55 protein-coding genes, 1 tRNA gene, 1 other RNA gene, 6 pseudogenes and 1 riboswitch (1 of these 64 only partly in view) are annotated in these 57671 nt (G+C 42.6%); of the genes and pseudogenes, 32 read left to right on the top strand and 31 right to left on the bottom strand.

Going from position 1 to position 57671, the window contains the following annotated elements:
• Together rsmI and rnpB are read left to right on the top strand one after the other, a co-directional pair.
• Positions 1 to 95, top strand: the final stretch of a protein-coding gene (gene rsmI / locus C5469_RS11510; RefSeq protein ID WP_166306368.1) for a 16S rRNA (cytidine(1402)-2'-O)-methyltransferase. Its footprint begins 784 nt before the window's first position; the window shows 95 of its 879 coding nt (coding positions 785-879); its start codon lies off the left edge, out of view; the stop codon is at positions 93 to 95.
• A gap of 64 nt (positions 96 to 159) precedes the next feature.
• Positions 160 to 534, top strand: an RNA gene (gene rnpB / locus C5469_RS11505) — RNase P RNA component class A.
• 43 nt (positions 535 to 577) lie between these two features.
• Here rnpB and C5469_RS11500 read toward each other — a convergent pair.
• Complete coding sequence (locus tag C5469_RS11500) at positions 578 to 1279, bottom strand: pirin family protein (protein WP_166306365.1); 702 nt, start codon at positions 1277 to 1279, stop codon at positions 578 to 580.
• Positions 1280 to 1387: 108 nt separating this feature from the next.
• On the opposite strand from C5469_RS11500, the gene C5469_RS11495 reads away from it, so the two are divergent.
• Positions 1388 to 2284: a LysR family transcriptional regulator gene (locus C5469_RS11495; RefSeq protein ID WP_166306362.1), complete on the top strand. Its 897-nt coding sequence runs from the start codon at positions 1388 to 1390 to the stop codon at positions 2282 to 2284.
• A gap of 848 nt (positions 2285 to 3132) precedes the next feature.
• Here C5469_RS11495 and C5469_RS11490 read toward each other — a convergent pair.
• The 5 genes from C5469_RS11490 to C5469_RS11470 all read right to left on the bottom strand — a co-directional run bounded on the left by C5469_RS11490 (position 3133) and on the right by C5469_RS11470 (position 5576).
• Positions 3133 to 3528, bottom strand: coding sequence for a DoxX family protein (locus tag C5469_RS11490; protein WP_166306359.1), 396 nt, complete (start codon positions 3526 to 3528; stop codon positions 3133 to 3135).
• A 220-nt stretch (positions 3529 to 3748) separates the two neighbouring features.
• Positions 3749 to 4009, bottom strand: coding sequence for a YqjK-like family protein (locus C5469_RS11485; protein WP_166306356.1), 261 nt, complete (start codon positions 4007 to 4009; stop codon positions 3749 to 3751).
• On the bottom strand, positions 4002 to 4403 hold the full coding sequence (locus tag C5469_RS11480; RefSeq protein ID WP_166306353.1) for a phage holin family protein: 402 nt from the start codon (positions 4401 to 4403) through the stop codon (positions 4002 to 4004). The genes C5469_RS11485 and C5469_RS11480 overlap by 8 nt, the downstream gene beginning before the upstream one ends.
• Position 4404: 1 nt before the next feature.
• Entirely contained in the window at positions 4405 to 4710 is a 306-nt protein-coding gene (locus C5469_RS11475; protein ID WP_166306350.1) for an ElaB/YgaM/YqjD family protein, read from the bottom strand.
• A gap of 194 nt (positions 4711 to 4904) precedes the next feature.
• A complete protein-coding gene (locus tag C5469_RS11470; RefSeq protein ID WP_166306347.1) occupies positions 4905 to 5576 on the bottom strand; it encodes a DedA family protein in 672 nt (223 codons plus the stop codon).
• Between the two features lie 703 nt (positions 5577 to 6279).
• Between C5469_RS11470 and C5469_RS11465 the strand changes: the two genes are divergently transcribed.
• Positions 6280 to 7239 carry a TerC family protein gene (locus tag C5469_RS11465; RefSeq protein ID WP_166306344.1) on the top strand — a complete coding sequence of 320 codons (960 nt, stop codon included), beginning with the start codon at positions 6280 to 6282 and terminating at the stop codon, positions 7237 to 7239.
• Between the two features lie 289 nt (positions 7240 to 7528).
• Positions 7529 to 8776, top strand: coding sequence for a serine/threonine transporter SstT (gene sstT, locus C5469_RS11460; protein ID WP_166306341.1), 1248 nt, complete (start codon positions 7529 to 7531; stop codon positions 8774 to 8776).
• Positions 8777 to 8896: 120 nt separating this feature from the next.
• Here sstT and C5469_RS11455 read toward each other — a convergent pair whose 3' ends face one another.
• Complete coding sequence (locus tag C5469_RS11455; RefSeq protein WP_166306338.1) at positions 8897 to 10918, bottom strand: NADPH-dependent 2,4-dienoyl-CoA reductase; 2022 nt, start codon at positions 10916 to 10918, stop codon at positions 8897 to 8899.
• A 385-nt stretch (positions 10919 to 11303) separates the two neighbouring features.
• Between C5469_RS11455 and C5469_RS11450 the strand changes: the two genes are divergently transcribed.
• Entirely contained in the window at positions 11304 to 11903 is a 600-nt protein-coding gene (locus C5469_RS11450) for a GNAT family N-acetyltransferase (RefSeq protein ID WP_166306335.1), read from the top strand.
• Positions 11904 to 11956: 53 nt separating this feature from the next.
• Here the strand turns inward: C5469_RS11450 and C5469_RS11445 are convergent.
• Positions 11957 to 12759 (bottom strand): annotated as a pseudogene (locus tag C5469_RS11445) (VirK/YbjX family protein).
• 671 nt (positions 12760 to 13430) lie between these two features.
• Here C5469_RS11445 and C5469_RS24465 point away from each other — a divergent pair.
• From C5469_RS24465 to C5469_RS23605, 3 genes and pseudogenes are all read left to right on the top strand, one after another.
• The gene (locus C5469_RS24465; protein ID WP_242689445.1) at positions 13431 to 13628 is read left to right on the top strand and encodes an NUDIX hydrolase; all 198 of its coding nucleotides are present in this window, start codon (positions 13431 to 13433) and stop codon (positions 13626 to 13628) included.
• Positions 13629 to 13883: 255 nt separating this feature from the next.
• Positions 13884 to 14271 (top strand): annotated as a pseudogene (locus C5469_RS11430) (transposase); the annotation flags it as partial.
• A 205-nt stretch (positions 14272 to 14476) separates the two neighbouring features.
• Positions 14477 to 14709: pseudogene (locus tag C5469_RS23605) on the top strand (hypothetical protein); the annotation flags it as partial.
• A gap of 222 nt (positions 14710 to 14931) precedes the next feature.
• Here C5469_RS23605 and C5469_RS11420 read toward each other — a convergent pair.
• Entirely contained in the window at positions 14932 to 15174 is a 243-nt protein-coding gene (locus tag C5469_RS11420) for a hypothetical protein (RefSeq protein ID WP_166306329.1), read from the bottom strand.
• On the opposite strand from C5469_RS11420, the gene dinQ reads away from it, so the two are divergent.
• On the top strand, positions 15167 to 15238 hold the full coding sequence (dinQ, locus tag C5469_RS24460; RefSeq protein WP_369293964.1) for a damage-inducible type I toxin DinQ: 72 nt from the start codon (positions 15167 to 15169) through the stop codon (positions 15236 to 15238). The genes C5469_RS11420 and dinQ overlap by 8 nt on opposite strands.
• Positions 15239 to 15779: 541 nt before the next feature.
• On the opposite strand, the pseudogene C5469_RS11415 reads toward dinQ, so the two are convergent.
• The 3 genes and pseudogenes from C5469_RS11415 to C5469_RS11405 form a co-directional block, all read right to left on the bottom strand.
• Positions 15780 to 15962, bottom strand: a pseudogene (locus tag C5469_RS11415) (helix-turn-helix domain-containing protein); the annotation flags it as partial.
• A 442-nt stretch (positions 15963 to 16404) separates the two neighbouring features.
• Positions 16405 to 16701 (bottom strand): NadS family protein, encoded by a 297-nt coding sequence (nadS, locus tag C5469_RS11410; protein ID WP_166306326.1) that lies wholly within the window; start codon positions 16699 to 16701, stop codon positions 16405 to 16407.
• Positions 16702 to 16748: 47 nt separating this feature from the next.
• The gene (locus C5469_RS11405; RefSeq protein WP_166306323.1) at positions 16749 to 17072 is read right to left on the bottom strand and encodes a type II toxin-antitoxin system RelE/ParE family toxin; all 324 of its coding nucleotides are present in this window, start codon (positions 17070 to 17072) and stop codon (positions 16749 to 16751) included.
• A gap of 383 nt (positions 17073 to 17455) precedes the next feature.
• Between C5469_RS11405 and C5469_RS11400 the strand changes: the two genes are divergently transcribed.
• The gene (locus C5469_RS11400; protein WP_166306320.1) at positions 17456 to 18028 is read left to right on the top strand and encodes a BRO-N domain-containing protein; all 573 of its coding nucleotides are present in this window, start codon (positions 17456 to 17458) and stop codon (positions 18026 to 18028) included.
• 167 nt (positions 18029 to 18195) lie between these two features.
• On the opposite strand, the gene C5469_RS11395 is transcribed toward C5469_RS11400, so the two are convergent.
• Positions 18196 to 18272, bottom strand: a tRNA-Ile gene (locus C5469_RS11395).
• Positions 18273 to 18514: 242 nt separating this feature from the next.
• Here C5469_RS11395 and C5469_RS11390 point away from each other — a divergent pair.
• A complete protein-coding gene (locus C5469_RS11390; protein ID WP_166306317.1) occupies positions 18515 to 19279 on the top strand; it encodes a GNAT family N-acetyltransferase in 765 nt (254 codons plus the stop codon).
• Between the two features lie 77 nt (positions 19280 to 19356).
• Here the strand turns inward: C5469_RS11390 and rpoD are convergent, their stop codons facing one another.
• The 3 genes from rpoD to rpsU all read right to left on the bottom strand — a co-directional run bounded on the left by rpoD (position 19357) and on the right by rpsU (position 23455).
• The gene (gene rpoD / locus C5469_RS11385) at positions 19357 to 21201 is read right to left on the bottom strand and encodes an RNA polymerase sigma factor RpoD (protein WP_166306544.1); all 1845 of its coding nucleotides are present in this window, start codon (positions 21199 to 21201) and stop codon (positions 19357 to 19359) included.
• Positions 21202 to 21372: 171 nt separating this feature from the next.
• A complete protein-coding gene (dnaG, locus tag C5469_RS11380) occupies positions 21373 to 23118 on the bottom strand; it encodes a DNA primase (protein ID WP_166306314.1) in 1746 nt (581 codons plus the stop codon).
• 121 nt (positions 23119 to 23239) lie between these two features.
• The gene (gene rpsU / locus C5469_RS11375) at positions 23240 to 23455 is read right to left on the bottom strand and encodes a 30S ribosomal protein S21 (protein WP_001144069.1); all 216 of its coding nucleotides are present in this window, start codon (positions 23453 to 23455) and stop codon (positions 23240 to 23242) included.
• 302 nt (positions 23456 to 23757) lie between these two features.
• Between rpsU and tsaD the strand changes: the two genes are divergently transcribed.
• Positions 23758 to 24771 (top strand): tRNA (adenosine(37)-N6)-threonylcarbamoyltransferase complex transferase subunit TsaD, encoded by a 1014-nt coding sequence (gene tsaD / locus C5469_RS11370; protein WP_166306311.1) that lies wholly within the window; start codon positions 23758 to 23760, stop codon positions 24769 to 24771.
• Between the two features lie 70 nt (positions 24772 to 24841).
• Here the strand turns inward: tsaD and plsY are convergent, their stop codons facing one another.
• Positions 24842 to 25498, bottom strand: a complete 657-nt coding sequence (plsY, locus tag C5469_RS11365; RefSeq protein WP_166306308.1) for a glycerol-3-phosphate 1-O-acyltransferase PlsY — start codon at positions 25496 to 25498, stop codon at positions 24842 to 24844.
• Between the two features lie 107 nt (positions 25499 to 25605).
• On the opposite strand from plsY, the gene folB reads away from it, so the two are divergent.
• Together folB and bacA are read left to right on the top strand one after the other, a co-directional pair.
• Complete coding sequence (folB, locus tag C5469_RS11360; RefSeq protein WP_207628955.1) at positions 25606 to 25956, top strand: bifunctional dihydroneopterin aldolase/7,8-dihydroneopterin epimerase; 351 nt, start codon at positions 25606 to 25608, stop codon at positions 25954 to 25956.
• A 177-nt stretch (positions 25957 to 26133) separates the two neighbouring features.
• A complete protein-coding gene (gene bacA / locus C5469_RS11355) occupies positions 26134 to 26952 on the top strand; it encodes an undecaprenyl-diphosphate phosphatase (protein WP_166306301.1) in 819 nt (272 codons plus the stop codon).
• Between the two features lie 95 nt (positions 26953 to 27047).
• Here the strand turns inward: bacA and C5469_RS11350 are convergent, their stop codons facing one another.
• Both C5469_RS11350 and C5469_RS11345 read right to left on the bottom strand, forming a co-directional pair.
• Positions 27048 to 28274: a multifunctional CCA addition/repair protein gene (locus C5469_RS11350; protein WP_166306298.1), complete on the bottom strand. Its 1227-nt coding sequence runs from the start codon at positions 28272 to 28274 to the stop codon at positions 27048 to 27050.
• Between the two features lie 14 nt (positions 28275 to 28288).
• Positions 28289 to 28909 (bottom strand): TIGR04211 family SH3 domain-containing protein, encoded by a 621-nt coding sequence (locus C5469_RS11345; RefSeq protein ID WP_166306295.1) that lies wholly within the window; start codon positions 28907 to 28909, stop codon positions 28289 to 28291.
• Positions 28910 to 29362: 453 nt separating this feature from the next.
• On the opposite strand from C5469_RS11345, the gene C5469_RS11340 reads away from it, so the two are divergent.
• From C5469_RS11340 to hldE, 4 genes are all read left to right on the top strand, one after another.
• Positions 29363 to 30103 carry an NADPH-dependent oxidoreductase gene (locus C5469_RS11340; RefSeq protein WP_166306292.1) on the top strand — a complete coding sequence of 247 codons (741 nt, stop codon included), beginning with the start codon at positions 29363 to 29365 and terminating at the stop codon, positions 30101 to 30103.
• Positions 30104 to 30372: 269 nt separating this feature from the next.
• Complete coding sequence (locus tag C5469_RS11335; protein WP_166306289.1) at positions 30373 to 31323, top strand: CYTH domain-containing protein; 951 nt, start codon at positions 30373 to 30375, stop codon at positions 31321 to 31323.
• A gap of 16 nt (positions 31324 to 31339) precedes the next feature.
• Complete coding sequence (gene glnE, locus C5469_RS11330; protein WP_166306286.1) at positions 31340 to 34183, top strand: bifunctional [glutamate--ammonia ligase]-adenylyl-L-tyrosine phosphorylase/[glutamate--ammonia-ligase] adenylyltransferase; 2844 nt, start codon at positions 31340 to 31342, stop codon at positions 34181 to 34183.
• A 95-nt stretch (positions 34184 to 34278) separates the two neighbouring features.
• The gene (gene hldE / locus C5469_RS11325) at positions 34279 to 35703 is read left to right on the top strand and encodes a bifunctional D-glycero-beta-D-manno-heptose-7-phosphate kinase/D-glycero-beta-D-manno-heptose 1-phosphate adenylyltransferase HldE (protein ID WP_166306283.1); all 1425 of its coding nucleotides are present in this window, start codon (positions 34279 to 34281) and stop codon (positions 35701 to 35703) included.
• A 127-nt stretch (positions 35704 to 35830) separates the two neighbouring features.
• Here the strand turns inward: hldE and C5469_RS11320 are convergent, their stop codons facing one another.
• The 7 genes and pseudogenes from C5469_RS11320 to ubiK all read right to left on the bottom strand — a co-directional run bounded on the left by C5469_RS11320 (position 35831) and on the right by ubiK (position 38575).
• Entirely contained in the window at positions 35831 to 36103 is a 273-nt protein-coding gene (locus C5469_RS11320) for a PAAR domain-containing protein (RefSeq protein ID WP_166306280.1), read from the bottom strand.
• A 3-nt stretch (positions 36104 to 36106) separates the two neighbouring features.
• A pseudogene (locus tag C5469_RS11315) lies at positions 36107 to 36718 on the bottom strand (type VI immunity family protein); the annotation flags it as partial.
• Entirely contained in the window at positions 36694 to 36816 is a 123-nt protein-coding gene (locus C5469_RS24050) for a hypothetical protein (RefSeq protein WP_278249758.1), read from the bottom strand. The pseudogene C5469_RS11315 and the gene C5469_RS24050, both read right to left, overlap by 25 nt.
• 81 nt (positions 36817 to 36897) lie before the next feature.
• Positions 36898 to 37035 carry a hypothetical protein gene (locus C5469_RS23600; protein ID WP_242689444.1) on the bottom strand — a complete coding sequence of 46 codons (138 nt, stop codon included), beginning with the start codon at positions 37033 to 37035 and terminating at the stop codon, positions 36898 to 36900.
• Positions 37019 to 37597, bottom strand: a complete 579-nt coding sequence (locus C5469_RS11310; protein WP_242689443.1) for a hypothetical protein — start codon at positions 37595 to 37597, stop codon at positions 37019 to 37021. Before C5469_RS11310 ends, C5469_RS23600 begins: the two co-directional genes overlap by 17 nt.
• Complete coding sequence (locus tag C5469_RS11305; protein WP_242689442.1) at positions 37578 to 37781, bottom strand: phage late control D family protein; 204 nt, start codon at positions 37779 to 37781, stop codon at positions 37578 to 37580. Before C5469_RS11305 ends, C5469_RS11310 begins: the two co-directional genes overlap by 20 nt.
• Positions 37782 to 38287: 506 nt before the next feature.
• On the bottom strand, positions 38288 to 38575 hold the full coding sequence (gene ubiK, locus C5469_RS11300) for a ubiquinone biosynthesis accessory factor UbiK (protein WP_166306541.1): 288 nt from the start codon (positions 38573 to 38575) through the stop codon (positions 38288 to 38290).
• 136 nt (positions 38576 to 38711) lie between these two features.
• A riboswitch (FMN riboswitch) is annotated at positions 38712 to 38890 on the top strand.
• A 134-nt stretch (positions 38891 to 39024) separates the two neighbouring features.
• On the opposite strand from ubiK, the gene ribB reads away from it, so the two are divergent.
• Together ribB and ygiD are read left to right on the top strand one after the other, a co-directional pair.
• Entirely contained in the window at positions 39025 to 39678 is a 654-nt protein-coding gene (ribB, locus tag C5469_RS11295; protein WP_166306277.1) for a 3,4-dihydroxy-2-butanone-4-phosphate synthase, read from the top strand.
• A 193-nt stretch (positions 39679 to 39871) separates the two neighbouring features.
• Positions 39872 to 40657: a 4,5-DOPA-extradiol-dioxygenase gene (gene ygiD / locus C5469_RS11290; protein WP_166306274.1), complete on the top strand. Its 786-nt coding sequence runs from the start codon at positions 39872 to 39874 to the stop codon at positions 40655 to 40657.
• 426 nt (positions 40658 to 41083) lie between these two features.
• On the opposite strand, the gene C5469_RS11285 is transcribed toward ygiD, so the two are convergent.
• Positions 41084 to 42244, bottom strand: coding sequence for a glutathionylspermidine synthase family protein (locus tag C5469_RS11285; RefSeq protein ID WP_166306271.1), 1161 nt, complete (start codon positions 42242 to 42244; stop codon positions 41084 to 41086).
• A 6-nt stretch (positions 42245 to 42250) separates the two neighbouring features.
• Positions 42251 to 42943, bottom strand: coding sequence for a DUF1190 family protein (locus C5469_RS11280; protein ID WP_166306268.1), 693 nt, complete (start codon positions 42941 to 42943; stop codon positions 42251 to 42253).
• 431 nt (positions 42944 to 43374) lie between these two features.
• On the opposite strand from C5469_RS11280, the gene C5469_RS11275 reads away from it, so the two are divergent.
• Both C5469_RS11275 and C5469_RS23595 read left to right on the top strand, forming a co-directional pair.
• Positions 43375 to 43641, top strand: a complete 267-nt coding sequence (locus tag C5469_RS11275; RefSeq protein ID WP_242689441.1) for a DUF2628 domain-containing protein — start codon at positions 43375 to 43377, stop codon at positions 43639 to 43641.
• Complete coding sequence (locus C5469_RS23595; protein ID WP_242689440.1) at positions 43628 to 43774, top strand: hypothetical protein; 147 nt, start codon at positions 43628 to 43630, stop codon at positions 43772 to 43774. Before C5469_RS11275 ends, C5469_RS23595 begins: the two co-directional genes overlap by 14 nt.
• Before the next feature lie 119 nt (positions 43775 to 43893).
• Here the strand turns inward: C5469_RS23595 and tolC are convergent, their stop codons facing one another.
• Complete coding sequence (tolC, locus tag C5469_RS11270) at positions 43894 to 45270, bottom strand: outer membrane channel protein TolC (protein ID WP_166306265.1); 1377 nt, start codon at positions 45268 to 45270, stop codon at positions 43894 to 43896.
• A gap of 217 nt (positions 45271 to 45487) precedes the next feature.
• Between tolC and nudF the strand changes: the two genes are divergently transcribed.
• The 6 genes from nudF to C5469_RS11240 all read left to right on the top strand — a co-directional run bounded on the left by nudF (position 45488) and on the right by C5469_RS11240 (position 52967).
• Positions 45488 to 46129: an ADP-ribose diphosphatase gene (gene nudF / locus C5469_RS11265; RefSeq protein ID WP_166306262.1), complete on the top strand. Its 642-nt coding sequence runs from the start codon at positions 45488 to 45490 to the stop codon at positions 46127 to 46129.
• A gap of 99 nt (positions 46130 to 46228) precedes the next feature.
• Positions 46229 to 47068, top strand: a complete 840-nt coding sequence (cpdA, locus tag C5469_RS11260) for a 3',5'-cyclic-AMP phosphodiesterase (RefSeq protein ID WP_166306259.1) — start codon at positions 46229 to 46231, stop codon at positions 47066 to 47068.
• A gap of 131 nt (positions 47069 to 47199) precedes the next feature.
• Positions 47200 to 47808: an esterase YqiA gene (gene yqiA, locus C5469_RS11255; protein WP_166306256.1), complete on the top strand. Its 609-nt coding sequence runs from the start codon at positions 47200 to 47202 to the stop codon at positions 47806 to 47808.
• A gap of 72 nt (positions 47809 to 47880) precedes the next feature.
• Complete coding sequence (parE, locus tag C5469_RS11250) at positions 47881 to 49776, top strand: DNA topoisomerase IV subunit B (RefSeq protein ID WP_166306253.1); 1896 nt, start codon at positions 47881 to 47883, stop codon at positions 49774 to 49776.
• Positions 49777 to 49818: 42 nt separating this feature from the next.
• Positions 49819 to 52065, top strand: coding sequence for a DNA topoisomerase IV subunit A (gene parC / locus C5469_RS11245; protein WP_166306250.1), 2247 nt, complete (start codon positions 49819 to 49821; stop codon positions 52063 to 52065).
• Between the two features lie 158 nt (positions 52066 to 52223).
• Entirely contained in the window at positions 52224 to 52967 is a 744-nt protein-coding gene (locus C5469_RS11240) for a 1-acylglycerol-3-phosphate O-acyltransferase (RefSeq protein WP_166306247.1), read from the top strand.
• A 36-nt stretch (positions 52968 to 53003) separates the two neighbouring features.
• On the opposite strand, the pseudogene C5469_RS11235 reads toward C5469_RS11240, so the two are convergent.
• A pseudogene (locus C5469_RS11235) lies at positions 53004 to 53110 on the bottom strand (IS200/IS605 family transposase); the annotation flags it as partial.
• A 370-nt stretch (positions 53111 to 53480) separates the two neighbouring features.
• Here C5469_RS11235 and C5469_RS11230 point away from each other — a divergent pair.
• From C5469_RS11230 to ftsP, 3 genes are all read left to right on the top strand, one after another.
• Entirely contained in the window at positions 53481 to 54104 is a 624-nt protein-coding gene (locus tag C5469_RS11230) for a radical SAM protein (RefSeq protein ID WP_166306538.1), read from the top strand.
• Positions 54105 to 54456: 352 nt separating this feature from the next.
• Positions 54457 to 54750 carry a hypothetical protein gene (locus C5469_RS11225; RefSeq protein WP_166306244.1) on the top strand — a complete coding sequence of 98 codons (294 nt, stop codon included), beginning with the start codon at positions 54457 to 54459 and terminating at the stop codon, positions 54748 to 54750.
• Positions 54751 to 54903: 153 nt separating this feature from the next.
• Entirely contained in the window at positions 54904 to 56319 is a 1416-nt protein-coding gene (gene ftsP, locus C5469_RS11220) for a cell division protein FtsP (protein WP_166306241.1), read from the top strand.
• Between the two features lie 254 nt (positions 56320 to 56573).
• Here the strand turns inward: ftsP and degS are convergent, their stop codons facing one another.
• Positions 56574 to 57632, bottom strand: coding sequence for an outer membrane-stress sensor serine endopeptidase DegS (gene degS / locus C5469_RS11215; protein ID WP_166306238.1), 1059 nt, complete (start codon positions 57630 to 57632; stop codon positions 56574 to 56576).
• Between the last annotated feature and the right edge of the window lie 39 nt (positions 57633 to 57671).

The following is a 57671-nucleotide window of genomic DNA, read 5'->3' as shown; positions in this document are numbered from 1 at the left end:
AAGCGGCTGCATTGGCAGCAGAGATTCATGGTGTGAAGAAAAATGCACTTTATCGTCATGCTCTGGGACAAAATGAAGATAATGACAGTTGCTGATAAACAAGACAGATAATCAGTAAACGCCTATACATCGTCAGGCAAACCCCTTATAATCTGCCGCGGAGTTGACTAGACAGTCGCTGCTTTATCATCATCCCTTGGATGATAGATAGAGGGGAGGAAAGTCCGGGCTCCATAGGGCAGGGTGCCAGATAACGTCTGGGAGGTGAAAGCCTACGACTAGTGCAACAGAGAGCAAACCGCCGATGGCCTACTTATGTAGGATCAGGTAAGGGTGAAAGGGTGCGGTAAGAGCGCACCGCGCGACTGGTAACAGTTCGTGGCACGGTAAACTCCACCCGGAGCAAGGCCAAATAGGGGTTCACCAGGTACGGCCCGTATCGAACCCGGGTAGGCTGCTTGAGCCAGTGCGCAAGTGCTGGCCTAGATGAATGATTGTCCACGACAGAACCCGGCTTATCGGTCAACTTCACAAATTTAGCCCCATTAGGTTGTTACCTGATGGGGCTTGCGTTTTTTTAGTCTGACAAATCAATTAATAAACCCTGAAATTCAGTATCTGCTTTTAAAGCCAGACGATTTTCTTCATGAATAAAAGCGCCGTCTCCACATTTAATCAAAGCGTTATCCTTCGAATCACCTTTTATTTTTATATTCCCGTTTAGGGATTGCAGATAGGCATTTTTTCCTTTTAATTGCAGATAATGAGATTGATTTTTATTAAGAGAAATATGATTAACCCACACTCGCTGACGTAATTGCATACTGCCATCTTCTGCGGTTGGAGAGGCTAGCATAGTTAATGGCTGCTCGGATAACTCCATCCGTTGCAACGGTAAACTTTCCTGTTGAGGGAAGGCATTCAGCCAAAGCTGTAAGCGGGTTAGTGGCTTATTGGCACTGATATTATGTTCACTGTAGCTGATACCCTGACGAGTAGAGAATAGTAAGCATTCTCCCTTGTAAGCTCGAACATGATTGCCTTCGCTGTCACGATATTCTGCTCCTCCTTGTAGAATAATATTCAGTATATCTACATGTGGATAAGATTTAGGCTGGAAAGCGGCTTTTGGTGCAATAGTTTCCTGATTAAGTACGCGCAGAGCGCCATACCCTAAAAATTTTGGATCAAAATAGTGGCCAAATGAAAATGTATAACGAGCTTGTAGCCAACCATAGTCAGCTTTTCCACATTGCTTTGCTTCTCTATTTACAATCATGATAGCGATTACCTTAAAAAACACACACTAAAATAGTAATTATCTGGACGGCGAAATGTTAGCCAGTTAATCTGGTCACCATATTCAAATTTCCTGATTGAGAAAAATATGAGCAAAGAACGAGCGCTTACACTGGAATCTCTACGGGTCATGGATGCGATTGACCGGCGGGGAAGTTTTGCTGCGGCAGCTGATGAACTTGGTCGTGTTCCTTCTGCACTTAGCTATACGATGCAAAAGCTGGAAGATGAGTTGGATGTGGTGCTATTTGACCGTTCGGGTCATAGAACTAAATTCACCAATGTTGGCCGTATGTTACTTGAGCGTGGGCGTCAATTACTTGAGGCTGCGGATAAATTAACCGCTGATGCAGAGGCATTAGCGCGGGGTTGGGAAACTCATCTGACAATCGTTTGTGAGGCATTGGTTCCTGCATCTTCATTGTTTCCACTCGTGGGCAAACTTGCTCAGAAATCGAACACCCAGCTCTCTTTGTTGACTGAGGTTTTGGCTGGCTCATGGGAGCGACTGGAAACTGGGCGGGCGGATATTGTTATTGCGCCAGATATGCATTTCCGCGCATCGGCAGAAATTAACTCGCGTCATCTTTACAGCATTACCAATGTATATGTAGCTAGCCCTGAGCATCCTATTCACCAAGAACCGGAGCCTTTGTCTGATGTAACACGAGTGAAATACCGTGGTATTGCTGTGGCAGATACAGCAAGGGAGCGTCCGGTATTGACGGTTCAGTTATTAGATAAGCAACAGCGTTTGACGGTCAGTTCTCTGGAAGATAAACGTCGTGCTCTCTTAGCTGGATTGGGGGTTGCGACCATGCCTTATCCTATGGTGGAACAAGATATTACTGCGGGTCGTTTGCGGGTGATTAGTTCTGAATACAGTCATGACGCAAATATTATTATGGCATGGCGACGAGACAGTATGGGGGAAGCGAAATCTTGGTGTTTGCGGGAAATCCCTAAGTTATTTGCTAGCCGGTAAAGATAGAAGCTGTGTAGAAAATTACGGCGTTATTTTTTGAGTAACTTGGGATGTTTGGGGTGAGTGATGAAAATTTTAGCAGCTATAAAAAGCGTATTCATCCTAACTCCCGAACAGGAGGTATTTCTTGAAACTGGAATATACAGTTAGAGAACGAGGTAGGCATGTCGTTAAGAGCAGCTCTTAAAAACCAGTAATTGGATGTGTCCCAAATATGGGGTACACCATGTTTGGGACATAAATGTAGTAATAAACCTAACATCATTCAATAGTGGTTAAATACACACTGGTAAAAAATAGTGAATTAGTGAATATATGCTTTTGTTTGAAAATAAAATAATTTTTTGATAAAGATGATTTTTATTGTAAGTGGATAAGTGTGCTAAGATATTTATTGCAAAATTAAGTTGATGAGAGTTATCAAATAAAAATATATGTAATTCAATATGTCGCTTATTTGATATGGGATATTTCTCGGTGTGTATTTTAATTTTGGTATTTGAATGGATTCGTTGGTACCAAATTTTAATATGGTGGGAATAAATCCAATATCAATATTTAATGGCAATGGATGTCTTGTTTTTCTGAATTTTAACTATATATCTTGCAACTGGGGATTTTATTTTTTAACCAATTTTTATTTTATTCTTAGCCCATTAGAAATGGGTGTGAAGTTCTATTATTGATCATCTTATAGAATTTTCTAAAATAATCATTATAGTTTATTCTCGTTGTTTGCAGGGCCCCTCAATATTGTGGGAACCCCATTTTCACGTTTCTTCCTAATACAGGTTTTGGTGAAGAATTATTGTTACCTGGAGGCAGTTTATGTTTGATGGCTTAAAACATCACCAGTTTTTGTTCATTAGACGGTCGAGGCTGAATTTACCTGGACCTGTGATAGCTAGTAACAGGTAGCCGCCACCAATAGTCATATTTTTCAGAAACATAGTCTGGTTCATACCTTCAGCAAAATTGCTGTGGAAAAGCAGGGAAGTCAGAACACAGAAACCAAAGGTAAATAATGCTGTTGTACGGGTTAAGAAGCCAAATAGTATTGCCAGGCCACCACCTAGTTCAAGCAAAATAGTCAGTGGTAATAAAAAACCAGGAATCCCCATTGCTTCCATATATTGTTGAGTGCCAGTGTAGGAGTCACCCAGCTTACCATAACCTGCAACTATAAATAGGATTGGCATTAAAATACGAGCTAATAGCAAGGCACTATCTTCAAATTTTTTCATTAACGACTCCAGGCGATAGATAAATAATAACAATGATTTGTTTGATGATTAGTCTATATCAGCTTGAAACAATACAATTTGCTAATCATTAACGGATGGAATGTATACTAAAGAGAGATGAGGTGAGTTGTAAGCAAGGATTATTAACAATTTTATACAAAGTTTTTGAATGTGAGCAACCAAAGTGATCATCAACAAGGTATATTATGAAAAATTATTGCTATTTCCGTTTCAGTGCGCGAATGATGTAGCGCGACCAACGATAAAATTTCACTGGATGGCGAAGCCCATATAAAGAAATAGCACTGACTCCAAGTTGCAGATAAGGTTTTAATGACAAAAGCTTTTGCCAGCTTTTGTCATAAGGTTCGGTGATACTTTTCCAGAGTTGTGTATTGTTGGAGAGTTCAAGCCGTTGCTGTTGGATATTGTTGAGTAGTTGCTGTTTTTTCAGCTTTCTTTTCTGACGCGGTTTACTCATTGTGGTTATCCTCCAGCATTTTTCTATCAATCTTTAATTGCTCTCGCGTTGCGCTAAGTAATGTTGAATTTCGCGCTTTTCTGATAGTCCATATGAGGCCAGTAAGAGCCAGAAGAAATAAAGTTCCAGTGGTACTAACCAACACAGTAAAGCGCCAGGTGGGATCGATGGCCCAAAAAATTATCACAAGCAGACACATCAGCCCGAAAGCGGTAAATAGCAGTGTCAGGCTGGCTATGACTATCAGTTGTATCAGAGTGGCTTTCTCTTTTTCCAACTCTACAACGATCAGTTGTAAGCGAGTTTCTACTATCTCGATAACGATAGTGGCAATGCGCTGAAGAATATCAAGGACCCCTTTACCGGGGCCTTGAGATTTGGATGAATTACTCATATTAGCGTTTAGCTAATAATACACCTAATATGGCACCGACGGCTGTACCAATACCGATGCTTGTCCATGGCTTATCGTGAACGTAGTCATCAGCACGGACTGCCATATCTTTTGTTTGCTTGACGATCATATCACTGGCATTACCGAGCTTAGAGCGAGTATCTTTGATTACTTCCTCTACTTTGCCGCGAAGTTCTTCCAGTTCGACTTTGGATTTATCACCGGAATTTTTGATCACTTCTTCCAGTGTATCCGCAAGTGATTTTAGTTCAACATGTAAATCTTCAGTAGTTTTGTTCTGCATCATATAGACTACTCCTCGTATAAGATATGGATATTTAACTTACGTTAGTTGCTTTTCCTGGTGGTGGAAAAGGCTATCATTAAATATAGCTTATATTTTAGAAGATGAATGAAAAACATTAGCGTTATTTCACTATTCTGCTGCAAACGATACAATCATCTGCAGCAGAGGGGAGTATTGTGTTTTCTAAGAATTAACTACTTTTTTTGTGGGGAATGGCAAACTTTTTTACGGCATACAACAAACAAACTACCGCTAAAACCAATAATTAGCAAAGCAAGTGGTAGTAATATCAAGAAATTCATTACCAGATCTTCATACTGACGGAAGATGGGGGTTTTGCCGAGTGCATAGCCCAGAGAGGTAAGGATAACGACCCACAGGAGGCCACTGAGCCAGTTAAAAAACTGGAAACGACTATTTTGCAAGCCCGTCAGACCAGCAAGTGTTGGTAATAAGGTTCTTACAAATGCGAGGAAACGGCCGATAAGCAAAGCAGACAGGCCGTGGCGGTGAAAAAGACTATAAGCTCTTTGGTGATAATGGGCTGGAAGGTGAGAGAGCCAGCCTTGTACTATCTTGGTATTTCCTAACCATTTTCCTTGAAGGTAACCTATCCAGCAGCCTAAGCTTGCTCCGGCAGTCAAGATTGCAATCGTTACAGGGAAACTCATTGTACCTTTAGCGATTAACACTCCAACCAGTATAAGCAGGCTGTCTCCAGGTAAAAATGCAGCGGGAAGCAGGCCACTTTCAAGGAATAGAATCAAGAATAACATGATATAAATGGCCCATAATAGGGATGGGTTGGCCAGAGTTTCATAATCTTGGTGCCAAAGTGCATATATAAGTTCTTTTACTATTTCCATCAGGTGTTCCTAAAATGCCTTTATTCGTTCATCCTGAAAGCATGAGGCTAAGCTGATTAAATTATATCCTGTTTTAGTTATTTGGCCGGTTGTGATACCTTTCCAATCCCTTGAAAGAGGAAAATGACGTGCCTGATACACTGTAACAAAATCAAGGATGACTAAACAGAAAATTTTGGTGATCAATTGAACATTCATTGTCATCGAATAATAAACGGGTCTATTGAGATTGGCTTGTTAGATTTCTTATTTAAACTAATTGCTATTTTTTCTACTGTTTTAACCTGTTTTCTTCGTAGTTTGTTGTCATTCTATTCATTTATATATATCTAATGATGGTTGATTTCTGCTTACAGATATGAGGTATGGAATTTTTTTATTTGTTTAATTTTTATAATGTTTCTGATTGTGCGTTAATATTTTTTTACGGCAGATTGATTCTTGTGTGAATTTGATTTATTTTTCATCATAGCAAAGGGGAGTAACTTCCTTAGCCGGTTTATCGTCATTACGATGCAATAGCATCCGGTAGCCGGGCAACCTTGAATTTATACCTGGTGGTACATTTTCTGTGTTGTAAGTGAGACCTTGCCAGAAGGCGAGGTTGCTTGCAATACATCCATATCCATAACGTGAGAAAGAAATATAGCAACGGCTGGCGTCTTCTGAGACTTCGGCCGTTTTTGTTTGTGAGAGGAAGAAAATGAACTCAGTGGGTAGCTCCATCTTATGGGGAAGTTTCGCTGTTTTAATTACAGTTATGTTGTTGTTGGATCTATTCTTACAGGGACGTAAGAAAGAGCAGGTAATGTCATTTCGTCAGGCTGCTGTCTGGAGTGTAATTTGGGTAAGTTTATCGCTCTTATTTGCATTAGGGTTGTGGTGGTATTTCAGAGAAACTTTGGGGGGAGCCGTCGCCAATAGCCAGGTAATGGCTTTTCTTACCGGTTATTTGCTGGAAAAGGCACTTGCTGTTGATAACGTATTCGTTTGGCTGATGTTGTTCAGTTATTTTGCCATTCCGGCAAATTTGCAACGTCGAGTCCTTATTTATGGTGTTTTAGGCGCAATTGTACTGCGTACTGTGATGATCTTTGCGGGGAGTTGGTTGGTTTCTCAATTCAGTTGGGTACTCTATCTGTTTGGCATCTTTCTGCTGGTGACAGGTGCTAAGATGGCGTTGGCAAAGGAGGGGGATTCTCCGGTAGGAGATAAACCTTTTGTCCGTTGGTTAAGATTGCATATTCGTATGACTGATAGTCTCCATGGTGAACGTTTTTTTGTTAAAGAAAACGGTTTGTTATATGCGACTCCATTGATCCTGGTCTTGATTCTGATTGAAATTAGTGACGTTATTTTTGCCGTAGACAGTATTCCTGCTATTTTTGCCGTCACCACAGATCCTTTTATTGTTTTAACTTCTAACCTTTTCGCTATCTTAGGATTACGTGCAATGTATTTCCTATTGGCAGGAGTGGCAGAGAAATTCACAATGTTGAAATATGGTTTGTCAGTTATTTTGGTATTTATTGGTATTAAGATGCTGATAATGGATGTTTATCATATTCCTATGGTGGTTTCTCTAGGAGCTATAGCGGGTATTTTGGTAGTAACAATGATTATTAATATTTGGGTAAATAAGCTCGAAGCTAAAAAGCTCTAGTAATCAAGCAACTATTTTTTAATAGGAAACCATATCTTTCTGAATAAGGAGATATGGTTTTTTGTCTTAACTTGTTGAAAAGTGGTTAAACATAGAAACAAATAATTGTGTTTTATAAATGTATAAATTGCCGTTTTGATCACACAAATATAAGTATATTGTTAATAAATGCCGGCTGGGTTGTATATTTTAACTGTTGCTGTTTTTCACCATTCTTGGCTTCCCTATACTGGGGAAGCAAATACAAAAAATATAGATTCAACAGAACTGTTAATAAAATGGGTTAACTATGGAAAAACAAAAAAGTGGCTTCGTGCATTACCTTACACAAGGGAGCTTGGTTAAACAAATTTTGGTAGGTTTAATAGCAGGGATACTGCTAGCGTGGCTGGCACCTTCGGTTGCCAAGTCAATCAGTTTGCTTGGGACGTTGTTCGTTGGTGCCCTGAAAGCAGTAGCACCGATATTGGTATGGGTTTTGGTGATGTCTTCAATTGCTAACCATAAAGAAGGTCAGGAAACCAATATTCGCCCAATTCTTATCCTCTATATCCTGGGTACTTTTTCCGCTGCATTGGTTGCTGTGGTCGGTAGCTTTATGTTTCCGTTACAACTGGTATTGGCTATCAATGATGCTCAGATGTCTCCTCCTGAAAACATTATGGAGGTGATTAAAGGGATGTTGGTGAATGTTGTTGCTAATCCGGTTAATGCATTACTGAATGGTAACTATATCGGTATTCTTGCTTGGGCTATTGGTCTTGGTATCGCACTGCGTCATGCAACGGATTCAACTAAGTCCCTGATTCATGATATGTCTGAAGCAGTTACTCAGGTTGTTCGGGTAGTCATTCGTTTGGCACCGATTGGTATTTTTGGTCTGGTGTCTTCAACAATTGCAGAGACTGGCTTTAAGACGTTGTTGGGGTACGTCTATCTGCTAGTTGTACTACTGGGTTGTATGTTGGTTATGGCACTTGTTGTAAACCCATTGATTGTTTACTGGAAAATTCGTCGTAATCCTTATCCTCTGGTATTTGCTTGCCTGCGCGAAAGTGGTGTAACTGCATTTTTCACTCGCAGTTCGGCTGCAAATATTCCGGTGAATATGGCTATGTGTCGCCGTATGAATTTGCATGAAGATACTTATTCTGTTTCCATCCCTTTGGGGGCAACGATCAACATGGAGGGGGCTGCGGTAACTATCACTGTATTAACTCTAGCGGCGGTAAATACGCTTGGGATGCCGGTTGATCTACTTACAGCATTGCTGCTAAGTGTGGTGGCAGCAATTTGTGCATGTGGTGCTTCTGGTGTGGCTGGTGGTTCCTTATTGTTGATCCCTCTGGCCTGTAGCATGTTCGGCATTTCCAATGAAATTGCTATGCAGGTTGTGGCAGTAGGTTTGATTATTGGCGTATTGCAGGATTCTGCAGAAACTGGCTTGAATTCTTCTACTGATGTATTGTTCACCGCTGCTGTGTGTCAGGCAGAGGATGACCGTCTGGCATCGGATCAGCTAACTCGTCGTAATTGATTGACAGAATTTTCTGGCGGGTAATAGGTACGATGCGTAAGAATAGTAAAGTGTCCGCGCCAGGAATGGCGCGGCTTGAGTGTCTATTGCATCTTTACGGTTTGTACATGACCATTTTTATCAAATCTTAAGACCTAATCGAGTTCCCTGATCGATAGCTCGTCGGGCATCCAGCTCAGCTGCCACATCTGCTCCACCAATAAGGTGCACTGTTTTTCCCGCTTGCTGTAACGGCTGATACAATTCTTTTAGTGGCTCTTGTCCGGCACAGATAACGATGTTGTCGACCGCGAGACAGCTCTGTTCTCCATTACAGCTAATATGTAATCCCTGATCATCTATTTTCAGATATTGCATGTTGTTGAGCATTTTTACACCACGCATATACAGACTGGTTCTATGTATCCAACCTGTTGTTTTACCTAATCCTTCTCCAACTTTTGTGGATTTACGTTGTAATAAATAAATTTTTCGGGGGGAGGGCTCTGGTTGAGGGCCTTTAGGAGATAATCCTCCACGATGTGTCAGATTTTTATCAATACCCCATTCTTCACTGAAAGCTGTACTATCAAGGCTGGTACTTTTTTCTGGCTGACTTAGATATTCTGCGGTATCAAAACCAATTCCTCCTGCGCCAATGATAGCTACACGTTGACCGACAGCTTTCTTGTCTCTTAATACATCCAGGTAGCTCAGCACTTTTTCGTGATGAATACCATCAATAGTGAGTTGACGAGGTACAATGCCACTAGCGATGATGATCTCATCGAAATCAGAGAGTGTTTCTATCGTTGCGGTCTGATTCAGTCGTACATCAACATGATGGATTCCTAGCTGGCGTTGGAAATAACGTAATGTTTCATGAAATTCTTCTTTTCCGGGGATCTGCTTGGCAATATTGAATTGCCCGCCAATCTGCCCGTCACGTTCAAACAAAGTAACGTGATGACCACGACTGGCAGCAGTCACTGCAAATGACAATCCAGCAGGTCCGGCACCGACAACCGCCAATTTTTTAGGCGCAGTAGTAGGTTTGGCGTCCATTTCTGTTTCATAACAAGCGCGGGGATTAACCAAGCAAGAGGCTATTTCACCGACAAAAATCTGATCCAGACACGCCTGATTACAGCCAATACACGCGTTAATCTCATCAGCTCGCCCTTGCTGAGCTTTTAGAACAAATTCAGCATCAGCCAGAAAAGGTCGTGCCATAGAAACCATATCCGCACAACCTTGTGCTAGTACTTGTTCTGCAATTTGTGGATCATTAATTCTGTTTGTTGTGATCAATGGAATAGAAATTTTCCCCATCAGTTTTTTGGTTACCCAACTAAACCCAGCACGAGGAACCATAGTGGCAATAGTTGGAATTCGTGCTTCATGCCAGCCAATACCCGTATTGATGATAGATGCCCCTGCTTGCTCAATGGCGACAGCTAATTGCTCGATTTCCTGCCAATTAGAACCATCTTCTACTAGATCTAACATTGAAAGTCGGTAAATCAGAATAAACTCTCGTCCGGTTGCCTGACGGACAGCTTTGACAATCTCCACAGCTAAGCGCATTCGATTCTCAAAACTTCCACCCCATTTGTCTTGACGATGATTGGTACGAGTAGTCAAAAACTGGTTAATCAGATACCCCTCAGAGCCCATGATTTCCACGCCATCATAGCCTGCTTGCTGTGCCAGGTGTGCACAGTGGGCGAAGTCTGCAATTGTTTGCAGAATATCTTCTTCTGTCATTTCACGAGGCATGAAGGGATTAATCGGTGCCTGAATTGCAGAGGGGGCGACAAGCTGTGGTTGATAGCTGTAACGGCCAGTATGTAGAATTTGTATTGCAATTTTTCCATCAGCTTGATGAACCGCTTCTGTAATAATTTTATGGTGAGTAAGGGCTTTTTCATTTGCCAGAAATGCAGCGTTTTTTCCTATAATACCTTGTTTATTTGGGGAAATTCCTCCTGTGACAATCAATGCTACGCCTCCAGCTGCCCGCTCAGCATAAAAACGAGCAAGTCTCTGAGCGCCGTCGGGATGCTCTTCCAGTCCGGTGTGCATTGATCCCATAAGAACACGGTTTTTTAGTGTGGTAAACCCTAGGTCTAAAGGGGTAAACAGGTGAGGATAGTGGCTCATTGCAATCTCCATCGGGTGTTTGTCAATCATAATCAGATTATTGTTATTGTGCTCGAAACCACCGGGTAAAACGGAAAGTGGTCGGATGAGATAATGATTCAAATTTAGACGGAATGAGGTTAATTGGGAAAAAAATGTTAAACGAATGTGATGGATATCATGAAATCTGGCTCCGTTATGGCTCTAATATTTTTTTCTGAACGATGCAACAGGAATATGACAGATTGAAATTGTTATTTTTTTCTAGGTTGTATTAGTTATCATGTTCCACGTCAGTGGTCGTTTGGCTTTAATGAAAGATGAATTCCTCATATATTAACCACATTCCGATTTTAATTACTGGATAGGATAATGTTTTCTATCTTATTGATAAGAAGCGATTATTATGAAAAGGCAAATGACTGAATGGATAACTTTGGTAGGAAAAGGTATTACTCTAGAACCTCTGACACACCAGAGGAATGATGAATTTATACAGGTAATTGAAGAGGGTGAACTGCATAAATTGTGGTACACCATCATTCCTGCACCGGCTGAGCTAAGTAAAGAGATTGATCGCTGTTTATTTCTACATGAAGAAGGCGCTATGTTGCCTTTTGCTATTGTTGACCACCGGACAGGTAAAGCAGTTGGAATGACGACGTATATGGGCATTGATCCTAATGCTCGCCGGGTGGAAATCGGTTCCACTTGGTATGCGAGCTCTGCCCAGCGGACACATATCAATACAGAAGCGAAATATCTGCTACTGAAATATGCTTTTGAAGAATTGGATTGTATTGCAGTAGAATTCCGCACCCATTTTTTTAATCATCAGAGCCGGAAAGCGATAGAACGGCTGGGGGCAAAACTCGATGGAATTCTGCGTAATCATATTTTATCTAAAGATGGCAGTATTAGGGACACTTGTGTTTACAGCATCATCAGTTGTGAGTGGCCTACAGTTAAAACTCATCTTGAATGGCAGATGGTTAAGCCTAGGTAAGATTAATTTTAAGATCAGGCCGTCCTAAGAAAGTTGACGGCCTGATTCTAATTTTAATTTGAAGATAGGGAATCCCGCATTTCATTGTCCAGTTCGTCCAGTAATTGATAACGGCGGCGATATTCAGCTCGTTTTTTACTGGCTATATCTTCAAGAGATTTTCTTTCAATGGATAATGGTAGGAGGAAATCTTTATTTTTTTCTTTTCTCCACCCAATGACTCCCAGAAAGCGTCGTAGTCAGCGACTAATTTGTCTTTCTTTTTATGCCAATAACGCAGGCTTTTGTAGATGTGAGTATCATTGCTGGCTGCCAGAATTTGCTGACATCCAAAGTAAGCGGCAAAGCGGCAGACGGATTCAAGCAGTAAACGTTTCGGAAATAATCCATAACAATCTTTTGTCGCATGGCGGATAATGTCAAGGGTTGTATCTTCTTTAGAACCTTGTAGTCCGCCAATAAACAGTGTCTTTTTACCGGCAATAGTCAATAGTGTAAAGGCACATTTTGCCAGAGTTTTATTATCTTCTGTTCTAATAAATAAAGCGAGTTCACCTTCCTTATTAAAACAGTCCATAGAATCTATAAAAATAGTGTAAGTTCCGTTTTTACCATTGATAACCGCTAATGGATATGCATTGGAACAAAATATTTTATTAATAATAGACTTATTTAACCCGGTAAATAAGAGTTGATAATGCTCATTTATTGCGCGTAATGTTTGCCCCCTGTTGAAGTTAATACTCAGATAAGGGCGCTGTAGTTTAGATGGCAAACATGGCTGTTTTTTCAAAATATCCAGATAAAACGGTGTATTAACTATCTGGTTTAATAGTTTTAGTGTTGAGATTGGCATCAGAGCGCTACGCAAAGCAAACTTGGTGCGATTTTGCGCAGAATACCAATGGGGGCTGGGACTGATTTTTTTTCCGATTAAATCTGTAAACAGTCGAATACCTGAGCTTGCAGGTTGATATATATATTCCATTTCTTTATCTTTCTAGCTAGACGGGAGGAAAACAAAAAACAAGTTAACTGATTCATTATACCATTTAAAAGTGTTAAACAAAACTTAAACAAATTTGTATTTGTGTTTTTGTGGGGCAAAAAACAATAGTTGTTTAATGAGTGTTTAAGAAATAATAGTGTTTTTGTTATTTGTTTATTATTGGTTTAGTTTTCTGAGATGTTTCTTCGTTGTAAAAGTATACAGGAAATGTGAAAAAAGTTGCTATAGCCTTGTGCGATACTTGATGCCATTGTAACAAATTGAGCAGGTTAGTATTGATTGTAAGTAAGCAATATTAGATATGTTCGCTTTTAATGCAGTTTAGTTAACTTATTAATATAGTTTCTGTTAATTTATTTGGCATTCTTTATTTATGTTATACTGAAATAGTAGGTTTTTATTTTATTTTTATACATATCATGGTGTTGAGTTTGATTTTATATATTTTAATTAAATTTATTTGCACTTATAGAATATGGATTATATTTTTATTGTTAATTTATTTTAATGTTTTTTTGGTGATGTACTTAACATCACTTTACAGCAAGACTATTCGCAAGGATGAAATACTTACTCTTGTTGATAAATATGACAATCCTATTGGTTTAGCAGGGAAAATTGATATTCACCAAAGAGGTATGTTGCACCGGGCTTTTTCTATATTTATTTTTGATTATATAAGGAAATTTACTCCTGAAAAAGCGGCCAGCAACTAAATATCATTCAGCTGGACTTTGGACTAACTGCTGTTGTAGCCATCTACGGATATAGGGGAGGCACTGGATGTCGCAGCACATCGGCGTCTTGGTGAGGAAATGGATTTTGATTGTGCATTGAAAAAGGTTTCGTCATTAATGTGGTTCTGAATAACTATCAATCGGATATCCCTGACATCATTGATCGTCTTGCTTGTGGTAATCGCAAAACGCCCGCCTAATTTCAGACAAGTGTTGGAAAAAAGTGGCTTCATCATCTACATCAGTGCGGAAGGCATTGCCGATACCCTGATCGCCGCTGATTGGCAAACAGGGTCAGCGGGAACAGGCGCGAAAGGTGAGCGTTGGTATGACTGGGCTTTGGTTCCGTTATGGCCATTACCTGCTGGTTCGGCGCAGCCGGGATAACAGACAAGAGCTGGCTTACTATGTGGTGTATGCGCGGAGAGAGCAGGCAAACCTCCATACCCTGATGCAAGTTGCGGGTTACCGCTGGGAAATCGAGTGTGGTTTTGAAGAAACGAAAGGGGAATGTGGTCTGGATCATTACGAAGTACGGCGGTGGTAGAGTTGGTATCAGCATATTACCTTGTCATTACTGGTCCATGCGGTCCTAGCGGCTCTATGGACACAGGAGAAAAAAACACCAACAGACCTGGTTCCCCTCAGTGTAGCGGAGCTACGTAAGCTGCTGTCAAGGTTGATGGAAAAAGCGGGAGAGACAATAGAACAGATCTTACATTGGTCATACTGGGGACGACTGCATCAATATTGTGCCCAGCAATGTCACTATCATCGCTGGGAAGAGAGCCTTCTTACAGAGCAATTACAGCTGTAATATTAAGTAGAGTATCGCTGGAGCCCGGCAAGAAATCGTCGCGCCCGTGGTTTGGGTGGGCAGCCAGCAAATCAACGTTATGCAATTGATGTTAGAGACGCTGGATGTGGTTAAGAATTGGCTGAACTGACAGCCGCGCATACGCACCACAATACAGGTACCTCGGAGAACGCCAGCGCCATCAGGAACACGGCCTATAAATCGGATGGATTGAAGCAGAAGTATTCGCCTGTGATTGGTTGATTTTTAGCCAGGTGATGTTGTTTGTTTTGTAATCATGTTATAGGTTGATATTTCCGGTTCTAAGCATTAAAATTCTTATGTTAGTTGAAGTGGATCGCGCTAAAGCCGAGGCTACCAACCCGGTTAAGAGCACAAAAACAGAGGTCCTGCTTAAAGATAAAAACAAAAAACCAACTTCACCAGTTGGTTTTTTTGTTTTTATCTATCTATTAATCCATTGAATCATATCCAAATAAACCTATAATCAACGGCTGTTAGTTGAGGAGCGTTTTGGCCTGTGTATCTCTTACGCAAATTTTCGTAAGTCTTGGCTGAATACAGGTGGTGCTGATTCAGAGCCTCGGCCGGAGCGCGATCCACTTCAACTAACATTGATGAGAACCAGCCGGACAGGCAATGTAAAGGCAATGGCTGGTTAAGTCGTGCTCCTAACTGGAGCAAACGGGTGAAAGCATTTATTGACACTGCTATCATCGTTCTCAAAGCGTTAATTGCGCTTTTAGAGCTGATCCGGGCATTTCTGAAATAGATAACGGAAACGTAGCTAAGGCCATCGGGGTAACCTCCCGGTGGCTTTTAACATTTACCGCCTTTGATCAGGTCACTGCGCCTTATAATTTCTATCCTTTCACAAAACGCAACCAGATGCACGCAGCGTTATTCACTCATCAACCTACTAAGCCACGCTTGTTTAAGTGGCCTAATATACTGATCTAACAGCTTAAATTTGGTAATTCTTACTGGACTTGAACTCGTGTTCAAGCGATTATTGAGCCAGTAGTATGGGGGAATAGCCAACAGATTAGTGTAGCTTACCGTGAGTCATACACATAATAACACTGGGACGCATTTTTTAAATGCGGTATCGATCAGTGCTACGGGTTCTGATGGCCTGAAACACAATTATCTCGCCCGCAATATGCGGGCTGTCTTACATTTTCATGGAGCTATGAATACAATCCTGATATTAAAGAATGAGCAGTGAGTGTAATAAAAAACTAATAACTCAGAGTGTTATATTAGTTTAGTGGTTTAAAAGTTGTCGTTACTTTTTCGGATATAGAAATAACTTATGTAATATCAGAATTGTTTGGTAAATCATTTCGGACGGTTCGTTTGATAGGCTGCTTATTTTCGTCAAAATACCGACTGGGCCATATCTCAGCAGGTGTGACACCAATTTCCTGAGCAATCAGTAATTCTCCTTTAGGCCAGGGGCGCGTTAAAGCATTTGCTAATGTTGAAGAACTTAATGAACCGCCATAGAAAGAGCGATAACAGGCACACTGGTAAGAAAACAACCTTACCAGTGGGATGTTCGTTCAAGGCTGCGACCCCCTGACCATCGGATTTTGCCGATGGCAGTGCTGCTTTAACTGATTGTATTATCTGACTCAAGAATCAAATAAATACCTTAGTGACGGTTTGCCTCGCTGCGCTTATGACGAAATAAATGAACTTATGGCGAAAACGGCACTACACCGCACCCGCCTGCACGCTTTGGATCAAAAGAGGATCACGGAAAAAATTCCAATGCATTGGTATTAAATAAAAAATTATATTTTACGTAAAATATAAAATCACAAAGGAAAGCCGTGCTTTATCATAGAAATCAGATAGAGCGCGGCTTTACAGGATATACAGAACTGAAATTATTTTCTCCTTTTGCATTACGACAAGGAGAAAGTGAAAGTATTAAAGTGTGCTTAATTCATTAATAAGCTCAGGATTACGTTCAAGCATCTTAAGTAGTTTCAGTGATGCACCAGAAGGAATACGGCGGTGCTGTTCCCAGCTTTGAATTAGAGATGCAGAAACGCCAACAGCTTCGGCAAATTCACTTTGTTTTAAGCCAAAGGTTTCACGTAAGTTTTTTACATCAGGCAGGCGATGGTAATGGATATTTTCATCAGAAACAGAAAGTTCGCCTTTTTCAATTGCTACCATCTGATTCATGCTTTCAACCAGATCGTTAAAAAGTTTTTTGTCCATAGTCTCTCCTGTTGTATGAACATTGCCGCGTATCTGCGCGGTGTCGATTACTGTAATTTGCTACTGATGGCTTTAAGTACCTCTTTTTCTTTTGGAGTTAAGTCATCTTTTTTATTTTTAGGGTAAATCAAAAGGAGATAGAGCCTTCCAGTTTTGGTTATGGCATAGTAGATAATTCTTACTCCGCCACGTTTTCCTACTCTTTCTCGCTGCCAACGAATCTTTTTACATCCTCCAGTAGCGCTGATGGTACTACCCTGTTCGTGATTCTTTAGTAAGTATTCCTGTAATAGCCTAAATTCATCATCGGTTAACAGTTCTGCTCGTTCCCTACTAAATACGGGAGTTTCGATAAAAACCAGATATTCCATAAAAAACATCCTTGCCTATATATGGAAATATAGTATTCGTACATGGTACGATAGTCAAGATCAAATCGAACTGGAGACTAGATCTTAATGCACCTGGAAAATTGTAGTTGACCTCCTGATAGCAATTCATTATCGTTTGTCGCATGAGGACTCAAAACCTCGAGTAAGCGGTCAAAACCAACCCCGTTAGTGTTGGGTTTTTTATGCCTAATTTTTAATGGTAGCTATTCGGCTATCATCTCTCTGATTCAATGTCGGGAGGGCGACTAATACAACACCCGCAAGGGGAATAAGTCCGCGGTTTCTTACTGCCGTTTTGAGCCTCCCGACACCATATTCTTAAATGGTAAACCCAATTCTCAAAGAAAAGTAAGGAGTCAGTAATGGCTAGTCTATCCGTAACTCCATTCATTTTTGAAAATCAGCAAGTACGTACATTGATTAAAAATGGCAATCTTTGGTTTATTGCACAAGATGTATGTGATGCCTTGAAAATCACAAACAGCCGCGAAGCTATCGCAAAATTTGATGATGATGAAAAGGATGTAGCTTTAAGTGACACCCTTGGTGGAAAGCAAAAAGTAAACATTATCAATGAATCAGGAATATATTTTCTGACAATCCGCTGTCGTGATGCCGTAAAGAAAGGAACTTTACCCCACCGTTTTCGTAAATGGGTTACTAGTGAAGTTTTACCTTCGATTAGAAAGACCGGTAGCTATATAGGCAGGAAGAAGAGTATTTCACTAAGTCAGTTCATTATTTGCCCTTGTTGTCAGAAACCCGCCAATGTTCTAAGTGCAGAAAAATTGCATAGACACAGAATTGAGGTCTCAGCAATTTGCAATTCTATTCGGTGTCCAGAACAAGCTTTTAAAATTGATCTATGTTTCTCACATTATCTTCAAGAGGAAGCAGGGATGAGTGTAGAAAGAGTTGTAATGTTAAAAGGTTAATAAATAGCCTAACTCCTGCCCAGAAATTGAAGCTGGCTAGTATGTTTTCATCCAGGCAATGGCTTTATGAAAAAATCTCTGTCGCCATTTTGTCGCCACTGACTACCAGAAACAAAAAAGCCACTCGTCATAGAGTGGCCTAATGTGCTGATTTCACAGCTAAAATCTGGTGGCCCCTACTGGACTTGAACCAGTGACCAAGCGATTATGAGTCGCCTGCTCTAACCAACTGAGCTAAGGGGCCGTTGGATGGGAGGGATTATACGTACAGTTTTGCTTGCGGTCTAGATCTATAAATTTATATGACCACTTTGTATACAAAATTAAGTTTTTATTAAGTAGTAAAAGAGGTTAACGATATATATTGGCTTTTTTTACGGCTAATTTAACGTTTTTATAAGTTATCGATTTAATTTTTAATAAGATATTTTGTGTTGTTGATTATATTATGATCACGATAATCAATGTATTTTTATGGGTGATTATATGAATAATAAACATCTTCCTTCTGTTTCTTCTTATCACCAGATAGAAAACTACTTTTTCTCGTCTATTAGTCAATTCTCTCAACATATAAACGAGTATGTGCAGGTATATGTGACGGGGATTGAAGTGGATATTTTTAATTTTTTGTTGGTGAAAAAAGGATGTGTTGACGTAAGTGATGCTCTACGTTCAGGTATTAAATTCTTAGAACATACCGGGTTACCTTTTGGTGTTGTTTTTGTTGAGGGTGAAGTTCAGCGTATTCAGCAAGATATCCAGCAAGCCAATCTTGTTATTGGTGGAGAGACCACCGCTATGCAATTAAATATGTCTGAGTGGCATAGTGAACCCGTCAATCACGATATTCGATGTGTTGATGCTGTTTTACAGGATTGGTCTATTCCGCTTGAGAGTGCTTTTGCATCTGAGGAATATAATGTCACTAGGCAATATCAGGAACGGCATCAGATGGCAATTGAAGCAGGAAAAGAATTAAAACATTACGCGCTGTACATAGACGGCAATCCTGTCTGTGCTTTAACTTTATCAATATTGGATAATATGGTGCGTCTGGATGATATTGGTACGGTTGTGGAAGTGCAGGAAAGAGGATATGCAACTGCATTGATAAAATATGCTCTAAATGAGGCGAAGATTAACGGTGCGGAAGTTTGTTACTTGGAAGCTTCATTTGATGGTGCTTCTTTGTATCGACGTCTCGGTTTTACTCCATTGTTTGATTATCAGAGTTTTTATCGCGATTGACATTGGTATTGTGTGTAAAAAAACAAAAGCGTCTGCCGAAACAGACGCTTTCCAATCAGCGTGACTAAAATTTCTGATTATTCATCAAGGAAACTACGCAGAACTTCAGAGCGGCTTGGATGACGCAGTTTACGTAGTGCTTTTGCTTCGATCTGACGAATACGTTCACGGGTGACGTCAAACTGTTTACCAACTTCTTCCAGAGTATGGTCAGTATTCATATCGATACCGAAACGCATCCGCAGTACTTTTGCCTCACGAGCCGTCAGGCCAGCCAGAACATCGTGGGTTGCTGAACGCAGGCTTTCTGAAGTCGCAGAATCTAGCGGTAATTCCAGCGTTGTATCTTCAATAAAGTCACCCAGATGTGAATCTTCATCATCACCAATCGGAGTTTCCATTGAGATAGGTTCTTTGGCAATTTTCAGTACCTTACGGATCTTGTCTTCCGGCATTAACATGCGTTCTGCCAGTTCTTCCGGTGTCGGTTCACGCCCCATTTCTTGCAACATCTGGCGAGAAATGCGATTGAGTTTGTTAATTGTCTCAATCATGTGAACGGGAATACGAATGGTACGAGCTTGGTCGGCAATAGAACGTGTAATTGCCTGACGTATCCACCATGTGGCGTAAGTTGAGAACTTGTAACCACGACGATATTCAAATTTATCAACCGCTTTCATCAGACCGATATTTCCTTCCTGGATTAAATCCAGGAATTGCAGACCACGGTTGGTATATTTTTTGGCGATAGAGATAACCAGACGTAAGTTAGCTTCAACCATCTCTTTTTTCGCACGGCGGGCTTTTGCTTCACCGATGGACATTCGCCGGTTGATATCTTTCACCTGTTCAATAGTTAAACCGGTTTCTTCTTCAATCTGGCGAAGTCTTTGCAGGCTACGTTGTACTTCTTCCTCAATCTCAAGTAACTTTTCAGACCATGGCTTGTTCATTGCTTTTGCAGCGGTGAACCAGATGTCACTGGTTTCATTACCGGAGAATAAAGTGATGAAGTTCTTCTTCGGCATTTTGCACTGCTCAACACACATTTTCATGATTTGGCGTTCTTGAAGACGAACGTGATCCATCATAGAACGCATGTTGTTAACCAAGTAGTCAAACTGTTTTGGTATCAGACGGAACTGTTTGAAAACTTCTGACAGTTTTAAGATTTCGGCAGCAGTATTTGGATGGTTGCGGCCATTTTTCTTAATTTCCTGGCGGGTGATTTCATACTGTTCGTTCAGTTCCTGGAATTTCTGACGAGCTAATTCCGGATCAATGCTGTTGTCATCATCACTATCGTCATCGCTGTCTTCATCGTCTTCATCATCATCGTCATCAAGCTCTTCTTGTGGGAGCTCAGAACCAACGTGAGTTGCGGTAGGTGCGAGGTCTTCTTCTGCGTTCGGGTCAACGAAACCAGTAATTAGATCTGACAGGCGAGCTTCGCCTGCTTCTACGCGGTCGTACTGTTCTAATAAATAGGTAATTGCTTCAGGATATTCAGCAACAGAGCATTGTACCTGATTGATGCCATCTTCAATGCGTTTAGCAATGTCAATTTCACCTTCCCGGGTCAATAATTCAACGGTACCCATTTCACGCATGTACATACGTACCGGGTCGGTGGTACGGCCGATTTCAGATTCAACACTAGACAGGACTTGTGCAGCAGCTTCCACAGCGTCTTCATCTGTGTCGTTAGTAGTTTCTGCTAACATCAGATCATCGGCATCAGGTGCTTCTTCCATTACCTGAATGCCCATGTCATTGATCATCTGGATGATATCTTCGATCTGATCGGAATCGACGATATCTTCCGGCAGATGGTCATTGACCTCAGCATAGGTCAGATAGCCTTGCTCCTTACCACGGGTGACAAGTAGCTTTAGCTGTGACTGCGGGTTTTGCTCCATAAGACGGTATCCACACTTCAGAGTATTTGGGTTGGTGTCGGTCGGCGAAACTAATCTGCCAACAATAACATTTAGGGGCATTTTCATTATATTGCCACTGCCCACTTATAGTGGCAAAATGTAGGGGTTTTTCCCTACCTAAATGCGGCATTTAAGCCGTGAATTCAGTGTCTACTTTCTGGCACGGGACTCATTAATCAAGCGGACTTCTTCACGCTCTTCCGGTGTCAGACCTTCAGTTCTTGCTCTAGCGATAAGAATGTCTAAGCGCTCTTCTAACGCAGAATCGACGAGGTGATCCAATGCGTCACGAAATGTATTTTCTGCTATCTCTTCTACTTGTATATCGTTCCATGCAGCTAATTTTTCAAGTTGTTTACTAAATTTAGTATCACGATATTGCTCTAGCAGTTGTCCTGTTGTCAGCCCTGGCTGAGTAAGGCAAACCTCCACAAGCTCCATAAATAATGGTAAGCCTGCAATCTTGGCCTGCATAATTCCCTGTAGAGGGGGAACTAAAGCGGCTAAGTGTGGGTTTTGTACCAACAGTCCTATAAGTATACGCATAGTTGTCGGTTTTAGCTGTGGCATCTGATAATTATTCCCGTTTTCCAGACGCTGTGGTAATAAACGTTCCAACTGTACTGCATCGGGAATGCCTATCATATTACCGAGTTCTTGCCTCATATAGAGGCGTAAAGTTTCTCCCGGAATCTGGTTGATCAATGGTACAGAAAGTGAGCTGAGCTTAGTTTTTCCTTCTGGACTACTTAAATCAACCTGTGGTAATAATGATTCGAATAAAAATTCGGACAGTGTATGAGACTGTTCCATTCTTTGTTCAAATGCTTTACGGCCTTCTTTACGGACCAGTGAATCAGGATCTTCACCATCAGGCAAAAACATAAAACGTAACTGCCTACCATCATTTAGATAAGGAAGTGCCGTTTCCAGCGCTCGCCATGCAGCATCACGCCCGGCTCTATCGCCATCGTAACAACAGATAATGTTATCGGTAGCGCGGAAAAGTAACTGAATATGTTCCGATGTTGTCGAAGTACCTAATGAGGCAACAGCATAATCAATACCAAACTGCGCCAACGCCACTACATCCATGTAGCCTTCAACAACTAATAACTGTGAAAGCTCATTGTGATTTTGTTGTGCTTCGTAAAGGCCGTATAGTTGGCGGCCTTTATGAAAAATTTCAGTTTCTGGAGAGTTGAGATATTTCGGGAGTGCATCTCCCAGAACTCGTCCACCAAATGCAATCACGCGCCCTCTGCGGTCACGGATTGGGAACATCACTCGTTCGCGGAAACGGTCATAAGTGCGGCCATTGTCATTTGCGACCAACATGCCGGCGTCATTCAATTGTTGACGTTCTTCCGCGCTATGGGCAAACCGTTTCAAGGTGTTATCCCAACCAGCGGGAGCGAAACCAATCGAGAAACGTTGGATAACTTCTTCACTAAGCCCGCGCTGAGCCAGATATTGCCGGGCTTGTTGTGCAGCGGAGGTATTTAATGAATGCTGATAGAAGCTGTTGAGCTTATCCATCAGTTGATAAAGATTTTGTCTTTGGTGGCGTTCTATCTGACTACTGCCAGAACCTGATTCATAAGGTACTTCCAGACCGTGCATGGCTGCCAATTCTTCGATGGATTCAACAAATTCAAGTCTGTCGTAATTCATCAGAAAGTCGATGGCGTTGCCATGAGCTCCACAACCAAAGCAATGATAAAACTGTTTATTGCCATTAACAGTAAACGAAGGAGTTTTTTCGTTATGAAACGGACAACACGCGTGGTAATTTTTACCCTGTTTTTTAAGTGGTACACGAACATCGATCAACTCGATGATATCGGTACGAGCTAATAAGTCATTGATAAATACGCGTGGAATTCGTCCAGCCATAAGCCCTTTTTACGCCTGTTGATGAACGACAATAAGCCGCGCTTCCTTTTGGAAAGCACGGCCTTTATCTGCAACTACTATTGTCTGCAAATTTAACCACTGTGCGGGTGAACCGCAAGGATTAGTACAGACGAGTGCGGCGTGCGTTTTCGCGAGCCAGCTTCTTAGCGTGACGTTTTACAGCAGAAGCTTTAGCGCGTTTACGTTCAGTCGTTGGTTTTTCATAGAATTCACGACGGCGAACTTCTGCTAACACACCTGCTTTTTCGCAGGAACGCTTGAAGCGACGCAGTGCTACGTCGAATGGCTCGTTTTCACGTACTTTAATTACCGGCATGTGCCTCTCACCTCAATAGAAATCGGTTTTGCTGGCGTGATATGCCAGCCATCTTAAAATGGTGCGGAATTTTACTTCAATGGATACGGCTTTGTAAAGCGCCGCAGCAAATTGAAACAACATTACATAGTGACCTGCAATGAGATTTGCAAATCAGTTCTGTAATATTGACGATAACCACACAGGAACTTCACGTAGGACGCTGATTATAGACTAAACAGTAAAAATAGTCAGCATGTAAACCGCGCAAATTATGTCATTAATGATAAACTGGCTCTCTTCCGTGGACTATAGGTAGTGTAATGCGAGTTTTAGGTATAGAAACGTCTTGCGATGAAACCGGAATCGCAATTTATGACGATAAAGCCGGTTTATTGGCAAATCAATTATACAGTCAAATTAAACTACACGCTGATTACGGCGGTGTCGTGCCTGAACTGGCTTCACGTGACCATATCCGCAAAACAGTTCCCCTAATTCAGGCTGCTTTGAAAGAAGCAAAATTAACAAGTAAAGATATTGATGCAGTTGCTTATACGGCAGGTCCTGGTCTGGTCGGTGCATTGTTGGTAGGGGCGACTATCGGCCGTTCTCTGGCGTTTGCCTGGGATGTTCCAGCTGTTCCAGTTCATCATATGGAAGGACATTTACTGGCTCCGATGCTGGAAGATAGTAGTCCTGAGTTTCCGTTTGTGGCTTTGTTAGTGTCTGGTGGCCATACTCAGCTTATTAGCGTAACGGGTATCGGTAAATATGAGTTGCTTGGCGAATCAATAGATGATGCGGCTGGTGAGGCATTTGATAAGACAGCTAAATTATTGGGATTGGATTATCCAGGTGGGCCGCTACTTTCCAATATGGCTCAGAAAGGGGAATTTGGGCGCTTTGTGTTTCCTCGTCCGATGACCGATCGTCCTGGGCTGGATTTCAGTTTTTCCGGGCTGAAGACTTTTGCGTCTAATACTATCTATAACAACAGCAATGATGAGCAGACCAGAGCGGATATTGCTCGTGCTTTTGAAGATGCGGTAGTTGATACATTAGCGATCAAATGCAAAAGGGCGCTTGAGCAGACCGGATTCAAACGGCTGGTAATGGCTGGTGGTGTCAGTGCTAATCGTACGTTGCGCACTAGAATGGAAGAGGTTATGACCAAGCTGGGGGGGGAAGTATTTTATGCACGTCCAGAATTCTGTACAGATAATGGGGCCATGATTGCGCTTGCCGGTATGATCCGTTTGAAAGGGGGGGTGAGTGACTCTCTTGGAGTGACGGTTAAAGCACGTTGGCCTTTGTCTGAATTACCTGCGTTGTAATCTTTCTTTTATAATGAAAATAAAAAACCAGTAATTCAGTCAGTTACTGGTTTTTTATTCAGATCTGTTGTTAATCTTCTTTTCCTTCTTCGTTCTTTGCCTGGATTTTTTCTTGTTCAGTCATCTCTTTTTTCTTTTTAAACTTGTTCCAGATACGGCTTTCCTGGCCGCGCCAAAGGCGTTGAATATTATCATGGTGACGCAGTAGCACTAGACAGCAGAGCATGGCAACTGGAAAAGTAAATTCAGGTTTAAACCACCAAACATAGAAAGGTGCTATCAGGGCGCTGACAATTGCACCTAAAGAGGAATAGCCACTCAGTAAGACTGTCAGCAGCCAGGTACCAGTCATCAAACCCGTCAGATCCCAGCCAATGGCCGCAATAGCACCAAAAGCAGTTGCGACACCCTTACCACCTTTAAAATGGAAAAAGATTGGGTAAATGTGGCCGAGACAAGCAGCTATTGCCGTAATCCCCAAATAGAAAGGGGATACATTAAGCTGATAAGCCAGCCAGACTGGGATCATTCCTTTCAGAACATCAAAAATCAGTACTATTGCCGCGGTACTGCGGCCACCAATCCGCAATACGTTTGTCGCTCCTGGGTTGCCTGAGCCATGCTGACGTGGATCAGGTAGCCCAGCCAGACGGCAGATCAGTATTGCGCTGGAGATCGAACCGCAAAGATACGCGAAGGTAATCATACCAAGCGCGATAGCACTCATAATGTCTCTCCAATAATAATGGTCGTTTTCTTAGCTTAACCATGGATAATACGCATATTTAGTCGGAAGTGGTATCCGGCAAGTTGAAAAAACAGGAAAGTGACGTGATGGATATCGTATTTATTGAGGAATTAGTTGTCATCACTACCATTGGCGTTTATGACTGGGAACAAACCATTAAGCAGAAGTTAGTGTTCGATATCGAAATGGGATGGAATAACAAACGCGCATCTTCCAGTGATAATGTCGAACATTGTCTGGATTATGCTAAAGTTAGTGAAGCAGTTATCAACTATGTAGAAAATCAGAATTTTGCTCTGGTTGAAAGAGTGGCTGAAGAGGTGGCTGAGCTACTGTTAAACCGCTTTAATTCACCATGGATACGGGTAAAAGTCAGTAAACCGGGGGCTGTGGCACAGGCTCGTCAAGTCGGTGTTATTATTGAAAGAAAAAAATAGTTTGAGCAACAGTGAATTCAGTTGTCATATTGTTGTCATTATTCTTACCATAGCTTGGCATGCAGCATTGCCAAGCTTAATAATATGTCAATTTGATTAATGACAATGGGAAAATGGCAACCGGGTTACTCCAGGTTGCCATTTCGGATATTTGTTAATGGAGTGCGACTTCTCTATATGACTGACCTTTCTACCTTGTTTCATGCATTTATTCTTGGTGTTGTTGAAGGGCTGACGGAATTTCTTCCTGTTTCCTCTACCGGCCATATGATTATTGTTGGCCACTTATTGGGGTTTACTGGTGATAAAGCTGAGACATTTGAGGTGATTATTCAGCTTGGATCTATTCTTGCCGTGGTGGTTGTATTTTGGCGTCGCCTGTTTGGGTTAATTGGTATTCACTTTGGTAAAGTTCCTCGTGAAGGTAAAACCAACGGCAAACTGAAATTGAGCCACATTATCCTGGCAATGTTGCCTGCGGTGACTCTTGGGTTGCTTTTCCACGATACTATCAAGTCACTGTTTAACCCGCAAAGCGTTATGTATGCCTTGGTTATTGGTGGTGTGTTGTTAATTACAGCAGAAATCCTGAAACCTAAGACACCGACGGCAGAAGGGCTGGATGATATTACTTATCGCCAGGCTTTTATGATTGGTTGCTTCCAGTGTCTGGCATTGTGGCCGGGGTTCTCCCGCTCAGGAGCGACAATTTCTGGTGGAATGCTGATGGGGGTTAACCGTTATACTGCATCAGAATTCTCCTTTATTCTGGCGGTGCCAATGATGATGGGGGCGAGTGGGCTGGATCTCTATAAGAGCCTGCATTTTTTGACTGTTTCTGATATCCCAATGTTTGCTGTCGGTTTTGTTACTGCATTTATTGTTGCGTTGATAGCAATTAAAACCTTTCTGACATTGATTAAACGTATTTCTTTTATCCCGTTTGCTATCTACCGTTTTATTGTAGCTGCCGCCGTTTACTGGGTATTTATGTAGTGAATGATATCCCCTGGTATCGATCTAATTCAGATATCATCCAAAGTTCGATATTAGGGGAAGTACAGAGTATCTCGATCCTCCAAACAACGGCGCTAACTTTGCTGTTGTTTCCATTCAGCCAGTGCTTGCTGACGTTGACGTCGTAACTCATTACCAATATCAGCACCACGCAATCCGCTGGCGACAATATTTTTCACCTGAACTTGGCTGGCAACCTTAAATGCTTGCCGCAGATAATTACCTTGAGGATAGGGGGTATTTTCAAAACCGGTACGGCCCCGTGCATCTGCTTTACTGGTAATAATTAACTGCTCTATGCGTTGAGGTTTACGCCATGCATCAACAGAATCAAATAACCTAAGTAATGTTTTTGGCCGTAATTGATCAACGGTATGTACCAAATCATGATACTGAGCGACCAGTTTTGCCAAATCACGGGCAGAATTAGGAACACGTAGACGTTGGCACAACTGATCCACTAACCTAACGCCTACTGGACCATGCCCGTAATGATGAGGCCACTGTTCTGGTGGTGTCAGTCCTTTACCGAGATCATGACATAGCGCAGCAAAACGGCTATCCACTTCATTTGTCAGCTCTGCCGCAACTTTTAGCACCATCAACGTATGAATACCGGTATCAATCTCAGGGTGCCATTTTTCTGGAGCCGGAACACCAAACAAATTATCAATTTCAGGAAACAGTACAGCCAGCACGCCGCAGTCACGTAAAATCTGAAAGAAAACTTGCGGTGAATGAGTAGAAAGGGCTTTTTCTGTCTCTTTCCAGACACGCTCCGGTGTGAGTATTGATAACTCTTCGTTGGTTGTCATATTTGACATTAAGGTTTGTGTTTCTGGTGCAATAGTAAACCCTAAATGTGCGAAACGTGCAGCAAAACGGGCTACTCGTAATACCCTTAGTGGATCTTCAGAAAAAGCGTCAGAAACATGGCGCAAGATACGATTATTTAAGTCATCAATGCCATGATAAGGATCGATAAATTCGCCATCGGGCGTTTGAGTAATCGCATTAATTGTTAGATCACGGCGCAGCAAATCGTCTTCTAGGGTGACATCTGGCGCGGCATAACAGGTAAAACCTGTATATCCCAAGCCAGATTTTCTCTCAGTACGCGCCAGTGCATATTCTTCATGAGTTTTGGGATGTAGGAATACGGGGAAATCTTTACCAACTTGCTGATATCCTTGAGATAACAGCTCTTCCGGTGTTCCGCCAACAACAACCCAATCCCGTTCTTTCACAGGAAGGTTTAGCAGGTGGTCACGTACTGCACCGCCAACCAGATAGATTCTCACCTAAATATTCCTTATTAATTCATCCAACGGTCATTGCGTTTACGACGCGGGAGCATATGTGGCAATAACAATCCTAAAATTAAGCCAGCACCTGCAACACCGCCGCCATACATAAACCATTGCAGAATGATATTACGTTGTTTGTCATCAAGTTGCAGATTTGCAACATCGAGTTTTTTTTCTGCCACAATCAGTTTATTTTTCAGCTGTTCATTTTCTTTTTTTAGCCCAGTAATAATGTCACTGCTGCTTGCAACTTTTTGCTGCATATCGGCAGTACGTTGATTCCAGCTATTGTCTATATTGGCTAACTTATCAGTGAGTAGCTTTATTTCCTGCTCCATTTCAGGAAGACGGACCCGTAAACTCGGTTTATTACTGAGCTGGTTAACTGGCAGCCAGACGGAACGGCCTTTATCATCCTTTACTTGAGCGTAATTGCTATCTCGGTCGATGCTCATTAATGTGACTTCATCACCAGCATTCAGTGTGCCGGCAATACGATACTTGTTACCCGGACCTGCGTGAGTGTAGGTAGATAACTCATCGGATACATAGCGTTTTTCTTCAGCGTGGGCAGTAAGTGAAAAACCCAGGCTCAATAACGTTGTAAAAAGTAAAGGTAGTTTTCGCATTGTAATTTCAACTGTCCTTTATCTATGGTGAGTTTAGGATTTGATAGTAAAGAGTTAAGTTTGCTGGAGCAAACAGTAAACCAAAAGAAAAGCTATCTAACTGGTCGAATACAGGGCTTACTGGTTGTTTGTTTAACAGAGCACATTCTGTCAATTACTATCATAACTTTCAGAAAAGAGAAAATTTTAATTTCCTCACTTAGCAAAGTCCGCCGTAAGCCCTTGGTAAGGAGAGAAATATTATGTTTACTTTACCTGGCAGTGTTGTTTGCCGCTAATGAATAATGACGGCAACTTATAGGATCATGTAATATTTTTGATTCTTTAAGATGGACAAGACATGTACATGAACGTGCATTGTGTTGCTGTGCTAATTTACTGGCAATATTCTTATAGCGCATAACGTCATTGTATATTTACGTAAGCCTTAGTTAACCTACTCACAGAACTATTATGAATCAGACAATTGAATTACTCACTTCGCACCGCAGTGAACGTAGTTATCTTGATAAACCGATTGCTGAAGACATTCTTACCAGCATCATTGAAGCTGCTCATCTCGCACCAACTTCGGTGAACTCGCAACAAGTGTCACTAATCGTTATCCGTGATGCCCATCACCGATCGAGAATCGCTGAGTTAGCTGGTGGCCAGACGTGGATTGCCCAAGCTCCGGTGTTTATTACCGTGGTACTGGATATGCATAAAACACGCCTCGGCATAGAGATGAGCGGTAAACAGCAGATCGCGCATCAAAGCATTGAAAGTCTAATTTCTGGCTCAACGGATGTTGGTATTGCACTAGGAACACTAATGACCGCAGCTCGTTCTCACGGTTTGGGGGTCGTGCCAATTGGGGGTATTCGCAATAATCCAAAAGCGATGATTGAACTTCTGCAATTGCCGGAACTCACTTTCCCAGTGGCTGGTCTAGTGATTGGCTATGTTGATGTTCCTGCACAGCAGAAACCGCGTTTGTCGCTCAATAGTTTCTGCCACGAAGAGCATTATCATTGTGAAGTATTACCGAAAGCGATTGAACAGTATAATAAAACGTTAATGGAGCACTGGCACCGTATCGATCGTAATGACGGTAGCAATTGGAGTGTGAATACTGCCAGTTATTACCAAAATATCTATTACCCGGAAGTACTTTCTGCTATTCAGCAACAAGGTTTTAAACTGGACAAATAGCATATATAAAATTGGTGTTTGAGAAACAACAGAACAAAAAATCAGCTGTCTCGAATGTATTTTTGTATTGGAAGCTGGTTGATGGAAAGTCACATCTAAAGACTTCCTTTAGTTTTAATCATCGTATTCGGAATAGTCACCAGTCTGTGCGTAATAAGTAACAAACGCAACTTTCTTGGATTAACATCTTGATGAAAATAGCGTGTGTCGCAAAGAAAAGTGAAATCGGGGTAAGATAATGATCAAAGATTGTCATCAATGGTGCAGATATGAGTGTAGAAATTGAATTAAAACTTACCGCTAAACCACTAGCTATTCCTGTTATCCGTCAGCAATTATCATTATTTCCTCATCACTATTTTGCACCTCAGAAACTGACCAATATCTATTTTGAAACATCAGATAACCAACTTCGTCGTCTTGATATGGGGCTGCGTATTCGTGGTTTTGATGACCAATATGAAATGACGATCAAAACAGCCGGTAAAGTCATTGGTGGATTGCATCAGAGGCCAGAATATGATGTGCCATTGGCAAAGCCGGAACTGGCGCTGACTCTGTTTCCTCCGCATATTTGGCCTGAAAACTGTGATGTGGAAGAATTACAATCCCGCTTGCATGCTTTATTCAGCACTGACTTTATGCGTGAAAAGTGGGTAATCACTTACGGGCAGAGTGAGATTGAAGTGGTGTTCGATCAGGGAGAAATCATCGCAGCAGGTGGCAAAGATCCAATCTGTGAGTTTGAACTGGAATTGAAACGAGGAACCATTGCTGATGTATTCGCGCTGGCATTTGAGCTGGCAAAATCAGACGGTTTGCGGCAGGGAAATAAAAGTAAAGCTGCCCGGGGTTATCAGTTAGCACAGGGAAAACTAAGGGCAATTTCACTGCCAGTGCCGACAGAAATTAACATGCAGCAGCCATTATCATCTGTGCTTTCATCAATATTAATCCATTGGCAAGATCAGGAAGAATGCTGGCTAGCAGGCTTATCAGAAAGTCGGGATGGTTTGAAGCAAGTACTTACATTGGTTCAGCAGACGATTAAATGTCTTAGCAAGCCAGCAGGTCGGTTGGAGCAGTTGGATGATCAATTAACTACTATTAAGCAAAAATTATCAGAAGTGGAAACAGGGGCCGAAACTCTGTGTTACAGCTCAGTTTATTTGCAATGTAAGTTGGCGCTGACTATGTGGTTGGTAAATCTCTCTGCTTGAATAACAGGAATTCTCTATGTTGCCACTTTCAACCCCGCTTCTGGCTCAATTACAGAGTGTGACTGAGCATTTCCAGGAATTGGCTTTATCTATTGAACCTTTTGCTCCGCATGAGCAGGTAGTGTTATCACTGAGTGATTTTGTTGCTGAAAACTTGCAGATTCACCCTGAATGGTTAGTTGAAATCCGCCAAAATCCGCCTGATGCTCAGGAGTGGCAGCAATATGCTGAATGGCTGCTACGGTTACTTTCATCAGCAGAAGATGAAAATACCTTGATGCGGGTTTTACGTCAGTTCCGTAACAAAATGTTGGTCAGAATTGCTTGGTTACAAGCGTTGCATGGCAGTACCACTCAGGGTACTTTGCAACAGCTTAGTGTATTGGCTGAAACGCTGATTGTTGCTGCCCGTGACTGGTTGTATCAGCGTTGTTGTCAGGATTGGGGAATGCCTTGTAATCAGCAAGGTGAACCACAACCACTGTTAATTCTCGGTATGGGAAAACTCGGAGGGGGTGAGCTGAATTTCTCTTCCGATATTGATCTGATTTTTGTCTATCCTGAAAACGGTATGACCCGAGGTGGCTGCCGTGAAATGGATAATTCTCAGTTTTTTACCCGCTTGGGACAGCGTCTTATCAAAGTACTCGATCAGCAAACCGTAGATGGTTTTGTATATCGGGTTGATATGCGTTTGCGTCCATTTGGTGACAGTGGTCCGCTGGTATTCAGTTTCGCTGCGCTGGAGGATTACTATCAAGAGCAGGGGCGTGACTGGGAACGTTATGCAATGGTTAAAGCGCGCATTATGAGGGCCGGCAGTGAATCATATTGTGAAGAACTACGCCGGATGCTGAGGCCATTTATTTTTCGCCGTTATATCGATTTCAGTGTGATTCAATCCCTGAGAAATATGAAAGGGATGATTGAACGAGAAGTTCGTCGCCGTGGTTTGAAAGAGAATATCAAACTGGGTGCGGGCGGCATTCGTGAAATTGAATTTATCGCTCAGGTATTTCAACTTATTCGTGGTGGTCGTGAATTGTGCCTGCAATCTCAGGCGCTGTTACCTACTCTGCAAGTAATCGAAAAGCTGGAGCTTTTACAGCCATTACAGATTAAACAACTCACTGGGAGTTACCTCTTTTTACGGCGGTTGGAAAATCTTTTACAGTCAATCAATGATCAGCAAACACAGACTCTGCCAGAAGATGAACTGAATCGTTCACGACTGGCATGGGGTATGAAATTTGAAAGCTGGGACGATTTGATTATTGAATTAAACAGCAAGATGGGAGCCGTTCGGGTTATTTTTACGCAATTAATTGGTGATGATAGTGATAATGGTGAAGAAGAACCCTGTCATGTGCCATTTAAGAGTCTGTGGCTGGAGCATCTTGAAAAAGAAGAATTAGTCGTTCTTGCTCCGCATTTGGATGAATTGGTTGCACAGCAGATATTACACATCATTTCTATATACCGTCATGATGTGGGTAAAAGAACCATTGGCCCTCGCGGGCGCGACGTACTTGATCATCTAATGCCGCGTTTGTTGGCAAAAATTTGTTTACGGCAAGATGCCAATACGGTACTGGATCGGATTATTCCTCTGTTACTCAGTATTGTCAGCCGTACAACTTATCTGGAATTAATGCTGCAATCGGAAGCCGTATTGACACATGTTATCCGGCTGTGTGCAGCTTCACCGATGATTGCTACTCAGCTTTCCTGCCATCCATTGTTACTGGATGAATTACTTGATCCACAATTTCTGTATAAACCGTTGCCACTGAATGCTTATAGAGATGAGCTGCGGCAATATTTGTTGCGAATACCCGAAGATGATGAAGAACAACAGTTAGAGGCTCTCCGTCAGTTTAAACAGGCGCAATTGCTGAGGATTGCTGCGGAAGATATCACTGATGTGCTGCCAGTGATGAAAGTGAGTGATCATTTGACTTATTTGGCAGAGGCGATTATTGAAGCCGTGGTTCAACAGGCATGGAGCCAAATGGTAAAGCGCTATGGTGTTCCATCACATCTGAGCCAGCGTAAAGGGTTAGGGTTTGCTGTGATTGGTTATGGCAAACTCGGTGGTTGGGAACTGGGTTACAGTTCTGATCTTGATTTAGTTTTCCTACTTGATTGCCCGATGGATGTGATGACCGATGGCGATCGGTCAATTGATGCCCGGCAATTTTATTTGCGTTTTGCTCAACGAATCATGCACCTGTTTAGTGCTCGAACTTCTTCCGGTGTTTTGTATGATGTGGATGTCCGTTTGCGGCCTTCTGGAGAGTCAGGAATGTTGGTCAGTACCATCGAAGCGTTTGCTGATTATCAACAAAATGAAGCATGGACTTGGGAACATCAGGCATTAGTACGCGCTCGTATGGTATTTGGTGATGAAAGATTGCATCAGGATTTTGAACGAATACGTCACCAGACGTTATGTACGCGACGAGAACCGGCTTTGTTACGTCAGCAGGTCAGGGAAATGCGAGAGAAGATGCATAAGCATTTAGGCAGTGGCCATTCAGATCGATTTGATATTAAAGCTGATCCGGGCGGGATCACGGATATTGAATTTATTGCTCAGTATCTGGTACTACGCTACGCATCTGAGAATGAACGATTGACGTGTTGGTCAGATAATGTTCGAATTTTCGAATTGATGGCAGCTGATGGAATTATGGATGAGGATGAAGCAGCCTTATTGACTCAGGCTTATGTTTCCATGCGTGATGAATTGCATCATCTGGCGTTGCAGGAGCTTTCCAGCCAGATATCAGTTGATTGTTTCAACCGGCAACAGGAACAAGTACGTTATAGCTGGCAACAGTGGTTGGGTGAGCAATAACGGGTGATACCGGTTTTGTGTGCGGATTTTACTGGCATTTTCTGGGCTTATGGTAATATTTGGCACCAGTTAATATCTGATATTTGGAGCAAGAGATGAAAGTAACACTCCCGGATTTTCATCGTGCCGGCGTTTTGGTTGTCGGTGATGTAATGTTAGACCGCTATTGGTATGGGCCAACCAGCCGGATTTCACCGGAAGCGCCAGTGCCTGTAGTAAAAGTAAATACCATTGAGGAACGTCCGGGAGGGGCGGCCAACGTTGCTATGAATATTGCTGCTCTTGGGGCGAATTCACATCTGGTAGGGTTGACTGGGATTGACGACGCAGCGCGTGCACTGAATGAAAAATTGAGCAGTGTTAAGGTGTGCTGTGATTTTGTTGCTGTGCCAACACATCCGACAATTACTAAGCTGAGGGTACTTTCCCGTAATCAGCAATTAATCCGTCTGGATTTCGAAGAAAGTTTCGGTAACGTCGATGCGCAGCCGATGCTTGAACGTATTGAACAGGCGTTACCCCATATTGGAGCGGTGGTTCTGTCTGACTATGCTAAAGGTGCGTTGAGTCAAGTTCAGAGCATGATCAAACTGGCAAACGCTGCCAAAGTTCCGGTGTTAATTGATCCAAAGGGTAATGATTTTGAACGCTATCGTGGAGCAACGTTGCTAACGCCAAATTTGTCCGAATTTGAAGCCGTAGTGGGTTACTGCAAAGATGACGATGAACTGGTTGAGAAGGGCACTAAACTGGTTAAGGATCTGGATCTTCAGGCATTACTGATCACACGTTCTGAGCAAGGAATGAGTTTGCTGAGCGTTGATCAACCACCGTTGCATTTGCCGACTCAGGCGCAAGAAGTGTTTGATGTTACTGGTGCTGGCGATACGGTTATTGGTGTGCTGGCAACTGCGATTGCAGCGGGAAGACCACTGAATGAGGCTTGTTTCCTGGCGAATGCGGCTGCGGGCGTTGTGGTTGGCAAACTGGGAACTTCAACGGTTTCGCCAATTGAATTGGAGAATGCTGTCCGTGGCCGTGCTGAAACCGGTTTCGGTGTTATGACTGAATTTCAGCTTAAACAGGCGGTTGCTGATGCTCGTCAGCGCGGAGAAAGAATCGTGATGACCAATGGTTGTTTTGACATTTTGCACGCAGGTCATGTCTCTTATCTGGAAAATGCCCGTAAGTTGGGTGATCGGCTAATTGTTGCCGTTAACAGTGATGCATCAACTAAACGCTTGAAAGGGGAAAGTCGTCCTGTCAATCCACTGGAACAACGTATGATAGTGTTATCTGCGTTGGGAGCCGTGGATTGGGTCGTTCCGTTTGAAGAAGATACGCCGCGCCGTTTGATTGTTGGTGTTTTGCCAGATGTATTGGTTAAAGGCGGTGATTATAAACCTGAAGAGATTGCTGGTAGTGAAGAGGTTTGGGCGGCTGGTGGTGAAGTCAAAGTGTTGAACTTTGAGGACGGTATTTCAACGACCAATATCATTAAAGCGATTAAAAAGCAGTGAATGATTCTTTAATAGAATTTGCTGAGAAATAAGGTACTGGTAAGAGTATGCCGATTGGAGTGAAAAATAGAATACTCCAGCGGCATAGTTTTGTGAGTATTCAATTAAGGGCTTTGGCATTTAATATTTATGCTCGCGCCTTTAATCGGCAGGCTCCGGTTGGGTAACCACAATTAACAAGGTGCCCTTCCAGTGCAACAGGTATTCCTTGTATATTGAATAAATTGGAGCCTTCTGCAATAGCGCCTGTTTGTTGGCAAGCAGGGCAAAACATCGGGTCGCCTTTACAGGCAACTGATTGTTGTTGGTTTACCAAACCGGAGCCATTTAAAACTTTTCCTCCGGTTGTGGTGATATCACCTTTAAGTATAATTTTCTTTCCTTCTACTACACTTCTCATCGTTTACTCCATTATATTTTCCGCTTCCCGTATCAGATTCCACATCGTTGTCCCTGACTTTGCGCCTTCAATATCAAAAGCAATGGCTCCCTGAGCAAAGAAATATTGCTTCCCTGTCGTGCCGTCTGCCTGCCAGAATCCGCTGACCAGTGCTGGATTACCAGCCCGGAGTGGGGTGACATGCAGAGGTTCACGGTCATAACGGGCATACCAGGCCAGAGTGGAAATATCATCAAAATGGTCGGCACCGTAAAAATGGAGAGAATGACCTTCACGAGGGATCACTCGTATCGGGCGTATCAGTTGATTAATGGCAAAATAACTCTCCGGGACGCTGCCCGGTAGCGGTGTCAGATCTGGGTATTGACCCGCCCGTATCATCAGGCCATTGGAGTAAGAACTAATCACCACATCTGTGTAGCGAGCCAGCGTTTTACGTATCCAGGATTCTCCACCTAGTCGTCCTACAAAGCGTTTGGACAGCAGGGTGATCCAGTTCATCCCCCGGATGGAATGACCATACTGTAATTTAGCTGTGTGCACTGCTGAGTTTACTTGCAGAGCAGGATAACGCAGGGCTAGCTGGTACTCTAAGGGAAAATAGTCGTGGTAATCGAGAGACCCAGACGGGAAATAGTCAACCCATCGCCATTGAGGAAGGTAAATGCGGTCAGTTGCGATTTCAACCGAGAAAAGTAATCAAAAGTCTCCATATTCTCTCCTTAAATCATTATGAAGCGGTAGTGAATGTCACACTCGCCAATATTGTTAGAATGGCAGCTAACGCCGCGGTGCTAACTGCCGCCGCAGCGGTCAAAATTTCCACCAAGTGCAATCAGCGCGGCAGCGACGGCAACGGTGACGAGGATAACAACGGCAACGTCGGCAATAATCAAAACCACTTCCAGCATTTCTTCACCGACTTTTTTCAATATTTGCATCCAGCTGATATTTTTTTAGTTCTTCCAGAGTGATATCCATGCCCTGTTGCACGGTCTGCCACTGGGCTTTTATCTCATTCTCAGTCCAGGTCACGATTTTCCCTGTTTGTTCACTGACCCAGGAAAAAACGTAGCTGGCTTGATGGGTTATCGGGTCAATAATCTCGTTACATGCCCACTTACTAGCTTCACTGAACCATGCTCCAAACTGAGCAAGGAGTTCACGGGTACTGTTGCGGATATAATCCAGACCTTGTTCTGTCAGGCTAGCTACTTCCTGCCCGAGGACAACCCAGTCTTCATAGCTGGGTAAGAAAGACCAGGGAGAGGTACTGACAAGCGGGAGATTTTTAGTCAGAGGTTGTGGGATTGTCCCTGGTATACCCTCTTTGGGAGGGACGGGTAAAACTTCATCATCGGGAGAAGAACCGGGTGGCAAAGGGGCCAGTGGTATCGGATTCTTATAGTGTTGTGAACCGGGTTGATAGTTTTTTCGCCACGCTTCATCGTACTGTTTCTGCTCTTCAGTACGGTTATCGGTGATACGCATCACGGGTAATGGTCAACGATGCGGCAGTCCCCAATTGTTCATTCAATGGGATATCATTATGCGAACTCACTACAGTTAACGTCAGGCAATAAAGCTGTGACAGCTCTTCGTGTAATTCAAACTTCGATACCTGAAAAGTGGTTTGGGATAATTCGCCAATCTGGCAGGTGAAGACTAATCCATCCATATTGTTAAACTCTTTTTCGTGTTATTAAACTGGTGTTTTATCTTATTGGCTCTGAATATAAAGATATTTCCAGCTTGTTCTTACGGTGAAAAATGAAAATGGGAAATAATTCCTGGCATTTAAGGGAATATAAACAACCTCTATTCGGTAAAATCGAGATTAATAGTGAAGATTTTTCCCTTCTTATTTTTAGGACAACAAAATTATGATATTGATAATATGAATGCGATAAAAGTGTGAAGTTAATCACATAAAATTTCTAATTGATAGCTATCAATGGGCAGAAATAGAGATAATTATTTTATTGCCGTAAACCTTCTCAGGGATATTAAGACCTTAAAATATTAATCAGGAGTATTTGAACTGGCGATATACTTGGTGAGCATTTCTATTTAAATTCGGTGACCGCTTTAACAGTCACCTTTTAATGGAATGGTAATTACACAAGAGGCGAGTCTAATATAAGTGGTGAGTTTACCTTAAATTATAAATATTTATTATGTACGCTACTCTTTTTTTTCCGCGTTATCAGCGGATAGTGCATTTTTATCTTCCAGTTTCGCTTCAAGTTCACTTAAACGTTGTTCCATTGCAGTTAATTTTTCACGAGTACGCAATAGAACCTGAGTTTGAATATCAAATTCTTCACGGCTAACTAAATCAAGTTTGCCAAGCTGAGATTGCAAAATCATCCGCAATTTTTTCTCTATATCGCCCCCAAACTCTTTTACTCCTTTTGGTAGGGAATCTTGGATCTGGCGGGCAATTTGTTCAATTTTTTTGGGATCAAGCATGATACGTCCTTTTGATGACATAGATAATTTCTGAATAGTGTAATACCAGATGGCAAAACCACAAGCCATTGTGAGTGAGGTTTCACATCTGATTTTGTTGATTGCTCCCGGTAAATATTAGCGTTATAGTTCGTTGGCTTATCTCAGGGCGGGGTGAAAGTCCCCACCGGCGGTAACACTAGGCTATCTTTTGGGGGCCATGGTGAAGCCCGCGAGCGCTCCGTTTGTAGTTATCTTTTTATGATAAGGCGGAGGTCAGCAGATCCAGTGCAATTCTGGAGCCGACGGTTATAGTCCGGATGGGAGAGAATAACGGCATCTGTCGGGCTTTGTGCTCGTCTGTTGTTTCGGCTATGGCATTTCATCATGTTATGGTGTGTCCATGGCGAGAACTCCTCAAGACTGCCCTGATTCTGGTAATCCATAAAATATTAATGAGGTTTTTTACCATGAATCAGACGCTACTTTCTGAATACGGCACATCATTAGAACGTATTGAATGCGCTATTGACGCTTTACGTGATGGCCGGGGTGTGATGGTGCTGGATAATGAAGATCGTGAAAATGAAGGTGACATTATTTTTGCGGCCGAGACCATGACGATAGAGCAAATGGCACTCACTATTCGTCATGGTAGTGGGATTGTTTGTTTGTGCCTGACAGAAGAACGCCGTCAGCAATTGCAATTGCCAATGATGGTGGAAAATAACTCCAGCCCGTTCCAGACTGCTTTCACTGTAACCATTGAGGCGGCCCAAGGGGTGACAACGGGGGTGTCTGCGGCTGACCGTATCACGACTGTTCGTGCAGCGATTGCAGATAATGCGAAACCCAGTGATTTGAATCGTCCAGGGCATGTTTTCCCGCTGTGCGCTCAGCCGGGCGGTGTTTTAGCTCGTCAGGGGCATACTGAAGCGACAGTTGATTTAGTCAGCTTAGCCGGTTTCAAACCAGTAGGTGTGTTGTGTGAATTGACTAATGATGATGGTTCAATGGCTCGTACCCCTGAAGTGGTGCAATTTGCGAAACTGCATAATATGCCAGTGGTAACTATTGAAGATTTGGTCGCTTATCGTCAATCAATGGATCAGAAAGCTTGCTGAAGTATGATTGTTCGATAACCAGATGAAATATCAGTTATAACCGCGTATATTTTTCAGAACCACAGTTTATCTAAGCTGTGGTTTTCAGTTTTTTTGAATAACTTCATCACTTTTGGCACGCTGTTTTACCCATCTTAAAAGCGTAACCTGTCTGCAAGTATTAAAATTACCTATATTTGTTTGAGAGGTCGTTATGAATATTTCCAGAATGCCGGCACTGTTTGTTGGTCATGGCAGTCCAATGAATGTACTGGAAGAAAATCGCTATACCAATGTGTGGCGTGAACTTGGCGAAAGACTGCCAGTACCTAGAGCTATTTTGGCGATTTCTGCGCATTGGTATACCAATGGCACAGCTGTAACTGCCATGACTCAGCCGAAGACTATCCATGATTTTCGTGGTTTTCCACAAGAACTGCATGAAACTCAGTACCCGGCTAAGGGATCACCAGAATTGGCCGCTTTAGTACAGGAAATGCTGGAACCTGTGGAAGTTTATGCAGATCGTCATCAATGGGGATTGGATCACGGGACTTGGGGCATTCTGATTAAGATGTATCCTCAGGCAAATATTCCTGTAGTTCAACTCAGTATAGATGATGCTAAACCTGCGACATATCACTATGAATTAGGAAAAAAGTTGGCTGCTTTGCGAGATGAAGGAGTTTTGATTCTGGGTAGTGGTAATGTTGTGCACAATCTTCATGCTATGAAGCGGCAAGAGCATAATGCGGAACCGTATCCTTGGGCAGAAGCATTTAACCACTATGTGTGTGATAACCTTACCAGCTATGAACAGCCTTATCCTTTGATTCATGCATTGGACAGAGAAGACGGCCTGTTATCCAATCCATCTCCTGAACATTTTTTACCATTGCTGTATGTTATGGGAGCATGGGATAGAAAAGAGGCGGTTTCCATTCCCATCGATGGCATCGAATCCGGTTCGCTGAGTATGTTGTCTGTGCAGGTTGGTTGAATAATCACTTTTTTGGTTACTGTATTCGGTGAAGGCTTTTTGCCCTTTAGTTCGGATTTTCTGTGGCGAGGTTATCGCCATGTTGTCTGCGGAAAGGGCTACAACCATGACTGAATCCAGAATTTCATTATTAATAATTTATGCTTTGTACCAGAACCCGTAATATATTTTTGATTTTGAGTCAGTTCTTAGCATGGGGATGAGAGTTGACGTAAGTTGGCAGATGTGCGTATTACGGGAGAAATAGAGAGCTAAGACCTTGGGTTTTCCCTAAATCGGATAAATATCCTAATAATGCTTTCCCATATAAGAAAAATCTCCCTTATTATCTGAATATAATTAAACCTTTTTCTTCTTATGAATTGGATGTTTAAGGGAGGAATTTTCGGTGTTTTACTATCTTCCTTAATTCCTCCCGGCTGGGTATTAATCCAGAATAATATGCGGGTAGAAGCGGGATAAATCTTGCGTTATCAATTCACGGTCTTCACGCAAACCAATACCACAAGGCTGATCGTTTATCAGCCAGCTACCAATTAGCGTATAACTGTCACCGAATTTTGGTAGTGTATGGAATTGCTGTACGATCATCCCTTCTTTACCGTAAGGGCCATCAACACTGGCAATTTCTTTACCATTTTCAATGATACGGATATTAGCTCCTTCCCGTGAAAACAGCGGTTTAATAACATAGCTGTCCATTGCAGGATAGTTATCATCAGCAAAATAAGCGGGCAGTAGGTTTGGATGATTAGGGAACATCTTCCACAACATTGGCAATAATGCTTTGTTGGAGATAATGCTCTTCCAGGCCGGTTCCAGCCAGCGGACGCCAGCATCTTCCAGTTTGGTGGCGAAAATCTCACGGAACATCAATTCCCAAGGATAGAGTTTGAATAGATTGCTGATCACTTGGTCTTTCAGATCAGTAAACTGGCCTTTCTCGCCCAGACCGATATCTTCAATAAACAGGAATTCAGTCGGTACACCCGCTTCCAGTGCACAATCCTGTAGATACTGAATGGTACCGCGATCTTCTTCCGTATCTTGACAACAGGTCATATGCAGTAAGCCAAAACCATGTTCATCACGTAATTGAGCAAAGCGCTCAATTAATTGTTCTTGCATACTGTTGAATTGATCGGCGTTCGCTGGTAGCAGCTCGGCATTCATCTGATCTTCCAACCAGATCCATTGGAAAAAGGCGGACTCATACAACGAAGTGGGTGTATCCGCATTATTTTCCAGCAGCTTTGCTGGGCTTTTGCCGTCGTAAGCTAAATCTAATCGGGAATAGAGTGACGGTTGGCTGGTAATCCAGGAGCTGCGGACAAAATCCCAGCAATGTTTTGGGATCTGAAACTTAGCCAGTAATTCTTCACTATCGACGACTTTTTCTACCACCTGCAAACACATCTGATGCAGTTCGGCAGTGGCATTCTCGATTTCTTCAATTTGGGAGAGAGAAAATTGGTAATAAGCATCTTCACACCAATATGGTTCGTCATACATGGTGTGAAAATTAAAGCCATATTCTGCCGCCTTTTCGCGCCAATCCGGGCGCTCGGTAATAGCAATGCGTTTCATCCGTGATTAGCCTCCCATTGAACGGGAAGTAGAACTAGAAGAGGAACTACGTTGCATTGTTGACTGTTTGGCAACAGAATCACCGAAGCCGCCACGAGTGATGGTTGTCGTTGTGGCTGGTTTTGGTGCCATCGCGGTTTTAGGAACTGTCATGGTGCGACCTCCTGCGGTTGCAGGGCCATAGCTTTTTCCTGTCGCATCAACAAATTTACCGTTTGCCGGGCTGGCTGCGGATTTGGAGCTAAACAGTGGTTGTGATGGTGCTGCTGCACCGCCGCCCATCAGACGTCCCATCATGTAACCTGCCATCAAAGGCATCCAGAAGCTGCCACTCTGTTGCGGCTGAGCCTGTGCTTCACCATTGGTGGTTGTGCCGGGACCCGCTTGTGCTGGAGCTTGAGTACATTGTGCTTCACCAAATTCAGCAATACAGTCTTCTTTGGTCGCATATTTAGGTGCTGTTTTTTCTGCCTCCTTCAAAGCATTATTGTAAGTCAGGGTACATTGCTCACTTTGTGATGGGTTTGCTTGGGAACAATCATCTGCATTCATGTAAAGAGAGACGGTTTCATCACTCTGTTCACAGGCAGATAACATGAAAACTGCACTGACAGCTATTGCCACAGGAGCCAGGCGATAACTGCGCCAGGCTTTACGGAATGCGCCGTGGTTAATGTTTTTGGTTCGCTTTATTGTCATAGTCGTATATCCAGATTTTAGGTGTCTGTGATTCTTTAATGAAATAGTCTTAAGGATAGGGGAAAGATGAACAAAATTAAAGCATAAACCTTCGATTGATAGCCTTATTTTTTGCCTGATAAAGGGGGGGCCTGGATATTGATTATTGGGTATTTCGTTTAATTTGGCTATTAATATAGTGAAATAGATAGGCTAATTTTGAAATTCAGTGCTGTCATTGATATTTTGTGGTATTAATCTTATCGGTATAATTTCTGGTAAATTAAGGGTAATTGGACGAGTAAGATTATTATGTAAATGAATCTACTAATTGTAGTATCCTCTGTGATAACTCCAGCAGGTAATTACTAGAATATAATTTTAAATTAATAATAAAATATTATTGTAATGTTTGTGTTGTATTTTCTATTTTAATTAAGGAATGAAGTAGTATGGATAAAAATCAATATTCAGAAAAATGGCAGACGCGTTTTGCATTCTTTGAACAGCATGGTGCTCCTAAGTCTCCTGAGCATAAAGCTGCCATGAAAGCAGAATCACCTATGCGTCGTATTCTGTTAAATATGAATTTTATCGCCTTCTTTTTTGGTTTCATTTACTTTTTTGTTTTAGGTTTATGGCGGAAAAATCTGGCTTTACTTGGAATTGCTGTTGTCGTGATGATGATATTGGGGAGCATTGAAAGTGTTATGTATTGAACTCTCTTTTGCTGTTAGCACAGGGGTTAATTGTGCTTTCGCGGCAATATGGAGCATGACTGCTAACTATGCCTATTATCTGAAAGAAATAGTGAATAGCCAGAGCTGGAATCCATTCGAAGGTTTTTTCTGATTTATATAGGATTTGTATTGAGATAAATATCGGATTTTCTTTCAGAGAAAATTGTCGTTGTTGAGAAAAAACAGCCCGCTTGATGGCGGGCCGTTTATTATTAAAGATGAATGACTGAATCAGTTACGGCCAGATGTTACTGGTGCTACCGTTTCTTGAACAATATTGTTGGCTGAGGTTGAGATCTGTTTACCCAACGTATTATTCAGGGCTGCTAAGTCATTCTCATTTAGCGTACCAAGGGCATGCTGAATATTCAGTTGATTAATCAGATAATCATAGCGAGCATTGGATAGCTTTTGCTTGGCATCATATAATTTTGTCGTTGCATCCAACACATCAACAATAGTACGAGTACCGACCTGATAACCTGCTTCCATTGCATCCAGTGAGCTTTGTGCAGAAACAACGACTTGCTTGAAGGCGTTGATACTACTGATAGAGGCAGATATGTTGTTAAAAGAGGAACGGACAACCTGTACAACATTACGATAGATGTTTTCTAGTTGTTCGCTGGCGCTGACAAAACCGTATTGTGCCTGCTCAACGCGGGAACTGGTTGCTCCACCGCTGTAAATTGGTAGGCTGAGTGTCAGACCAACGCTGTTTTCGCCGCTATAGTCATTTTTTGCTCTGTTTGCGCCATGAAATTGGCTGTTTGAAACGCCGGTAGAGGCGCCTAGCTCAATGGTTGGCATATGACCGGATTGCTCCACTTTGATTTTCTCACGAGCCAGATCTTGGCCTAAACGAGCTGATAGCAGGCTGAGGTTACGTTTTTCTGCCTCCTTTAGCAGAATATCCACCGCTTCTGGTTTTTGTGTTTTGAAACGATCAATATTCAGCGAGGCTAACTGAGGGTAATAAGTACCAGTTACTTGACGCAGTGCCTCCAATGCATTGTCCAACTCATTACGACCGACAACTTCATCAGCCAATACTCTATCGTAGTTAGCACGGGCGTTTTGGACATCAGTAATGGCGACCAGACCGACATTAAAACGTTGAGTGGTTTGATCCAACTGACGGTAAATTGCCGCTTTCTGAGCTTCAATATAAGAGAGGGAATCAATAGTACGTAGTACCTTGAAGTAAGCTGTTGCACTATCCAGAATCAGTTTTTGTTCACTGCTTTGGTAGGTAACATCAGCAATACCCGCCGTTTTTTCTTGTAAGTTCAACTGGCGCCATTTAGACATATCAAAAATGGTTTGAGTCAACTTAAGTGTCGCACTCAATGTATTGCTTTCTGTGTCACGTTTATCGCGGTAACCGCTGTTATAGGTATATCCCGTATTTAATCCCAGTTGAGGTAATAATGGACTACGGGATTCATTAATTTTTTCAAAAGCTGCATTACGTTCAGCCATTGATTTACGTAGCTCAGGGTTACTTTCTTTTGCTTGCTTATAAACCTGCAAAAGATCTTCAGCCTGACTGACTGAGCTAAATCCCGCTAGGCTCATAGCGATTAAAAGGGAGAGCAGTTTCTTCATTTGCATTCCTTGTTGTGCAGCTATTTTGCTTGTTGCCTTGATGAAAAACGAAATATCACTGATTCTAGCAGAGTATGCTATCAGTCGAAGGTAGCCATTTGTGCCATATTGCCTTAATTTAGCTTAACTTTACACCACCAAAAGGTGAATTTTTTAACTCTGCTTGATTAATATCATTTAGTGGCTAGCAAATAAGGAAGTATATCAGGAGAATTTCATGAATAAAAAACCATCTATGCCAGTTATGCTGAATAAACAGGATGTGGAAATTATAGCGAAAAAAAGCTTGTACAAAGGGTTCTTTAAATTAACCAATTACCGCTTCCGTCATCGTCTGTTTGCTGGCGGCTGGAGTGAAGAGGTCAGCCGCGAAGTTTTTGAACGTGGGCATGCTGGTGCTCTGTTACCTTATGATCCACTCCGTGATGAGGTTGTACTGATAGAACAGATACGAATTCCGGCAATAGAGACTAAAGCAACACCATGGCTGTTGGAAATTGTTGCCGGTATGATTGAAAACGGTGAAGATGTCGAGCATGTGGTGCGTCGTGAAGCGATAGAAGAGGCAGGAATTGAAGTCAAACGCTGTAAACCTGTATTGAGTTATCTCTCCAGCCCAGGTGGAACAACTGAACGTATTTCTGTGATGGTCGGTGAAGTGGATGCGACGACGGCTACCGGTATTCATGGATTATCGGGGGAACATGAAGATATCCGGGTGCATGTGGTCAGCCGTGAACAGGCTTATCAGTGGATGGAAGCGGGAATTATTGATAATGCCGCTTCAGTTATTGCAATACAATGGCTGGCATTGCACCATGAAAAGTTAAAAAGAGAGTGGAATTCAGATAATTCCTAATTTTTAACCTAAAAAAGGGAAGTGTGTTCCAGTCAGCAGATCTCTTGTGTTAAAACGAGTTATGATGTTCGCCAATGACTTATAGGACAAGGAAACCATTTGGAAAGCCTGTTTGAATTGCCTGTGGTAGAGGGAACCACAGCCAAAATATTGCAAATAACAGATACGCATCTTTTTGCTGGCAAAGAAGATACTTTGTTGGGTATTAATACTTATCGTAGCTATCACTCGGTACTGGATGCCATTCTCGCACAAGATACTGATATTGATTTGATCGTTGCTACGGGTGATTTGGCTCAGGATCAGACGCTGAAAGCCTATCAGCATTTTGCTGATGGTATTGCCCGTTTGCCGGCACCTTGTGTCTGGTTACCAGGTAATCATGATTATCAACCCGCTATGGTGGATGCATTGGCGGCTGCGGGCATCTCTCCATCAAAACAGATTTTGGCCGGTAAATACTGGCAGCTTCTCATGCTTGACAGTCAAGTGCAGGGAGTTCCTCACGGAGAGTTGTCGGAATATCAGCTTGAGTGGATGAAAAAGTGTCTGGATGAGTATCCTGAACGTTATACTGTGATCCTGCTTCATCATCATCCATTGCCATCAGGTTGTACTTGGTTGGATCAGCATAGTTTGCGTAACTCACATATTCTGGCGCAATATTTGCGAGGGTATTCGCGGGTTAAGGCAATGCTGTGTGGGCATATACATCAGGAGCTTGATATTGATTGGAATAGTATTCGCATGATGGCAACACCATCAACATGCGTGCAGTTCAAGCCACACTGTACTAATTTTATGCTTGATACTGTTGCTCCGGGATGGCGTTATCTTGAGCTATCTGTTAACGATAAAGGCGAATTTGGTTTGACAACTCAGGTCTACAGACTGGAGAGCAATGAATTTTGTCCTGATTTAGAGTCGGACGGGTATTAGGTTGTGTTTGTCTCCTCATGCTGCTGTGTTACTCTCTGCTTATTTGGTCTGCCAAGCTTCACGGTTTGCGTCTTGTTGCACAGGAGCATAGTGACCTGCGGCGTTCACGCACAATCGAGGGGCACTGCCTGATGTCAATATTACTTTATCTGCATGGTTTTAATAGTTCTCCACAATCGGTAAAAGCAAACGCCTTGAAAGAGTGGCTGCATCGTCATCATCCCGAAATCGAAATGCTGGTGCCTCAGTTGCCTCCTTATCCTGAAGACGCGGCTGAATTGCTGGAAAATCTGGTGATGGAACATGCCGGGGATGATTTGGGTATTGTGGGTTCTTCCCTCGGTGGTTACCTGGCAATATGGCTTTCACAATGTTTCAGCTTACCAGCTGTTGTTGTCAATCCAGCCGTTCGCCCGTTTGAGCTATTGTGGAATTATCTTGGGGAAAATATTAACCCCTATACTAAACAACGGTATACTTTGGAACCGTGCCATATACATGACCTCAAAGTTATGCATATTGAACCGCTGGAATCACCGGATCTTATCTGGTTATTGCAGCAAACTGGGGATGAGGTGTTGGATTACCGTCAGGCCGTTGCCTATCTCGTATTATGCAAGCAAACTATTGAATCTGGTGGTAATCACGCCTTTATCGGGTTTGAACACTATTTCCCGCAAATTATCAATTTTCTTGGGTTTTCCAGTGATGGCGAGAAAAAACTTGCCAAAAATGTTTAAACGACTGGTATTATCAACAGTATACAAAACTGATTAGCCCTTTAATCACGAAGCAACCAACAGAATTACAACATGACTCAATCTAGTTACAACGCAGATGCCATTGAAGTCCTCAGTGGCCTGGAGCCGGTTCGCCGTCGTCCGGGAATGTACACTGATACAACCCGTCCGAACCATTTGGCTCAGGAAGTGATCGATAACAGCGTGGATGAAGCTTTGGCTGGGCACGCTAAACATATTGAGGTGATCCTTCACAGCGATCAGTCACTGGAGGTCATTGATGATGGCCGTGGTATGCCGGTTGATATTCATCCGGAAGAAGGGGTTTCAGCAGTTGAACTGATCCTGAGCCGCTTACATGCCGGTGGTAAATTTTCCAATAAAAACTATCAGTTTTCCGGTGGTCTTCACGGTGTGGGGATCTCTGTTGTTAACGCTTTGTCCAAACGGATTGAAGTCAACGTCCGCCGTAGTAGTCAGGTTTATCAGATAGCGTTTGAGAATGGCGATAAAGTGCAGGAATTGGCGGTGATCGGCAGTTGTGGTAAACGTAACACGGGTACCAGTGTTCACTTTTGGCCTGATGAAAGTTTCTTTGACAGCCCACGTTTCTCTGCTTCCCGTCTGACCCATTTGTTGAAAGCAAAAGCGGTTTTGTGTCCGGGAGTAGAAATTGTTTTTAAGGACAAAATCAACGATACCGAACAAAAATGGTGTTATGCCGATGGTCTGACTGACTACCTGATGGCTGCTGTTAATGGCCTGATAACATTACCGGTAGCCCCTTTTGTCGGTACTTTCAGTGGTGAAACTGAAGCGGTTGACTGGGCGCTGCTCTGGTTGCCGGAAGGGGGAGAACTGCTGACTGAAAGTTATGTCAACCTGATCCCGACTATGCAGGGTGGTACCCATGTAAATGGGTTGCGCCAGGGGTTACTGGATGCCATGCGTGAATTTTGTGAATTCCGCAATATCCTGCCGCGCGGAGTGAAACTTTCCGCTGATGATATTTGGGACCGTTGTGCTTATGTTCTGTCTGTAAAAATGCAGGACCCGCAATTCGCTGGTCAGACTAAAGAACGTCTATCTTCTCGCCAATCTGCGGCCTTTGTTTCTGGTGTTGTCAAAGATGCTTTCAGTTTGTGGTTAAACCAGAATGTTCAGGAAGCAGAACAATTGGCTGAATTGGCAATCGCCAGTGCACAGCGCAGAATGCGCGCAGCGAAAAAGGTTGTGCGTAAAAAACTAACCAGCGGCCCTGCATTGCCAGGAAAATTGGCTGATTGTACATCACAGGATCTGAATTTCACTGAACTGTTTCTGGTGGAAGGGGATTCTGCGGGTGGTTCTGCAAAACAGGCTCGCGATCGTGAATATCAAGCTATCATGCCACTGAAAGGGAAAATCCTAAATACCTGGGAAGTCTCTTCTGATGAAGTATTGGCATCACAGGAAGTCCATGATATCTCAGTCGCTATTGGCATCGACCCGGATAGTAGCGATCTCAGCCAGTTACGTTATGGTAAAATCTGTATTCTGGCGGATGCAGACTCAGATGGTTTGCATATTGCAACACTGCTGTGTGCGCTGTTTGTTCGTCACTTTCCAACATTGGTTAAAAATGGCCATGTTTATATGGCGATGCCACCTTTATATCGTATCGATCTGGGCAAAGAAGTGTATTACGCACTGGATGAAGAAGAAAAGAGTGCGGTGCTGGATCGCCTGAGCCGCAAACGGGGTAAACCTAACGTGCAGCGTTTTAAAGGATTGGGGGAGATGAACCCACTACAATTGCGTGAAACGACATTAGACCCAAATACCCGTCGTCTGGTGCAGTTGACTATTGATGATGAAAACTACCAGGAAACCGTCTCTATGATGGACATGCTTCTGGCGAAGAAGCGTTCAGAAGATCGCCGTAATTGGCTGCAAGAGAAGGGTGATACTGTGGAAATTGAAGTGTAATTCCGACAGGGATAGTCAAAAAAGATTCTGAGGAAATGATGAATGAGTGAGATAACTCATGATGGTGTGGAGCGTTTGCCGCTTCGCTCATTTACTGAAACCGCCTACCTAAATTACTCCATGTACGTCATCATGGACAGGGCGCTGCCTTTTATCGGTGACGGTTTGAAACCGGTTCAGCGACGTATTGTTTATGCCATGTCAGAGCTGGGGCTGAACAATACCGCCAAATTTAAGAAGTCCGCTCGTACTGTGGGGGATGTGCTGGGTAAATACCATCCGCATGGTGACGGTGCCTGTTATGAAGCTATGGTGCTGATGGCGCAGCCATTCTCTTACCGTTATCCACTGGTGGATGGACAAGGGAACTGGGGGGCGCCGGATGATCCTAAATCTTTTGCAGCGATGCGTTATACCGAGTCTCGTTTGTCCAAATATGCAGAATTGCTGCTGACTGAGTTAGGCCACGGCACCGTTGACTGGGTACCAAACTTTGATGGTACGTTGCAGGAACCGAAAATGCTGCCGGCGCGTCTGCCAAACATTCTGCTCAATGGTACGACTGGTATCGCGGTGGGTATGGCAACAGATATTCCGCCTCATAACGCCCGTGAAGTGGCTGATGCACTAGTAACGCTGTTGGATAAACCACAAAGTACCCTTGATGAGTTGATGGAACATGTCAAAGGTCCTGATTATCCTACTGAAGCAGAGATCATCACTTCCCACGAAGATATTCGCAAGATTTATAAAAATGGCCGTGGTTCGGTACGGATGCGTGCTGTTTGGTCAAAAGAGGATGGCAATGTGGTCATCACTGCGCTACCGCATCAGGTTTCTGGGGCTAAAATATTGGAACAGATCGCCAGCCAGATGCGCGCTAAAAAGTTGCCAATGGTTGATGATTTACGTGATGAATCTGATCATGAAAACCCAACTCGTCTGGTCATTGTCCCTCGTACAAACCGGGTTGATTTGGAACAGGTAATGAACCATCTGTTTGCTACAACAGATCTAGAAAAGAGTTATCGCGTCAACCTGAATATGATCGGATTGAATAACCGTCCGACAGTGAAAGGTTTAGTCGAGATCCTGTCCGAATGGTTGGTATTCCGCCGGGAAACCGTTCGTAAGCGCTTGAATCATCGTTTGGCAAAAGTTCTTAAGCGTTTACATGTGCTGGAAGGCTTATTGATCGCATTCCTCAATATTGATGAAGTCATTAATATTATCCGTAATGAGGATGAGCCAAAACCGGTGTTAATGGCGCGTTTTGGTTTAAGTGAGACTCAGACAGAAGCTATTCTTGAACTGAAATTGCGTCACTTAGCTAAACTGGAAGAGATGAAAATCCGCGGCGAGCAGAACGAACTGGCAAAAGAGCGTGATAAATTACAGGCAATTTTGGGTTCTGAACGTAAGTTAAACACATTGCTGAAGAAAGAGATCATTGCTGATGCGGCAACTTACGGTGATGAGCGTCGTTCTCCAATGAGAGAACGTGATGAAGCCAAGGCGATGAGTGAGCATGACATCACGCCTTCTGAGCCAGTGACAATTGTACTGTCAGAAATGGGCTGGGTGCGCAGTGCGAAAGGCCATGATATCGATCCAGCTGGGCTGAATTACAAAGCAGGAGACAGCTTCCGTGGCGCAGCTCGTGGTAAAAGCAATCAGCCGGTTGTCTTTATTGATACGACAGGCCGTAGTTATTCTCTTGATCCACGGGATCTACCTTCTGCCAGAGGTCAGGGAGAGCCACTCACGGGGAAACTGACTCTGCCGGCAGGAGCAACGGTAGAACATGTATTAATGGCACCTGATGAGCAGAAGTTTCTGATGGCATCTGATGCCGGTTACGGTTTTATCTGTACTTTTAGTGATTTGGTTGCTAAAAACCGGGCAGGTAAGGCACTGATTACATTGCCAGAAAATGCCAACGTTATGGCGCCGCTGGAAATAAATAACCAGCAGGATGATATGCTGCTGGCAATTACCAGCGCAGGCCGCATGTTAATGTTCCCGGTTGCAGATCTACCCCAGCTTTCGAAAGGGAAAGGGAATAAAATAATTTCTGTTCAGGCGGCTTCAGGAGATGAGTTGTTGAGCTGGTTGTTTATATTACCACCACAATCGTCTATTACACTTTACTTTGGTAAACGTAAACTGATATTGCGCTCTGAAGATCTTCAGAAATTTCGTGCAGAACGTGGTCGTAAGGGAACATCCCTACCTCGTGGGTTGCAACGTATTGAGCGAGTTCAGGTTGATACACCACCTTCTGCTTAACGTTTTATCCCAATAGGCGTTATTGTTACAGGCAGTTTGATTATTGCCCTTTATGACTAAAGAATGGCAAATAAAATAGCTTGATTGGGATGGGCTCTAAATTTGGATTAAATAAAACCTTAACGGGCTGGGTGAGGCTCGTTAAACAAGAGGCGGCTATGTTAGCGATTATTCGTGGCATTATTGTTATTTTGTTTTCGATTTTGGTGTGTGTATCGGGTGGTATTTACTGTTTATTCAGGCCGCGTCATCCGCACCATGTCATGGTATTTGGTCATATGTTTGGTCGATTGTCGAAAGTATTTGGCATCAAAATAATTGAGCGTATTCCTGCCGAAGCCAGGAATTATGGGCCGAGTATCTATATTGGCAACCACCAAAACAACTATGACATGATAACCATGTCTAATGCGGTCCAACCGAGCACCGTGACGGTGGGTAAAAAAAGCCTGGTGCTGATCCCCTTTTTTGGTCAGCTATATTGGCTGACAGGTAATATTCTGATTGATCGTGCTAATCGTGCTAAAGCGCACAGTACTATTACCCAAGTGGTGGAACAGATTCAAAAACGCCGTATTTCTGTCTGGATGTTCCCGGAAGGAACACGCAGCCGTGGCCGGGGTTTACTGCCATTTAAAACTGGTGCTTTCCATGCTGCTATCTCTGCGGGAGTTCCTGTTGTCCCTGTCTGTGTCTCTTCCATTGCTAATGGCAATATTAAGCTGAATCGCTGGAATAATGGTACTGTCATTGTTGAAATGCTGCCACCAATTGATACCTCTGGATATACCAAAGAGCAAGTGCGTGAATTAGCAGAGTATTGCCATCAGGTGATGAAGGCTAAAATAGAAGAGCTGGATAAGGAATTAGAGATAATGAAGGAACAGAATAAGTACCCATAATAGGTTATTTGGTTTGCCATCTTTTCCTTCGAAAGGGTACTCCCGCCGACATAAGGCGGGAGGGGAATATTTCGTCATAAAAACAAGGTGAACATGCAGAAGAAAGGCGGCATGTCTGGGAGGTTGATATTATATTTCTGCATTGAAAATCACCATGTGGTCTGTAATAGTGCGGGAATACGACGCACTGAATTAATATGCTTATCCATCCGGAAAGCCTACAAATTCCGACTGGAGCCTATGGAAGTCAAACGCAGCATTAAAGAGCAATAAGTAAGTGGAAGCCTTGTCATCTCTGTATCGGCTGTTGTCTGTTGAAATCTATCATTTCCAATAATCGCAATCTTTTAATTTCAACTTCTTGTTCTCGGGTTTATTACCGCCAGAAATTTGATTTATCACACATAATGACCATATAAATTATGGTACTAATTGGTTAATGTCTTATTGGTATTTTTCATGAAAAAGGATGGACCTATTTACAAGCCTGAATAATTACTATTAGATTTTCGAATAACGTCACATTGTAATCTTGGTTGTGATCTCTGTTTTAGGAATCCAGGGATTCTAGATAACACAACTATCGAAATTTTATCTGTGATAGATAAAATGTATCAGATAGGATTCAGGAAAATGGGATTTACCGGAGGAGAACCAACCAGCAGAAAAGATTATATCGAGTTAATAAAATATGCGAAAAGGAAAGGTTTTCTCACTTATCTTTCTACTGTTGGCCATCGTTTTTCCATGGATCATGCACAACTAAATGATATTCTTGATTGGGTTGGTATCCCTATTGATGGTGTAGATAAAGAAGTTAATATCGATATTCGCAGTGAGAAAATGAGTAATCAGCATCATGTTGTTAAGAATATATTAAAGTGGCTTTCTAGTGTTAATAATAAAATAAATATCAAACTTACCACGGTTGTTTCCAACTCAAATATCGGTAAACTCCATGATATCATTTCTTGGGTTAATAGATTACCTTATAACGTACAGTCTTGGCGATTTTACCAGTTTTGTCCGTTAGGTGTAGGAAAAGAGAAACGTGAAAAATTGGAAATAGATGAATATTTATTTCTCTCTGAAATGAGAATCCTGAAAAGAGACTTCCCTGATGTTCCTTATTTTTAATTGCCGTGCTAAAAATACCAAAATAATCATTAATGATTATTTTGAAATTTATGCTTGGGTGATGAAGGAGGATTTATATAAATATGATTTAAATGAAGCAACAAAAATAACGTTAAAGCAAAAAAATCTGATTTAAATTAGTATTACATCTATTCTAAAAAGAAAGCCAGCATTGCTGGCTTGAAATATTAATAATATTTTATATTTAGTAAATAAATTACTCTTGTGGGGCGGACGGCGATTTCATTAATTGGGAACTCTACTTTAATTATGGGTTGGGCGAGACGAAACTCCTGCTTGAAACCGGTGAGAAATTCCCCTCTGTTTTTGAATTGAACAGAAGGATAACCTAATGGAAGAAGAGATCCTAGATGGCGGGGCATACGCAGATAATCTCCAGCAGAAACTGAAAGATTTACATGGCGCTTGGAAATGGTGTTTCGATGAATCCTTGTCAGCAAGCTCCTCGGTATTCAAACATAAAAACGACAACAGAGATTCAATCCGGTTCGTCAACTTTGAAAAGTATTGCCAGTTAGCTCATCGACGGGTAAAAATCCCGGCAGGTATAACGATTTGCTTACTGGGACAGATTTGTGTAATGCATTCAGATAGTTTTAGAATTCGTTTCGTGTTCGCGATATGATGAGCGTTTGATAAATAATGCTTTTGTTAAGCGCAATCAAAAGGACAATAAACTTTAATAACTTCAATAATGAGTTATTAGCTTCCATGGTGAGTGATGGCAAAATGAGCTACATAACACTTGGAATTCAATTATGTTTGTCGCGGAGAAAATATGTCATTTAGTCGGCGCCAATTTATTCAGGCATCAGGCTTGGCAATGTGTATCGGAGCTGCTCCTTTTATGGTTCGGGCCAGCAAAAATCAGCAAACTGCTTTGCCGGTTCCTCCTTTATTGGAGTCCCGTGGTGGACAACCACTATTTCTGACTTTACAAAAAGCGCACTGGTCTTTTGATGGACAATATAAAACCAGTGTGTGGGGGATTAATGGCCAATATCTTGGTCCGACTGTACGGGTGCATAAAAATGATGATGTGAAACTGATATACAGTAATCGGTTGGCAGAACCGGTTTCGATGACGGTCAGTGGATTGCAATTACCGGGTACTCTGACTGGTGGCGTTGCTCGTCAGATTTCCCCGGGAGCCGACTGGTCGCCTGTGTTGCCTATCCGTCAGCAGGCGGCAACTTGTTGGTATCATGCCAATATGCCTAACCGGATGGCGCCACATGTTTATAACGGCCTGGCTGGGATGTGGCTGGTGGAAGATGAAACCAGCCGTAATTTGCCACTGCCAAAACATTATGGTGTTAATGATTTTCCGGTTATTCTCCAGGATAAACGGCTGGATAACTTTGGTGCTCCTGAATATCGGCCAGCTGCTGGTGGATTTATTGGTAATACTTTGTTGGTTAATGGTGTACAGAATCCTTTTATTGAAGTATCTCGTGGTTGGATTCGTTTGCGTTTACTGAATGCATCCAATGCTCGCCGATATCAGTTACAAATTAGTGATGGTCGTCCTTTCTATATGATAGGTACTGATTTGGGATTGTTACCTTCACCCGTATCTATTCAACAAATGTCCATTGCACCGGGCGAGCGGCGGGAAGTATTGATTGATATGTCCAAAGGGGATGAGGTTTCTGTTACAGCCGGCGAATCAGCAGGTGTACTTGACCGGCTGCTTGGGTTGTTTGAACCATCCACTATGTTGATTTCTAGTACTGTTCTGACCATTAAAGCGACAGGTTTGTTATCTTTGGTGACCGATGAGCTACCATCCCGTTTGGTCAATGATTCTATGCAGGTTTCCAACGCAATCCGTAACCGGGAAATTTATCTTGATGATAATACACCGGGAATTAACGGTGTGTTGTGGGATATGAACCGGGTAGATATTACTAGCCAACAAGGGACATGGGAGCGCTGGATCGTGAATGCATTCTCCCCACAACCGTTTCATATTGAGGGTGTACAGTTTAAGGTTATTAGCAACAATGGGGCGACACCACAACCGCAGGATTATGGCTGGAAAGATACTGTCTGGGTTGATGGTCGGGTGGAGTTGCTGGTTTATATGAACCAGCCATCTTATGAGCACTTCCCGTTTTTGTATTACAGTCAGATCCTGGAAATGGCCGATCGCGGTTCTGTTGGGCAGTTAGTGACCATGCCCGTCAATTAGCATCATGCCCGGTAAATTCCCGCGGCAACTGACGCTTTCCATTCATACTGGGCGTCAGTTTGTCACAGCTTAGCACCTGTCTGTACTGGCCAAAAAATTTTCTCTTCATGACGACTGGAAGCAAGTGGGAGAATGCATGGCATTCATAGTTTCCGATATGCTTGATGAACAGGATTGAGCACCTTTCGGATACCATTACGTTTCATCAGACAGGGCTACATATTCCCCACGTTCTATAAGGTGGGGAGCAATCACTATTCACCATATTCTTCAATAGTTACTCGCAGTGATAACAATTTCCCATTACGCAGTAAAGTGACAGGAACGACACTACCGGGACGAATTTCAGCTACTTGATCCATTGTTTCAACAGCTGAAATAGCCGGTTTGTTATTTACACTGGTAATAATATCACCTACTTTAATACCGGCTTTTTGCGCGGGTCCATTCAGGGTAACCTGAAATACCCGTAGTCCCTGAATCTGATTGATATTGCCGTTAGAAGAGCGAATATGTGGAAGCTCCTGTGACGTTATGCCAATAAAACCCCGGATAACCCGTCCGTCACGGATAAGTTTCTGCATAATCTTGGTGGCGAGTTCAGTGGGAATAGCAAAACCCAGCCCTTCTGGGGTTTCACCATTTTCACTTTTATCGAATGATAATGTATTGATACCCACTAGTTCACCAAGGGTATTAATCAATGCGCCGCCAGAGTTACCCTGATTAATAGAAGCATCGGTTTGGAGAAAGTTTTGGCGTCGGGTAGGGCTTAATCCAACGCGGCCGGTAGCACTGATAATCCCTTGGGTGATGGTTTGCCCCAGATTGTAAGGGTTACCAATAGCTAGAACGACATCTCCTACGTGGGCCACTCTATTTGGATTGATGGTAATGACAGGCAGGTTTTCGGCATCAATTTTCAAGACTGCAAGATCTGTTAGGCTGTCAGAACCTACAATCAGGGCTTCATAAAAATGGCCGTTTTGTAGTGCAACAATAATTTGTCCTGCGTTATTGATGACGTGTTTATTAGTAAGAATGTAGCCTCTATCACTCATGATAACGCCAGAACCAAGGGTATGATTTTCCCGGCCTTGATGAGAAAAACTCCCCATATTGCTGCTGTAGACGTTAACCACAGCCGGCGCTGCTCGGCGGACACCTTTATTAAAACTGAATGGAACTTCGTCATTACTGTTGCTGGTGATTGCAGATATCAACCCGGTAGGGCGCAGTGATGGAACGGTAAGCAGCAAAATTACAGCTACAAGTAATCCTAAAAAAGCAGAACGTAGCAATTTGGCAATCATGAGTATTATTCAGAGTGAGTTAGTGAGTCATTGCAGGAT

The organism is Photorhabdus cinerea (assembly GCF_011189575.1).
GTDB classification, from domain to species: Bacteria; Pseudomonadota; Gammaproteobacteria; order Enterobacterales; family Enterobacteriaceae; genus Photorhabdus; species Photorhabdus cinerea.
This window is presented reverse-complemented; position numbering and strand designations above follow the sequence as displayed.

Excerpts from the sequence above, each read along its gene's own strand:
- C5469_RS11480 (WP_166306353.1), bottom strand. The coding sequence starts at position 4,403 with ATGAGTAATTCATCCAAATCTCAAGGCCCCGGTAAAGGGGTCCTTGAT.
- tsaD (WP_166306311.1), top strand. The coding sequence starts at position 23,758 with ATGCGAGTTTTAGGTATAGAAACGTCTTGCGATGAAACCGGAATCGCA.
- C5469_RS11455 (WP_166306338.1), bottom strand. The coding sequence starts at position 10,918 with ATGAGCCACTATCCTCACCTGTTTACCCCTTTAGACCTAGGGTTTACC.
- folB (WP_207628955.1), top strand. The coding sequence starts at position 25,606 with ATGGATATCGTATTTATTGAGGAATTAGTTGTCATCACTACCATTGGC.
- C5469_RS11280 (WP_166306268.1), bottom strand. The coding sequence starts at position 42,943 with ATGACAATAAAGCGAACCAAAAACATTAACCACGGCGCATTCCGTAAA.
- nadS (WP_166306326.1), bottom strand. The coding sequence starts at position 16,701 with ATGGACAAAAAACTTTTTAACGATCTGGTTGAAAGCATGAATCAGATG.
- parE (WP_166306253.1), top strand. The coding sequence starts at position 47,881 with ATGACTCAATCTAGTTACAACGCAGATGCCATTGAAGTCCTCAGTGGC.
- C5469_RS11470 (WP_166306347.1), bottom strand. The coding sequence starts at position 5,576 with ATGGAAATAGTAAAAGAACTTATATATGCACTTTGGCACCAAGATTAT.
- glnE (WP_166306286.1), top strand. The coding sequence starts at position 31,340 with ATGTTGCCACTTTCAACCCCGCTTCTGGCTCAATTACAGAGTGTGACT.
- hldE (WP_166306283.1), top strand. The coding sequence starts at position 34,279 with ATGAAAGTAACACTCCCGGATTTTCATCGTGCCGGCGTTTTGGTTGTC.
- C5469_RS11400 (WP_166306320.1), top strand. The coding sequence starts at position 17,456 with ATGGCTAGTCTATCCGTAACTCCATTCATTTTTGAAAATCAGCAAGTA.
- C5469_RS11240 (WP_166306247.1), top strand. The coding sequence starts at position 52,224 with ATGTTAGCGATTATTCGTGGCATTATTGTTATTTTGTTTTCGATTTTG.
- C5469_RS11465 (WP_166306344.1), top strand. The coding sequence starts at position 6,280 with ATGAACTCAGTGGGTAGCTCCATCTTATGGGGAAGTTTCGCTGTTTTA.
- plsY (WP_166306308.1), bottom strand. The coding sequence starts at position 25,498 with ATGAGTGCTATCGCGCTTGGTATGATTACCTTCGCGTATCTTTGCGGT.
- C5469_RS11320 (WP_166306280.1), bottom strand. The coding sequence starts at position 36,103 with ATGAGAAGTGTAGTAGAAGGAAAGAAAATTATACTTAAAGGTGATATC.
- sstT (WP_166306341.1), top strand. The coding sequence starts at position 7,529 with ATGGAAAAACAAAAAAGTGGCTTCGTGCATTACCTTACACAAGGGAGC.
- C5469_RS11345 (WP_166306295.1), bottom strand. The coding sequence starts at position 28,909 with ATGCGAAAACTACCTTTACTTTTTACAACGTTATTGAGCCTGGGTTTT.
- C5469_RS11275 (WP_242689441.1), top strand. The coding sequence starts at position 43,375 with ATGGATAAAAATCAATATTCAGAAAAATGGCAGACGCGTTTTGCATTC.
- C5469_RS11340 (WP_166306292.1), top strand. The coding sequence starts at position 29,363 with ATGAATCAGACAATTGAATTACTCACTTCGCACCGCAGTGAACGTAGT.
- bacA (WP_166306301.1), top strand. The coding sequence starts at position 26,134 with ATGACTGACCTTTCTACCTTGTTTCATGCATTTATTCTTGGTGTTGTT.
- C5469_RS11485 (WP_166306356.1), bottom strand. The coding sequence starts at position 4,009 with ATGAGTAAACCGCGTCAGAAAAGAAAGCTGAAAAAACAGCAACTACTC.
- parC (WP_166306250.1), top strand. The coding sequence starts at position 49,819 with ATGAGTGAGATAACTCATGATGGTGTGGAGCGTTTGCCGCTTCGCTCA.
- C5469_RS11495 (WP_166306362.1), top strand. The coding sequence starts at position 1,388 with ATGAGCAAAGAACGAGCGCTTACACTGGAATCTCTACGGGTCATGGAT.
- ygiD (WP_166306274.1), top strand. The coding sequence starts at position 39,872 with ATGAATATTTCCAGAATGCCGGCACTGTTTGTTGGTCATGGCAGTCCA.
- C5469_RS11305 (WP_242689442.1), bottom strand. The coding sequence starts at position 37,781 with ATGGATGGATTAGTCTTCACCTGCCAGATTGGCGAATTATCCCAAACC.
- ftsP (WP_166306241.1), top strand. The coding sequence starts at position 54,904 with ATGTCATTTAGTCGGCGCCAATTTATTCAGGCATCAGGCTTGGCAATG.
- C5469_RS11475 (WP_166306350.1), bottom strand. The coding sequence starts at position 4,710 with ATGATGCAGAACAAAACTACTGAAGATTTACATGTTGAACTAAAATCA.
- ubiK (WP_166306541.1), bottom strand. The coding sequence starts at position 38,575 with ATGCTTGATCCCAAAAAAATTGAACAAATTGCCCGCCAGATCCAAGAT.
- C5469_RS11405 (WP_166306323.1), bottom strand. The coding sequence starts at position 17,072 with ATGGAATATCTGGTTTTTATCGAAACTCCCGTATTTAGTAGGGAACGA.
- nudF (WP_166306262.1), top strand. The coding sequence starts at position 45,488 with ATGAATAAAAAACCATCTATGCCAGTTATGCTGAATAAACAGGATGTG.
- degS (WP_166306238.1), bottom strand. The coding sequence starts at position 57,632 with ATGATTGCCAAATTGCTACGTTCTGCTTTTTTAGGATTACTTGTAGCT.
- tolC (WP_166306265.1), bottom strand. The coding sequence starts at position 45,270 with ATGAAGAAACTGCTCTCCCTTTTAATCGCTATGAGCCTAGCGGGATTT.
- C5469_RS24050 (WP_278249758.1), bottom strand. The coding sequence starts at position 36,816 with ATGGAGACTTTTGATTACTTTTCTCGGTTGAAATCGCAACTGACCGCA.
- C5469_RS11335 (WP_166306289.1), top strand. The coding sequence starts at position 30,373 with ATGAGTGTAGAAATTGAATTAAAACTTACCGCTAAACCACTAGCTATT.
- rpoD (WP_166306544.1), bottom strand. The coding sequence starts at position 21,201 with ATGGAGCAAAACCCGCAGTCACAGCTAAAGCTACTTGTCACCCGTGGT.
- yqiA (WP_166306256.1), top strand. The coding sequence starts at position 47,200 with ATGTCAATATTACTTTATCTGCATGGTTTTAATAGTTCTCCACAATCG.
- C5469_RS11225 (WP_166306244.1), top strand. The coding sequence starts at position 54,457 with ATGGAAGAAGAGATCCTAGATGGCGGGGCATACGCAGATAATCTCCAG.
- C5469_RS11390 (WP_166306317.1), top strand. The coding sequence starts at position 18,515 with ATGAATAATAAACATCTTCCTTCTGTTTCTTCTTATCACCAGATAGAA.
- C5469_RS11450 (WP_166306335.1), top strand. The coding sequence starts at position 11,304 with ATGAAAAGGCAAATGACTGAATGGATAACTTTGGTAGGAAAAGGTATT.
- C5469_RS11490 (WP_166306359.1), bottom strand. The coding sequence starts at position 3,528 with ATGAAAAAATTTGAAGATAGTGCCTTGCTATTAGCTCGTATTTTAATG.
- C5469_RS11500 (WP_166306365.1), bottom strand. The coding sequence starts at position 1,279 with ATGATTGTAAATAGAGAAGCAAAGCAATGTGGAAAAGCTGACTATGGT.
- dnaG (WP_166306314.1), bottom strand. The coding sequence starts at position 23,118 with ATGGCTGGACGAATTCCACGCGTATTTATCAATGACTTATTAGCTCGT.
- C5469_RS11285 (WP_166306271.1), bottom strand. The coding sequence starts at position 42,244 with ATGAAACGCATTGCTATTACCGAGCGCCCGGATTGGCGCGAAAAGGCG.
- ribB (WP_166306277.1), top strand. The coding sequence starts at position 39,025 with ATGAATCAGACGCTACTTTCTGAATACGGCACATCATTAGAACGTATT.
- rpsU (WP_001144069.1), bottom strand. The coding sequence starts at position 23,455 with ATGCCGGTAATTAAAGTACGTGAAAACGAGCCATTCGACGTAGCACTG.